We start from the raw sequence: 57,671 nt of genomic DNA on the forward strand, positions 1-57,671 counted from the left end.
ACGACGATCGCTAATCTTTTTCATGCTCAAGGAAATAAAGTTGGACTCTTCACTTCTCCTCATCTTTATCAATTCAATGAACGTATTCGCATAAATTTAAAAGAAGTAACAGATGAGCAATTGATTAATGCATTTGAGACAATTGAAAATGCCCGTGGTGATGTAACGCTTACCTATTTTGAATTTGCAACGCTTGCAGCATTTATCCTCTTTAAATCCGAAAAAGTTGATGTTGCTATATTAGAAGTTGGATTAGGCGGAAGGCTGGATGCAACAAATATTATTGATGCAGACATTGCCGTGATCACTCCCATTGGCCTCGACCATACAGCGCTTCTAGGTCATACAATCGAAGAAATTGCTGGTGAAAAAGCGGGAATTATTAAGAAACAATCACAAGTTGTCCTCGCTGAAAAAGCGCCAAGTCACGTTCTGATCGAAAAAGCACTCTCTAAAAATGCACCGGTCTATATTAATGGACATCATTTTCGCTATACATTAATAGAAAATGGTGATTTTTTATATCAATTTGGCGATCAACAAGAAATCACTCTTCCTAAACCAAACCTTTTAGGTCTTCATCAATACCAAAATGCTGCAACAGCGATTACAACACTTTATCTCGCTGGTATCAATGTAGATGAAAACAAGATCGCAGATGGTTTAAAATCTGTTCAATTAGATGGCCGCTTTCAAGGTCTTACCCGCATAGATTCACCAAATGTCTACCTTGATGTCACTCACAATGCGCAAGGTGCTAACGTGCTAAAATCACTTATCGCAGAGATTCAAAAAGAGAAGCCTAATGCTAAAATTATCGCACTCTTAGGAATGTTAAAAGATAAGGATGCTTCAGCTCTTACAGATGTTTTAAGTCAAAGTTTTGATCGATGGATTATAGCCCCTATCATTGATGATGAACGTGGACAGTCAGCAGAATCACTAGCAAAAACAATTGCTCCTCGATTAGCAAAACCATTAATAAAAGCTTCATCGATTGAAGAGGGTTGTCAACTTGCCTTAGAATCCGCCAATACTCATGATATTATTATCATATTTGGATCATTTCATATGATGGCGAATAGCCTCAACTGGTTTAAAGAGAATCAATATGTCTAAAACAACAAAATCAACATTACAGCGTGCAATCGGTGCAATTTTTATCTTAGCTCTCATTGCACTTATTGCTATTTTATTATTACAACCTTCAGATAGAAGCGGTGAAATTATATCGACTTCCCCCACATCTAATTCCCCTATAAAAACACCTACAACACCTAGTAATGGATCTCCCGTATTAGTACTTGAAAGTAGCGCAGCTAGCGGAACAGTAACCATCCCGAATGATGGTTCAATGCCCACAGGTAAAGACATTGAGATTATTAGCGAATCTTTATGGCAAAATATTGAACAAGAGCAACCAAAGAGCACTGCACCAATTGTCGCAGCGAATGATCAACCGTCAATCTCTAAAGCAGCAACAAAACCTACGGAGCCTAAAGTACCGGTTGCCGCACAAAAACCTCAAGCAACACCTAAAACAGATACAACAGCTACAACAACAAAACCAGCCGTAGCGCCACCAAAACTTGAACTTATTGCTGATAGCCAACAAAATACAGTAAAAAAACCTACTACCACATCCCCTAAGCCTATAAAAAACACGACGAAACCAACCACAGCTTCAGGAAATTGGTTTGTTCAAGTAGGGGCTTTTGGTAATGCTGAAAATGCACAAAAATTAGTAAATCAGTATAAAAAACAAGGATATAACGTTAGAATTCAACGCGAAAACAATCTTAATCGCGTACAAATTGGCCCTTTTGCAACTAAAAAAGAAGCAGAAAAGGTCCAATCTAAAACAAAAGGTGGATCCCTCAATCCTGTGGTGATCCATTTACCGTAGTCATTATTGATATTACTTAGGAACTTTATCGTGGATATTTCTACAATTATTGATGCTGTCATTATCGCAATCGTTGCTATTTCTGCCATCGTTGCATTCTTTAGAGGATTTATCTCAGAAGCGCTCTCTTTAGCAGTATGGATTCTCGCATTTATGGGAGCTGTTTTCTACTATCAAGACGTTGCTGTGTTCTTACCAAAAGTATTTGGTAATAGCGTCAGTATTCTTAATAGCGACACCTCAATTTTTGGTGATTTGATTAGTTTTGCAATCACCTTTATTGGTCTTTTAATTATTCTCGGCTTAGCAAACTTGTTAATTACTTTTATTTTACGCCGAATGAATATTTCATGGCCTGACCGTCTACTTGGTGCAATATTTGGCTTACTACGAGGAATGTTTATCGTTGCGATTATCTCGCTATTTGTCATTGAATCGCCGTTAAAAAGCACCCCATATTGGGAAAATGCTAAAATGAGTGGTATCGCAACATCGTGGGCAAAAACTCTTTCTGGTTTTATCCCTAAAGAATTCATCGAGAAAATTAACACCTCTGTAAACGACACAAAAAATAACCTCATAAGCCAATAATATTTCAATTACGTTAAATAAAAAAGAGGGAGTTATGACTCCCTCTTTTACAAAATATGTAGAAAAGGAACACAATCTATGGCACAAAATGTATCGCATGAAGAGATCGAAAAATTTAATACACAAGAGTGGTGGGACCTCAACGGCCCATTGAAAACTCTTCACGATATTAATCCTACACGTTTTGAGTTTATCGAAAATTATGTCGATTTAACAAGTAAAAAAGCACTCGATATCGGCTGTGGTGGCGGTATTATTTCTGAAGGGCTAGCACAAAGACATGCATATGTGACAGCTATTGATATGGCGCCTAATGCAATTGAAGCAGCAAAACAACATGCTCAAATCTCACAACTAGAAATTAATTACCAAGTCACTACCGTTGAAGAATTTGCCGAAAAACATCAAGGCCAATTTGATGTAATTACTTGTCTTGAAATGCTCGAACATGTTCCTTCTCCAAGTTCTATTATCCGTGCGGCAAGCTTACTATTAAAACCTAATGGGCACATCTTTTTCTCTACAATTAATCGTACATTCAAGGCAAAAAGTCTTGCTGTTTTTGCCGCGGAAAATGTGTTACGCGTTGTCCCCAAAGGTACTCATGACTTCAACAAATTCATTACACCTCTCGAACTTTATGAAATGTGTGAATCAAATGATCTAGATGTCAAAAAAATTCAAGGAATGAGCTATAATCCTTTCAATCGCGTGGCGGGACTGACCGATGATGTTAGTATGAATTATCTCGTCTATGCACAAAAAAAATCAAATAAGTAAGGATTGATCAATGCAAAAACCTTTAGATCGCAAAGTTATTTTAGTTACTGGCGCGAGTGGTGCGATTGGAAAAGAATCTGCACTTCGTTTAGCAGATTTAGGCGCAACAATTATATTAATGGGACGCAAAGAAGCAAAGCTTAATCCTATCTACGATATTATCGTAAATCGTGGCGGCGCTGAACCTGCTATTGTTGAAATGGATTTTTTAAAAGTTGAGGATTTGGATTACTACAATCTTGCCCAAAATCTCGGAGCTGAATTTGGCCGTTTAGATGGGATTATTCATGGTGCAATCAATCTTGGTTATTTAACGCCATTAGCCCATACTAGTCCTGAAAAATGGCATCATGGACTACAAATTACCTTAAATGCACCCTACTTTTTAACTCACGCAATGCTGCCGTTACTCAACCAATCGGATCGCGCTTCTGTTATCTTCTTCACTCACGATGAGGTTGCTAATGGAGATAAAGCGTATTGGGGAAGTTATGCCGTTGCTAAATCAGGCTTGTCGACATTAATGAAAATTTTTGCACTTGAAAATGAATCAGAGGGTAAAATAGCATTTAATGCGATTGATCCTGTCTGTATTAACTCTTCTCTGCGTATGAGTGTTATGCCAGAGGGAGCGGAAAATCCAAAAGATTTACGGAAAGTGATTGATCTTGTCTGGAAATTGAATAACCCAGATGAACCATTTGTGACAGGGAAAATTTTATCTCTGGACGAATAACCTTTTATTCACTCTATTTTATAAATAGTAGGAGGAGAAAATGACTCAATCTTACTCACTCAAAAAAGCGGCAACGACACTTCTTGCCGCTTTTACGTTTTCAACTTTTGTACTTGCACAAGCAGACACGCTTCCAAGAATAGAAAGCTACGGAAATACCCATGAAACAACTCTTAGTAATGGCTTAAAAGTTGTTGTGCGTGAAGATCATCGATCTCCCGTTGTCACCTCGATGGTATGGTATAAAGTTGGTTCTGTTGATGAACCACGTGGACTCGGTGGAATCTCTCATATGCTTGAACATATGATGTTTAAAGGAACAGATACACTTGGTCCAAATGAGCATTCAACAATTATCGCAAATCTTGGCGGACGCGATAATGCCTTTACTTCCACTGATTATACTGGTTACTTTGAAAATATACCGGCGTGGGAATTAGATACCGCACTAAAACTTGAAGCTGATCGCATGCAGAATCTTGAACTACGGGAAGAAGATTTTGCATCAGAGCGCTTAGTGGTTGCTGAGGAGCGCCGCCAACGCACAGACAGCAATCCACAAGCAAAACTCTATGAAGCATTTAATGCCACAATGTTCACAACTAGCGCATATCGTAACCCGATTATCGGTTGGATGCCTGAAATTAAATCATGGACGTTAACAGATCTTCAAGAATGGTATAAGCAATTTTACGCACCTAACAACGCGACTGTCGTGATTGTCGGGGATGTTGATCCTATTAAAGCTATTGAGTTAACTGATAAATATTTCGGTAAAATTCCAAGTAGTGATTTAATTTTGCGCCCTCATAATTTTGAAGTTGCTCAAGAAGGCGAAAAACGCGTTAACCTTGATGTACCTGCCAATCTTCCACTTCTTTTCATGGGATATAAAGTACCATCAATTAATGAAATAACCGATGATGAAATGGAGCCTGCGACACTTCTGCTAACCTCCCTTATTCTTGATGGCACTAATTCATCACGCCTTGAAAAAGAGCTTGTGAGAGACCAACAAATTGCACTTCAGGCCGGTAATTATTACGATTATGGCTCTCGTTATGTTACGCCATTTACCTTTATCGGCGTGCCAACAGAAGGAACATCACTTGAAAACTTGGAGACTGCTTTTAAGAAAGAGATTTCTCGACTTCAAACTGAACCTGTTTCGCAAGAAGAGATCGATCGTATTATTGGTCTTTATGAAGCAAGCAATATCTATGCAAAAGACTCAGTATATGCTCAAGCAATGTTAATCGGCCAGGCAGAAGCTTCTGGAGAAGGCTGGCAAAATGCTGAAAAACGTGTTGAAGCATTGAAAAAAGTAACACCAGAGATGATTCAAAAGGTAGCGAATAAATACTTCCAAGATAATCAGCTAACAGTGGCAACACTTCATCCGGCAAATAAGGAAGCATCTGCCCAGCCAGCCGTAATTAGTTATACGCCGGCACAAGAGAATGAAAACAACATTAAGAGTATTCCTGCCACAGCGATTGAAGATATTGCCGTAGAGATGACTAGTGAGCCTTCTAAACAAACGACTAACTCGTTAGAAACAACATCTAACTCTCTAGAATCTGCTATCGATGCGGTAACAGAACCTGTTACGGATGCAATTCAAGCCGCAAAAGATTTAACAACCGAACCGACTAATACTGAAAAAGGAGAATAGAGATGCGTAAAATAATCACAACTCTTCTCACCACCTTGGCATTCAGCATTACCGCTACTGCTAATGCGCAAATTTCAAAAGTTCAGACATGGGACACAGATGAAGGTGCGACTGTCTATCTTTTAGAAGCAAAGGAGATCCCGATTGTGGATCTTATTGTTGCTGTTGATGCTGGCAGTGCTCGTGAAGGCGATAAGCATGGTTTAGCAAGCATAACCGCGAATATGATGACAAAAGGAAGCGGCGATCTTAACGAAGAATCTTTTTTGATTGAGCTCGATAATCTCCAAAGTAGCATCAGTGTCGGTAGCTCTATGCTTTACACGGAGTTTTCGCTTAAATCACTCTCAGATAAGACACACTTAGATCCATCATTAAATCTCTTTTATAAAGTTATCGAGAATCCACAATTTGATGAGACAATTTTTAAACGTGAAATTGCACAACGAATCGATAGTGAAAAAGGTCTCCTCGACAATCCTTCCGCTTTAGCAAGTGAGCTCTATTTCTCAACACTTTACCCTAATGGACTTTTAGGGACGACTTCAGAGATGTTACAGCAATCCTTAAAAGGATTAACACTTGATGATCTGAAATCATTCCGTGACACTCACTACAATGCACAAGATGCAAAAATTGTCTTTGTTGGCGATATCTCTAAAGAAGATGCTGAAGCTATTGCGACCAAAATCAGCGCGCTCTTAGGAAAAGGAGAATCTTTACCAAAGATTACCGATCAAACAACAAGTGTGGTAAAAACCGAGAAAGAGAAATATTTTAATAGTCCACAAAGCCAAGTGATTCTTGGACAAGCGGGCATTGATCGCTTCGATGACGATTACTTGCCTTTAATCGTTGGTAATCACCTATTAGGTGGCAGTGGTCTTACATCCATGCTAATGACGACAATCCGAGAAAAAGATGGATTAACCTACGGCATATATAGTTACTTTATGCCAACGATGATTGCAGGTCCTTTCACGATCCGCTTCTCTACCAAAAATGAGAGTGTTGATGAAGCTATTGATAAAACTAAAGCACTTGTCGCTGAGTTTATTGATAAAGGTCCTGAAACGGATGCGTTGCAACGTGCAAAAAATAATTTCCTAGGATCATTAGTGCTTGATCTTGATAGTAATGCAAAACTTGCCAATGCTATTTTAGGATTATCATCCTATAATCTTCCACTCAATTACTACGAAACATTATCAGAGAAAGTTGAGGCTATTACTCCAAAACAGATTCAAGATGCCTTTAAACGCCATGTCAACCCTGATAATTTCAATACCATCATCGTTGGTGGCTACGTAGAACAAACTGAAGCAGATAATTAGCGGCAAATCATTGATATTAAATATTCATTTATGTGAATATTATTTTAGGGAGCTATCCCAAACTATCCACATATCTTGTGGATAACTGTTGGGATAGCTCTTTTACATCTCATCTAAACACCATAAAATCGACTCTTTGCCAGCATGCTTAAAAATAGATCAGCATCTTTTTTAATCGTCCTCGACCTCAAAGATAAAGCTGCTAAAGAATATTGCAAATAGAGCTTTTCAAGAGATCTTCATTTGCTTCGGGAAAGATGTCAAAAAGTGTTCTTCTCATGAGTATATTTGCCTTTTTAGCTTTGAAAATGAGATGATAACGATACTTTTTCTTACAATAGCGATGTTATGAATCACGAAGACATAAACCAGTTTTTCTCAGAGAATGGACCATTAAACGAGACTATTGATGGTTATCAACCTCGTGAAGAACAGATTAAAATGGCCGATGCTATTGCAACAGCCATTGATAAACATGAGACACTGATTGTTGAAGCTGGTACAGGAACAGGTAAAACCTTTGCTTACCTTGTTCCTGCGCTTTTATCTAAGAAAAAAACACTTGTGTCAACCGGTACTAAACATCTTCAAGATCAACTTTATGAGAAGGATCTCCCCCTTTTAAAAGGCTTACTCAAATTTCCTGTAACAACAGCGCTTCTCAAAGGACGGGCAAACTATATCTGCCTTTATCGTACCAAAACGTTACGTGCACGCGGTCGTTTTGAAAATAAACGTCAAGTAGAACAGTTTTTTAGAATTGAACGATTTGCCCAACAAGATAGCATTGGCGATGTTACACAACTCTCAGGAATTACTGAAACAGAACTATGGCCACAAGTCACCTCCACAACTGAAAACTGCCTTCACAATGAATGTCCCGATTTTGAAGAATGCTTTGTTTTTAAAGCTCGCAAAAAGGCGATGGAATCTGATGTTGTCATTATCAACCATCATCTTTTATGCGCTGATCTTGCATTAAAACAAGATGGTTTTGGCGAAATTCTCCCAGAAGCAGAAATTATTATTATTGATGAAGCACATCAGCTCGCCGAAACGGCTGGCCTCTTTTTTAGTACACAACTCTCCACCAAACAATTCCACGATTGGATTGATGATCTTAATAAAGCCATCGCCGTTGAAGCCGCTGATTTTAGTGGCCACGATACTGCGGCAGATGCGCTTTTTTCTGCACTCTCAAACTTACGAAAAGCATTACCACAAAATAATCAGCGCTATGCTCTATCTGAGTTTGAAAGCAATCCGATTATTCAGAATCTCTTTGAAGAAGTGTATGAGATTGCAAAAACACTTTTAACCATCGTAGATCCCTTAAAAGTACGAGCCCAAGTCTTTACAAAGCTTGTGGAGCGTTTAGAAGAATTAGTGATGACTTGGAAAATACTTCTTTTAGGAGACAAAACATCTAATTCAACAAATGCTATTAATTGGCTCGAAACGTACACTTTTAATATTACTTTTCACTCAACACCGCTCGATATCTCTGAACAATTTCGTAAAAATAGTGGTGCGCTCAATGCTAGCTGGATTTTTACCTCGGCAACTTTAGCGGTAAAAGATGATTTTAGTTATTTCTGCCGCCCTCTTGGACTTTCTAATAAACACACACTAAAACTCGATAGCCCCTTTGATTATCCTCGGACTTCATTGCTCTATCACCCCGATCATTTGCCGTTACCGAGTAACCCTCGATTTCTACCAGAAATGATAGATGCCGTTCTACCCATTATCAATACAGCAAAAGGACGGACATTCATCCTCTTTACAAGTTACCGTGCGCTTAATGAGGCGAAGGAGCTTCTCAAAAATAAGACCGACTATCCACTTTTTGTGCAAGGCGATCTTCCTAAAATGGCCTTAATAGAAGCTTTTAAGGAATCGGGTAATGGAATTCTACTCGGGACAATGAGCTTTTGGGAAGGTGTTGATGTTAAAGGGAAGGCGTTATCTTGTGTCATTATCGAGAAATTTCCATTTTCCTCTCCCGGTGATCCTATTGAGCAAGCCAAAATGGATCTTATTCGTGAGCAAGGATATGATCCTTTCAATACCTATCAGTTACCAAAAGCTATTATCGCCCTCAAACAAGGTGTTGGTCGCCTAATCCGTGACCATGATGATTATGGTGTTTTGGTAATTGCCGATCCCCGTCTTTCTAAAAGTCGATATGGACAACGTTTTCTCGAAAGTCTGCCACCGATGACAAAAACACTCAAACCAGAGCGAATTTCACGTTTTTTTGACTATATGGAAAATAAACGACAAACTAGCGAATAATTATTTTTTTAGAGAGTTCTCTATTATGACTATCACAATTTTAGGCATTATTTTAATCATTGCTGCATACCTTATTGGCTCGCTCTCATCGGCGATTATTCTCTGTAAAATTGCAGGGTTACCAGATCCGCGTACTGAAGGTTCAGGGAATCCTGGCGCCACAAATGTAATGCGAATCGGTGGGAAAAAACTCGCAGCCTTAACGTTACTTGGTGATCTTTTAAAAGGGTTAATCCCTGTCATCATTGCTTCAATCTGTCATCAATCTGCACTGATAATTGCCCTTGTTGCTATTGCTGCATTTTTAGGACATCTCTATCCGCTTTTCTTCGGTTTTAAAGGAGGAAAAGGCGTTGCAACAGCGTTTGGAGCCGTTTTAGGACTTAATCTTTGGGTCGCACTTTGTGCCTTTGGAGTTTGGTTAATTGTCTTTTTTACTACTAAAATCTCCTCACTCTCAGCACTTATTGCTGCTATCTCTGTGCCGATATTTCTCTTTTTCTTCCATGCACCATTACCAATTGTTTTAGCGGTTGTCTTTATGGATCTCTTCCTTATCTACCGCCACAAAGCGAATATTATCCGTCTATTAAATGGGGAGGAAGGAAAACTCAAATCGAAAAAATCATCTTAGAATGATGAGAAAAGAGGATATTTCTTTAAAATAAGCTATAATTCTCTCCTCGACATCATCATGAGCGCATCGATGAGCGCTATTTATTCACTTGCTGAATAGATGGATGGTGATTTAACCCAATAAAATCATAGAGATCTCAAGGATAACTTTGAGATCTTTTTATTCTTTTAATTGTAGAGATACAATTTTCCAATTCGCCTTTTCTTTTGTTGTCTCGCTATAATTCAACTAGGGAATCGGCTATAATATACCCTATTTACACCCCCTTATTAAGGACATCATGAAAGAACGTTTACAAAAAGTTTTAGCGAACCTAGGATTAGGTTCACGCCGAGAAATTGAAGGCTGGATTAGCGAAGGTCGCATTAGAGTCAATGGAGAAGTCGCTGAGCTAGGTTGCCAAATTGATGGGACAGAAACAGTTCAGCTTGATGGCCGTAAAATTATAATTGAACAAGATGATCAAGAACGCCGTGTTTTAATCTACTATAAACCAGAAGGCGAAATCACTACCCGTCATGACCCTGAGGGACGTACAACCATATTCGATAGTCTTCCCCGTATCAATAATGGGCGTTGGATTAGTGTCGGTCGTTTAGATATCAATACACAAGGTTTGCTACTTGTCACTAATGATGGCGAATTAGCGCACCGTTTGATGCACCCTTCTCATGAATTAGAGCGTGAATATGCAGTTCGCGTAATCGGTGATTTTACAGATGAAATGGCTGATAACATGCGTAATGGGATCGAATTTGAAGATGGTGTTTCAAAATTTGAAGAGATTCTGTGGTCTGGCGGTACCGGTGCAAACTTTTGGTATCACGTGACTGTGAAAGGTGGTAAAAACCGTGAAGTTCGCCGTTTATGGGAATCCCAAGGGTTAATGGTCTCCCGTCTTATTCGTATTCGTTATGGTAATGTTGAATTACCAAAAGGACTTCGTGAAGGTCAGTTTATCGATATCGACCCTGATGTTTTAAAAGAACTCGTGGAATCCGTCGGTTTAGAACATCAACACGTGACCTTAGATGAAAAAACGGAACGTCAAAGAACAAAACCTCGCAGAGTAAGCAACAACCAACGCGATCGCCGTCAATCTGTACGCACTAATGGACAAGATAGTCGTCGTTCTTTTGGTCGTGATGATCGAAACAACGATCGCCGCGCTTCCGATAATCGTAGCGAGGGCCGTCCATTTGAGCGTAGCCGTAGCTTTGACCGTGATCGTAACAATAATCGATCAAATGATAGCGGTCGCTCATTCAATCGTGATGATCGAAACAATGATCGCCGTGCTTCTGATAATCGTAGCGAAGGCCGTCCATTTGAGCGTAGTCGTAGCTTCGACCGTGATCGTAACAATAATCGCTCTAATGATAGCGGACGCTCATTCAATCGTGATGATCGAAACAACGATCGCAGTACTTCCGATAATCGTAGCGAAGGCCGCCCATTTGAGCGTAGTCGTAGCTTCGACCGTGACCGTAACAATAATCGCTCTAATGATAGCGGACGCTCATTCAATCGTGATGAGCGAAACAACAACCGCCGTTCTTCCAATAATCGTAGCGAAGGGCGTTCTTTCAGCAGCGATAGCCGCCGCAATGACCGCGATTCAAGAAGATAAGTTTTTATCAACACTTAATAGAGGTCTTTTGTATTTATACAAAAGATCTCTATTTTGTTTAATCTTCAGCTGTATCTAGACCCTTTGAATGAATCTACTGTTTTATTCATATTTGAATACTGAACATATCGAGAGGAAAAAATTTTATGGCAACACCTTTAGCACTAAAAATCACCAATCTAAAAAAACAGTATCGTAATGGAAAAATCGCACTCAAGGGAATTAATTTAGAGGTTCAAGAAGGAGACTTCTTTGCTCTTCTCGGTCCTAATGGTGCAGGTAAATCAACGACTATTGGAATTATTACAGATCTTGTTGAGCCATCCTCTGGTGAGGTTGAAGTTTTTGGGATCAATACAAAAGCAAACAAGAATCTTGCTAAATCGATGATCGGGCTCGTTCCTCAAGAGTTTAATTTTAATCCATTCGAGCCGGTTGAAGAGATTGTTATTAATCAGGCTGGTTACTTGGGAATCCCTCGAAAAGAAGCCAAAAAACGCACAGCTGAACTTCTTGCACTGTTAGATCTAACCGATAAAGCAAAAGTGATGGCTCGCGAATTATCGGGTGGGATGAAGCGACGCTTAATGATCGCTCGTGCGCTTGTGCATAATCCTAAATTATTAATTCTCGATGAACCAACTGCCGGTGTGGATATTGAAATTCGTCGCCAAACCTGGGAATTAATGCAACGTGTGAATAAAGCAGGAACAACAATTATTCTTACAACACACTACTTAGAAGAGGCTGAGCAGATGTGTAAAAATATCGCTATTATCAATCATGGTGAAATCGTTCAGAGAAGTTCTATGAGTGCCCTGCTTCGTGAACTTCAATCAGAATCCTTTATTCTTGATCTCAGTGATGCCATCACAGAGCTACCTGAAATTGAAGGAGTAACTTTAAAGAGTATTGATCCATTGACTATTGAAGCTGAAATTATCAAACCTTATACCATTAATGATCTATTTAATGGCCTCAATACTAAAAATATTAAAATCGATACAATGCGTAATAAAGCGAATCGTTTAGAAGAACTTTTCTTGCGCATTACAAATAACAAGAATACGGAAGAAGGAGCAAATAATGCGTAATCGTTCATACTGGATTGCCTTTTACACGATTCTCACAAAAGAGATTTACCGTTTTATTCGAATTTGGCCACAAACGTTACTTCCACCGCTTATTACAACAGTACTCTACTTTTTGATTTTTGGAAAAGTCGTAGGAGATCGCGTGGGAGCTATGGATGGCGTTTCTTATGCCCACTTTATTGCACCGGGATTAATTATGATGACGGTCATCAGCAATAGTTATTCTAATGTTGTTTCCTCTTTCTTTAGTGCAAAATACTCTCACCATATTGAAGAGATGTTAGTTGCTCCTGTCCCCAATTTGGTAATTATTGCCGGTTATGTAATGGGAGGTGTTGCTCGAGGACTTGCAGTAGGTGGAATCGTGACAATCATTGCGCTTTTCTTTATCGAAATGAGCATTGACAACATTGCACTTATGATTCTTATTTTCTTCTTAACATCGTTAGTTTTCTCACTTGCAGGATTGATTAACGCGATTTTTGCACGAAGCTTTGATGATATCTCTATAATTCCAACCTTTATTTTGACACCTCTAACCTATCTCGGTGGCGTTTTCTATTCAGTATCATTACTTCCTGGATTTTGGCAAACTCTCTCCTACTTTAATCCTGTTCTCTATATGGTCAGTGCATTTCGTTATAGTATTTTAGGCGTTTCCGATATCAATATTTGGACGGCAATTATTCTTCTATTAGCATTCTTTATCGGACTCTTTAGCTTAGCGTACTACCTCTTGAGCAAAGGGACAGGTCTTAAATCATAATTAGAAAAAATTCATGAATGAAGTTCGAAAATTTCCTTAAAAAGCAGTATGATAGGATCTCATAATCTATTTTAAAATATTTAATTGATAGAATTGGTAAAAAATGCCTAGACTATCTGTGCTTTTTCACTCATTAACTAACTGAAAAATTTGAGAAAATTTATCTTATGAAATTACATCGAATTCTAGGCTTTGTTGCATTAACTACTGTAATAGCCGCTTGTGCAGGAACTCCTCCCAACCCCTATGATCCTTATGAGGGATTCAATAGACCGGCGCATTCATTTAATACTGCGCTTGACAATGCTATCACGAAACCTGTTGCTGAAGGTTATGTCAAAATCGTACCTAAAACAGTTCGAAAAGGTGTTGGCAATGCATTAAGTAATCTAGGTGATACGCGGAATGTTGTTGTGAATTTAACGCAAGGAGAATTAACGTCCGCTGTCGAAAGTCTACACCGCTTCGTCTTTAACTCAACATTTGGATTATTTGGTTTAATTGATCTAACCGATCTTTTCAATTTACCCCCAAAACGACCTAATGATATGGGAACAACTTACGCAAAGATGGGGTGGGCAAATAGTAATTATCTTGTCGTACCATTTATGGGGCCTTCTACATCTCGTGATACGGTTGGTGTTATCTCCGATGTCTTTGCAACTCCATACACTTATGCATTTAACGAATGGGTAGATCTTGGTGTTTTAGTCATGGGCGTTGTCAATGTGAGAAGCGAACTGCTCGATGTGGGATCAGTGACAAAATCTGCGGCACTTGATCCTTATGTATTTCAACGTGAAGCATATCTACAATACCGAAATCAGCAGCTTAAAAACCGTGGTGTAAAATATATCCGTTCAGCATTTGATAAAGAAGAGGATCTCTATGACGACGATGAAGAGGGGTTATCAATTGCAGATTTAGCGCGGCAACGGAATCAATAATCACTCGAACGCTACTACCTATTAGCTCTCGGTCAATTTGTAAAGGCGTTTATCCCGCATGGGAACGCCTTTTATCATTTTTAAATAGATAATCATTAAAGGATCTCATATGCGCCGTTTTATCAATCTTCCACTCTCTATTGGTGAAGAGATTAGTTTAAAAGATGAGGATTATAACTACATTGCACGCGTATTAAGAAGTCGCGAAGGTGATTCTATTGTCCTATTTAATGGGCAAGGCGGTGAATATCACGGCATTATTACCGAAATAGCGAAACGCTTTCTGACGGTGAAAATTAAAAAATTTAACCCCGCCAATCGTACTAGTAGTATTAAAATTCACCTGCTCCAATCATTAGCTAAAGGTGAAAAAATGGAGCTTATTCTGCAAAAAGGAACTGAGCTTGGTTTAGATGAGGTTACGCCTTTGACTACTGAGAGAAGTGTTGTCCATCTTAAAACTGATCAAATGGAAAAACGCGTTGACCGTTGGAAAAGTATTGTCACATCTGCTTGTGAGCAATGTGGACTTAATATTCCTCCAAAAGTAAATACACCTATTTCATTAGAAAAATGGCTTTCAGAAGTTTTACCGAATATTGAAACAACGATTCTTACTCTATCTCCTATGGCACCTTCATCCCTTGGAAAATTTCTAAATGAAGTCATTGCCAACGATGAGGCTTTTTTTGCATCGATATCGACAGAAGCGCGCAAATCAATCACAATCGTCATTGGCCCTGAGGGTGGTTTAAGTGAAAACGAGATTACGCTACTAGAGAAAAATGGTGCATACAGCGTCACATTAGGGGATCGAATATTACGAACAGAAACTGCCGCACTTTCGGTTATCTCAACCATACAAGGTACAGTTGGTGATTGGGCGATTGATCGCATTAAATCACCGGTTCAAATAGATTAAGGTTCTCTCTTTTTGATAAAATAGCAATGGAGGCTTTTAATAGAAGTGATAGCCTCATTTTAGGAACTCCCCCTCTTTTTAAGGAACGGTATGAAAACAACTCCCCGGATCATTTTTATTACAGACCCTATCGATACATTCCCAGCTAAAAAAGATACCACTATTGGAATGATGATGGGCGCTCAAAGCCTTGGGTTACCTATTTTCTATACTCAGCCTCAAGAGATCTACCTACTTGAAGGTATTGTACAAACACGCGCCCAATCAGTGATAGTTAACACATCTAGCGACAATCAATTAGCAAGTTATGAAGATTGGTATCAGCTAGGCGATACGGAAAATCTTGTTTTCGGTAAAAATGATATTGTGCTCCAACGTAAAGATCCGCCTTTCAACATGCACTATATCCATACGACATACTTATTGGAGCTGATGGAGAAACAGGGTGCATTAGTCTGTAATAATCCTCGTTCACTACGAGATTGTAATGAGAAGATGTTTACCACTTGGTTTCCAGAACTTTGCCCACCAACTTTAGTGACAAGCCAAAGTAATCATATTAAAGAGTTTATTAAAAACCATCATGATACGATTGTCAAACCGCTCGATGGAATGGGGGGAAGCTCTATCTTCCGTGTGGGTGAAAAAGATCCTAATCTTAATGTAATTTTAGAAACACTAACTGAGCACAACCAGACTTCAGTGATGGTTCAGCGTTATATCCCTGAAATCACTAAAGGAGATAAACGAATTATTCTTATCAATGGTAAACCTGCGCCATATCTACTCGCTCGCATCCCCGCACCCAATGAAACACGTGGGAATTTAGCAGCGGGTGCAAGTGGCGTTGTCCAAGAACTCTCCGCTCATGATCGCCATATTTGTGAAGTCCTTGGCCCTGAATTAGTAAAACGAGGTCTATACTTTGTCGGCCTTGATGTCATAGGCAATTATCTCACTGAAATCAATGTGACTAGTCCTACTGGTATTCGCCAAATTGATGATACTAAAGGAACTTTCTTAGGAAAGGATCTTCTTAAAACATTAGTTGATACTTGGCAAAACCGACATTAATAACATTATAAATTGCTAAAGGGGATGAAATGTTTCATGCCCTTTTTATTTTCCTAGAATAGTAAAATTCTGCAACATGCTATGATGAAGAATATTCTCATTCTTTAGCGTTTAAAGGATTATTTATGTCGGTATTAGATCAACAAAAATTTCTCACTACTCTTGAAAATTTAGTCAATATTCCTTCACCTTCTGGCTATACCAAAGAAGCTCTTGACTATATTGAAGAACGAATTAAAACTCTCTCATTGCCTATTATTAAGACGAATAAAGGAGCAATTTTAACTAAAATCGAGGGTGAAAATAATGTGGCTGCTCGTTTACTTACTGCACACATCGATACATTAGGCGCAATGGTTAAAGATATTAAAACAGATGGACGTTTGAAACTTACAAAGATAGGGGGATTTAATTGGAACGCCGTAGAAGGGGAATATTGTCAAATCCATACACGATCTGGCAAAAAATTTACCGGGACTATCCTTTTACATGAAACATCTGTCCATGTTTATGCTAATGCGGGTGAGATTGCAAGGAATAATGAACATATAGAAATCCGACTTGATCTTCGAACCGAGAATCGAAATGATACACTACAAAGTGGCATTAATGTTGGCGATTTTGTCTCATTTAATCCACGATTTGAACATACTAAGACAGATTTCATCAAATCTCGCCATTTAGACGATAAAGCAAGTGTTGCAATTCTACTCTCACTTCTTGAAATGCTCTCAAAATCATCCTCATCAATTCCCTACTCTCTCTATTTTTATTTTTCTAACAATGAAGAGATTGGATTTGGTGGCAATTCGGCAATCCCCGCAGAAGTAAAAGAATATGTTGCAGTTGATATGGGCGCAATCGGCGATGGGCAAAGTACAGATGAATATACTGTTTCAATTTGTGCAAAAGATTCTTCAGGACCTTATCATTTTGATCTGACTAATCAATTTATTGAGTTAGCACAAAGACATGATATTCCCTATAAAGTTGATATCTATCCTTTTTATGGCTCGGATGCCTCAGCAGCAATACGTGCAGGTTATGACATTCGTCATGCGCTAATTGGGCCTGGAATTGAATCATCTCATGCAATGGAACGTACACACATCTCCTCTATCGAAGCAACTTTTGATCTACTGTGTCAATATATTGTCAGTGAAATGATTGAATAAAAAACGATTCATCTCAAAATGAAAAAGAGATGTATGTATAACATCTCTTTTCTCGGTATTCCATTTACTGTTTTATAGAAACTCTATAAACCATGCATCTAATGCCCAATCAGTACGCGTTTGCTCATCTCTAAGGCGATAAATCTCAACAAGTTTCTCATACTGTAAGATGCGTTTCTTCGGTTCAATTTTCCGAACAGCATCGAATAAACGTCGAAATTCAGCGGGAAACAGCTCACGAGTATTTTTAAATGAAGCAGAAAGTATATAAAAAAGTAACAAAAAAGTTAGTTCTCTCTGCTCTAAAAGAGATGGTATCGCTTTAGATGGCGGCAATTGCCCATTAATTAGTTGGTGAATTATATTAATAATATTTTTACCATTTTCGACATAGGAGTTGAGTAATTTTAAAGCTAAAAATGGTGCCCCAAATGCAATTGCTAATAAAAGTTGTAAGTCCTCTTCCGGAAGTTGCTGTATAGAAGTATGATTGTGCAAAAAATGAATACTCTCCTTTAACGTTGGGGTTTCAAGAGTGTATTGCTGACAACGACTTCTCACCGTTATGGGAAGATGATCGGGAGAATCCGTTTCTAAAATAAAGGAGAGATCTTTTGGGGGCTCTTCTAAAACTTTTAATAAACTATTGGCTGCATTAATATTCATATTTGCGGCATTCTTAATCACCACAATCTTTTGCCCTGTTTCGGGGGTCAATTGCGAAAATTGATGGATTTTACGAATTTCATCAACCTTAATTTCACCATCGTGACCAATGAGATAAATATCAGGATGGAAATTTGCAGCAATCCAACGGCAATTTTGACATTGCCCACAAGGATATAGTTCTTCTTGCTCTAGATGCGTACAAAAAAGCGACTGCACCACATCATCTACAAGTTGCTGTTTCCCAATTCCTTCTCGCCCAATTAATAACAGGGATCTAGGAGCTCTCGATCTATAATAGGATAATAATTCACGACGAGCTTGATCTAACCATGGAGCATGAATTCTCACAAGCGATTCATCAGATGTTGGACTCATGTTGCATCAGCTCCTCTAACTTACAAATAATTTGCAGCTGAACATTCTCAATTGTTTGACGGGCATCAATGCGGAAAAATTGCAATCGACGGTCTTGCGCCAATTGACGAAAACCACGATGTACATTCTCAAAAAAAGAGATATCTTCTGCTTCAAATCGATCACTTTGTCCCTTACGCGCCGCAACTCTCCGCATTCCTTCAAGCACGGGAATATCGAACCAAAAGGTACAATCAGGACGAAGATTTTTTTGAACAAGATTTTCTAAAGTAGCAATCTGTTCTAAAGACTGCCTACGTGCATAGCCTTGATACGCATAGCTTGATTCAGTAAAACGATCGCATAAAATCCATTTGTCCTGTTTAAGAGCAGGAATAATAACTTTATCAAGATGTTCTGCTCTTGCGGCAAACATTAAAAGCAACTCTGTCATATTAGACATCTCATCTTGCAGTAATAACTCTCTAATTTTTTCACCCAGCGGAGTTCCCCCAGGTTCACGCGTAACTACCACAGAAAAACCTTTTGACTCTAAATATTCAGCTGCTTTTGCGATTTGCGTCGTTTTCCCTGCGCCTTCAGTACCTTCAAAAGTAATAAATTTTCCAGATGAATTAAGAATATTGAGGTTACCATTCATTATTTCTTAGTCCCCTGTATACGCTTACGGTAAGCACTTACGGCTCTATTATGTTCATCAAGCGTATTGGAAAAAATATGTTCTCCTGAGCCATCTCCTTTTGCTACAAAGTAGAGAGTCTTACCTTCCTTAGGATTACTTGCTGCCATAATCGCCTCCCGACTTGGCATCGCGATCGGTGTTGGAGGTAATCCGTCACGAGTATAGGTATTATAAGGCGTGTCGCGCTTTAAATCGCTCTGGTATATCTGCCCACGATATTGATCTCCTAATCCATAAATCACTGTTGGATCAGTCTGCAACCGCATCCCTTTTTGTAAACGACGGACAAATACGCCTGCAATCTCCGGTCGTTCATGCGAGGCGGCACTCTCTTTTTCAACAATTGAAGCAAGAGTTAACAGCTCATGTTTATTTTTAATCGGCAACCCCGTTTTTCTATTTGACCAAGCTTGATCAACCGCTTTACTCATCTCTGCATAGCTTCTCTTTAAAAGATCCGCATCTGAATAATCTTTTGGGAAAAAATAGGTATCGGGTAAGAAATAGCCTTCATAAGGTTTACCTTCAAACCCTAGCTTTTCCATCACTTCTTCATTCGAAAGCCCTTTGAGGGTTTGATTTAGATATGGTGACTTCTCAAGGGCTTGTCGCAATTCTAAAAAATTCCATCCCTCAATAATAGTAAAGCTATATTGAAGTACTCGCCCACTAGTGATAATCGCTAATAATTCTTTAGGGAATAACTCCGGCTTTAGCTCATATTCACCGACCTTTAATTTATTCGCATCTCCGGTAAAACGGGCATACCATTTTAAATAGAGCGCATTACGAATAATATTTTTTGCACGTAACTCGGAGACAACATCATCAATAGTCATCCCCGGAGTAATCTCCAGTATCAGGCCTTTTTCAGGAAGGTTCACTGGAGTCTGTAAAAAACTCTCTAAATCCTTAGAGACCACAAAAAAACCACCAAGCAACGCTATCAAAAAGATGATAATACTCACTTTAGAGAGCAAATAGCGGAATAAGGTATAAATTATTTTACCAATAAATCTCAACGGTCGATCCTCTTAGTCTAATTTTTTAAAAATTAAACTACCATTTGTTCCACCGAAACCAAATGAGTTCGATAACACAACATTTAGTGTTGCTGGCGTCGCCTCTTTACCAATAATATTGAAGCCCTCAGTCGCTGGATCTGGGTTATCAAAATTAATTGTAGGCGGGATAATCTGATCTCTGAGAGCTAAAATCGAGAAAATTGCTTCTATGCCACCTGCGGCACCTAAAAGATGACCTGTCATTGATTTCGTCGAACTAATCGCAACATCTTTAGTTGCCTCTTTAAATGTTTTTTTGACCGCTTCAAGTTCCATCAAATCCCCAACAGGCGTTGAAGTCCCATGGGCATTAATATAGTCAATATCGCTTGCAGCAATCCCTGCATCTAAAATGGCTGCATCCATGCAAAGTGATGCACCTTCGCCATCAGGAGATGGGCTAGTAATATGATATGCATCTGAACTCATCCCAAAACCAATTAACTCACAATAAATTTTTGCACCGCGTGCTTTTGCGTGTTCATATTCTTCAAGCACGATTACACCCGCACCATCACCAAGCAAAAAACCATCTCGATCCACATCCCAAGGTCTTGATGCTTTTTCAGGATCATCGTTTCGTCTTGAAAGAGCTCTAGCCGCTGCAAAGCCCGCCACACCAAGAGGCGTAGTTGCCATTTCAGCACCGCCAGCTAGCATTACATCAGCATCACCATGTTCAATTAAACGAGCAGCTAAACCAATAGAATGAGTTGCTGATGCACATGCCGTAACAGCAGAAATATTGGGGCCTTTCAAGCCTTTTAGAATCGATAATTGTCCAGATACCATATTTACAATTGAACCTGGAACAAAAAATGGACTTACTTTACCAGGGCCACGTTCAATTAAGGTTGAATGATTCTCTTCAATTCCCGGTAATCCACCGATACCAGAACCAATCATTGCCCCAATTCTCGTAGCATTCTCAGCGGTAATTTCTAACCCCGAATCTTTAAGCGCATCAAGTCCAGCTGCAAGCCCATACTGGATAAATAAATTCATTCTACGCGCATCACGCGGCGAGATATATTGGGAAATATCAAAATCTTTGACAGGTGCTGAAAATGTTACAGGAGACTCACTTGCATCGAACATGGTAATAGGTGCAGCACCGCTTTTTCCCGCTAAAATATTTTTCCATGACTCTTCATAATTATTTCCAACAGGTGTTACGGCTCCTAATCCTGTGACAACTACACGACGCTTCATTCAATTCCCCTTGTGCGTTTCAAATGATTTAAGTAATAAAAAAACGACTGTATAGAGCTTAAAATAAAGTCCTAAACAGTCGCTTCTATTCACAACTTCTCTAATACCGATTACAGTAGCAGAGAATCTGTCAATCAACTATTTTAAGTTAGCATTAACGTAGTCGATAGCCTGCTGAACTGTAGTAATTTTTTCTGCTTCCTCATCTGGAATATCACAATCAAACTCTTCTTCGAGAGCCATTACTAACTCAACAGTATCAAGAGAGTCCGCACCTAAGTCATCTACAAATGATGCAGAATTCACAACTTGCTCTTCTTTAGCATCAAGTTGTTCCATGATTACTTTTTTGACTCTTGTTTCGATGTCGCTCATAACTTCTAATCCTTAAATTATTATAACAAAATGGTCTAAGCCAATTCTGTACTAAAAAAACGACTGTTGAATTAACAGTTCACCAAAATTAATACATTCGCAATTATAACGAATAAAAAAAAATTAGTCCATTAGCATTCCGCCATTCACATTAATTGTCTCACCAGTAATATAAGCGGCATTATCTGATGCAAGGAAGAGCACAGCTGCGGCGACCTCTTCAGGTTGTCCCAGGCGCGCTAATGGAATATTGGCTAATAAATTCTCTTTTACCGTTTCTGGTAAATCTTTAGTCATATCAGTATCGATAAAACCGGGAGCTACACAGTTAACAGTAATTCCACGTGATCCAACCTCTTTTGCCATCGATTTTGTAAAACCAATTACACCGGCTTTAGCTGCTGAATAATTTGTTTGCCCCGCATTCCCTGTAATACCAACCACAGAAGTGATGTTAATAATACGACCTCTACGCTCTTTCATCATTGGTCGAAGTACTGCTTTAGAGAGTGAATAGACACTTGTTAAATTCGTTAAAATAACATCATTCCATTCTTCATCTTTCATTCTCATCAACAATTGGTCTTTTGTAATACCGGCGTTATTAATCAAAATTTCAACAGAGCCCTTTGTCTCTTTAATGGTTTCTAAGACAGTATCAATACTCTCTTGATCGGTAACATTTAAAACCAATCCTTGCCCTTTTTCACCAAGATATTCAGAAATTGTCGCGGCACCGTTATCAGATGTTGCTGTACCAAATACAAAAGCACCGTTTTTCACTAAAATCTCCGCAATCGCTTTGCCAATTCCTCGCGTTGCGCCTGTTACTAAAGCAATTTTTCCATCTAAATTCATATCTAAATCCTCTTTAAAAAGTAATAAATAATATCGCCTTGCTTTTACAATTATTACCGAATATTCTCACGTTAAGACCTTAAGTACTTATCCTTAAGCATTTATCCCTAAGTATTTATTTTTTATAGTCCACAAATCTCTACATTTAAAGTAATATCCGTATCGACCTGCCGTGGCGGTTCCCACGGTGTTTTTTGCTCAACTAAGCGAATGCTCAATTGGTGACGATTACCACTAAATTCTGGGAAGAAATCATAACCTTCCATATCTAAACGCAATAAACTCGCTTTCCATTTTACCGAGCGATAGTAAAAACCGTGTTTAAAAGAACATGCTTCGTCTGTTTTTATTGAACGAATATTATGTAACACAAAATTAGTGGCAGTTAAAGCAGTATCAATCACTTTCATCCAACGATGAAAATGCTCTTTACGTCGATCAAATGGTGAGTTTAACCAATTATGAAGTACAGGAAGATCAAAAGCACAAATTCCGCCAACAATGGCAAATCGTTGACGCAATGTGTTCAAAAATATATTCTCTTTGATTTCATCATACGCTCGAAAAGATTGATGGCTTAAAAGCCCTTTTAATGCAAGCGCTTCCTCTTTACTTTCCTCATTAGTTGTATCTGCAACCATTAAAACATCTAACTGCTTAATAAGCTCCATCTTAGTATCATTTTTTGATACTAATGTCACCAACTCTAATAACGCTCTTACTGCGGCAATCGTACTATATTCAGAATCTTGCTCTATGTAGGCAAGCGATTGCTTCTCTAGCATTTCTATGCGTAAAAACCGACGCACGCTCTCTGTTAAGGGAAACTCGTAAATCATTCTTTTCCTTATTTAATCATCTTAAACAGCTGAAAGTTTATCACTATATCGCTGATGTAACTTATCTAACTGCTTTTCTATAAAACTTTGACGCTCGTTAATAAGAATATCATCCGCTAATTTTCGTCTCTCTAAACGAGAAATTTGAGATTGAATAATCTTATCGGCAAGATTTCGATCAATCTTATCACGACTCATGAGTCGCTGTAATTGTAATTCATAAGGAATCTCAACCACTAAAATTCGATCCGCTAAAGGAAGATAAGGTGATTTATCGTGCAATAAAGGAACAACAACAACATCATAAGGCTGATTATTGTCCACTTTTAACTGCTGCAAGACACATTGAAAAATACGTTTATGTAAAATACTTTCTAGATTTTTTTTTGCTTCAAGATCATTAAACACCAAGCTACGTACTTTTTTTCGATCCATCGTACCATTGGGTAAAAAAATATCTTCACCAAATTGCTGTCGTATTTCAGCCAATGGCTCAACACTTAAACTACTCATTGGATCTGTAAGTTGTCGCGATATAATATCTGTGTCAATAATATTTGCTCCCTTTGAAGCCAAATAGTTTGAAATGGATGTTTTACCGCTTGCTATGCCGCCCGTTAATAATATCGTATTTCGTTTTTTATGATTTTTAATCATTAATCTGTTCTATTTATAATAACTGATCGCTCAATCATAGATTAAGAGGCGAGCAATTGGAATTTTTGTATTAAAAAGAACATTATACCTGATCCGCCTAATGCAACACCAAAAGGGATCAAATTATTGATATTTTTTCGATAAAACTGAGAAAAAACTCCATAGCTAATACCTATTAGTGCGCTCACAAAAATAAATTCAAAAAAATATTCTAAGCCAATCCAAGCCATAATTGCAGCACAAAATTTAATATCTCCTTGTCCCAATGACTGTTTTCCAAAAATAAGATCTCCGCAAACTGCAATTAACACGAGAAAAAGATAGCCAAACACAACCCCATTGATACTCGAATTTATAGAGATCATTCCGAGACCGCTATTCGATAACAAAATTCCCGACCACATTAGACAGTAAACAAGTAAATCTGGTAAAAGGTAATATTGATAATCAAACCTCATAAGTGAGAATATCAAACCTATAAAGATTGCATCAATAAGTTCTAGCTGAACCTTAAAAAAATATACCCCTCCTACCAAAGAGACGATGACAATATTGAGCACAAAAATACTACGCTGTTCATGAATAATATTTCTTAAGACAGACTTTCCACATTCATGAATCATATTGATTGATAAGCGCGCACCCTGCTGGCAAATATTTATTTGATTCTCTATTCGTAAAAATACCAGCAGATAATACGGAAATATTGCCAAAAAAAGAAGCATCAACAGAGGTTTCAAAAATGCCATTATAAAGCCATCCCTAAATTAAAGAGCGGTAAATAGAGCGCCACTAAAATCACGCCGACAATCCCCCCTACAATGAGGATTGATACCGGCTCTAATAAAGCAATATAAAATTCAATTTTTTGATTAAACAGATCGCTATAATAGCCTCCGACAAATCTCAAACTTCCCACCAAATCGCCACTAGTGATACCAACAGCTACCATTGTTTTAAAAAGCGGGGGCGTCTTAGGCATTTTTTGTAAAATATTATAAAAATCATCACCTTTTAATAGTTGATCCTTAATTTCCACCATCTCATTTTGGAGTACGCTATTTTTCACGCTTATTTTAAATAACTCTAAAGCATTTACTATTGTTATCCCCGATTGAAGCATCATCGACAAAGCTGTCGCTAAATGTCGAGTGAAATTAAGTCGCAACATAAAACCAATATAAGGGATTCTCAATAAAAGCTGATCGATTGTGTAATTAAAGCGACCTTTTTTACGATAGTTTCGATATACCCAAAAGCAAAAAATGATTATGAGCAATAGGTATGCCACAAATGTAAACGATAAAAGATTGTTAGAAATAGATAATATTTTCTGTGTTATATATGGTAATTCAGTTCCGCTTGTTTGATACAGTGTATCAAACATTGGCACCACTGATATTAAGATAAATCCCAAAACCAAAACAGCTACGAAAATTACCATAAACGGATAGCTTATAGCTTTGCGGATACTTTTTCGGGATAATGCTGCTTCTTTTTCAAGCGCTGAGATGTATCCAAGTATCTCGGGCAATCGCCCAGCAGCCTCTCCAATCTCAATTAAAGTGATAGTCATCTGAGAAAATGATTGAGTTGTCCTATAAAGCGCTTCTGAAAAAGGATAACCAGATTCAATAAAAAATTTTACCTTATTAAAAAAGTGTTTTTGACGACTTTTCGGCGCTGATTCACTTAACAGTGATAACGCTACAATTAATGAAATACCGGCAGGAATCAGAAGCCCAAGTTGCTCCCAAAAAAAGAGTTGTTCTTCTTTTGTTATCTTCAATGACATATCGCATACCAATTTTGATGAATATTGGTAAGAATAGGTGATTAAAAAAATTATACGCACAAAAAAGCTCTAGTAGGAACTAGAGCTTTTAAATATGGTACCGACGCCCAGATTTGAACTGGGACGCAGTTACGCACTACCACCTCAAGGTAGCGTGTCTACCAATTCCACCACGCCGGCATAAATCAATAATATTTGATTTGCGTATAGTAACCAGTAAGTAACTAAACATCAATATTTTGAGAAAAAATAAGACAGCACACAACAAAAGTAAAGTCTATTTATTTGATAAATATAAACATTCTTTTTTAGTTAACACCAATATGTCAAATCGGATCATTGAAAAAAATCCCTAGTTAAAGAACTAGGGATTTTTTATATGGTACCGACGCCCAGATTTGAACTGGGACGCAGTTACGCACTACCACCTCAAGGTAGCGTGTCTACCAATTCCACCACGCCGGCATATGATCTTTATTGTGCAGATTCAGATGTATTTGAACTACCACCAATCACAGGTACTTCCTGGGTTGGTAACGAATCGATCACACTTTTACTAGCGGTAATCTTACCAGAGTTAAACATCATTACAAGGCTCGTGACAAAAAATAATACAACCATCCATTTTGTTAATCGAGCAAGGAAATTTGCTTTACCCGCCGCACCAAATACAGTACCTGAAGCACCTTGGCCGAATGAAGCACCAATACTTGCACCCTTACCTTGTTGAATTAATACCAAAGCGATAATAATTAAACATACAGCTATATGTAAAACATAAATGAGATTCTCAAACATCTTTTCAACCTTATTAGTATACTTTTATGCTAAAACGATTTTACTAAATCCTTCAGCTTCTAACGATGCGCCCCCCACAAGAGCACCATCGATACTGTCTTTTGCAAAGAGCGTTTTGGCATTACCAGCATTCACACTTCCACCATAAACCACTCTCACAAGGTCACATATCTTATCATCATGTTTTTTTAAAGTACAGTGAATAAAATCATGTACCTGGTTTGCTTCTTCTGGAGTTGCAGTTTTCCCCGTACCAATTGCCCATACAGGTTCATAAGCAATCACAGCTCCCTTAAAAGCATCAATACCAATTGCATTAATTACACTCAATAATTGAGATCCTATCACTTCTTCTGTACGGTTAGATTCTCGCTCTTTTAACGTCTCCCCAACACAAATAACGGGCGTTAAACCTGCACTAACTACCGCCGCCATTTTTTTGGCGACATCAGCATCTGTTTCACCATACAGCGTTCGGCGCTCAGAATGTCCAATTAAAATATATTCACAGTTAAAATCTTTTGCCATAGCCAGCGATATTTCACCAGTAAAAGCTCCTTTAGGTTCTGCTGATATATTCTGAATACCTACTTTAATATTACTATCTTCCAAAATTGAAGAGACTTGCTGCACATAGATTGATGGTGGAAAAACAACCACTTCAGATTCTGCATTTTTTACTAAAGGTAATAATGTATTGAGTAATTCTCGGTTACTAGATAAAGAACCATTCATCTTCCAGTTTCCTGCAACAAAACGTTTTTTTGAACCCATTATCGACTCCTATTTTCCTCTATCTATATAAGCTACAAATAAAAAACTCTAAAATTATTTAATCGTTACATGTCATTAATTGCTATAATCGTACCCTATTTTCTAAATCCTGCCTACTTATTAAAAGTATAACGTAGGAGTTGCAAGTTAACCGATTTCAAGTTGAGTATGAATATGATCCCAAAACGTTTAAAGTCTTTTTTCTCCCGTGATCTTTCCATTGACCTAGGTACAGCAAACACTCTTATCTATATGAGAGGTCAAGGAATTGTTTTAAATCAGCCGTCCGTTGTTGCAATTGAACGAGACCCAAAAACAGGTCGCCCAAGACTTTCAGCGGTAGGTCAGGAAGCAAAATTAATGTTAGGCCGTACGCCTGATACGATCGAAACCACTCGACCACTTAAAGATGGCGTTATTGCAGATCTTCCTAAAACTGAAATAATGCTTGAAAACTTCATCAATCAAGTACTGAAAAGAAACTTCTTCTTAGGGCGCCCAAATCCTCGTGTGATTGTATGTGTACCTTCTGGCGCAACTCATGTGGAAAGACGTGCAATAAAAGAAGCAGCTGAAAGTGCAGGTGCAATTGAAGCTCGCTTAATTCCCGAACCTATGGCCGCTGCTTTAGGTGCTGGAATTCCTGTTCATGAAGCAACAGGATCAATGGTTTTAGATATTGGTGGCGGAACATCGGAAGTCGCTGTGATCTCTTTAACGGGTATTGTGTATGCAAACTCTGTGAGAATTGGGGGAGATACTTTTGATGAAGCGATCATTAACTACGTTCGCCGTAACTATGGCATGTTAATTGGTGAACCAACAGCTGAGCGTATCAAACAGGATATTGGAACGGCATTCCCAACTGCTGAAGTACTTGAAACACAAGTTCGTGGGCGAAATTTAAGTGAGGGATTACCGCGTACATTCTCTCTAACTTCAAATGAAATTTTAGAAGCACTTATGGAGCCGCTACAAGGTATTGTTAGCGCCGTTCAACTTGCGCTAGAATCAACACCGCCAGAACTTGCTGCTGATATTTCAGAGCGAGGTATTGTAATTACTGGCGGCGGCGCTCTACTTCGCAATATTGACCAGCTCATTTCTGAAGAGACAGGCTTAGATGCAATTATTGCAGAAGATCCTTTAACATGCGTAGTTCGTGGGGGCGGAAAAGCTTTAGAGCTCCAAGGTGTTTATGGTAGTAACGCATTTGGTTTAGAATAGTGACCCATTGCTGTTTCATGAATTTTCAATCTAGGAAACGCTAATCATAACTATGGAAAAACCGGATAAAACCCAAGAGCAGTTTGATATTCAGAGCTTTGGGCTCAAAGTCAAAGTGCTCTTTTTCTGTATTTTTTCGATAACCCTCATGTTTGTGGATCATCGAACAGACTATCTGCGCCTTCCAAAATATTATTTAGAAGAAGCAACCCACCCACTCTCTCTCATTGCAGAATCTCCCGTGAGCTTTGTTGGCAAACTCCAAGATTGGTTTACAGAGAAAGAAGAACTTCTTCAACGCATTGAAACATTAGAAGAAAAAGAGCTCTACCTTGCTTTTGAAACTCAGCAGATGGCTGCACTTACTGCTGAAAATAGACGGCTACGCCTATTACTGCAATCCTCATCAAAACTAGAGCATTCAACAATCATTGCTGAACTCATCAATATTAGCTCTGATCCTTATCGTCACATTGTTTTATTAAATCAGGGTGCGAATAGTGGAGTTGAAGAAAATCTCCCTGTACTTAATAACTTGGGAATTGTGGGACAAACAGTATCAGTATCACCCTCTTCAAGTAAAGTAATATTGCTAACTGATCCACACCATTCATTACCTATCGAGATTAATCGTAATGGCATCCGTGGTATTGCAAATGGTAATGGAAAACTCAACGAAATAGAGGTGACAAATATCGCTTTTGATGATGATGTAAAGGTAGGAGATCTACTCGTTACGTCAGGACTTGATGAGCGCTTTCCACAGGGATATCCTGTTGCTGTGATCAAAACAATTACGGTTGACTCTACCGGCTATTTCGCAAAGATCATCGCAACACCCACAGCAAAGCTTGATCGTATTCGAGAAGTGCTAATCCTTACAAAAGGAGAAAAAGATGATCTCGATTAAACGCTTTATTATTATCTTATTAACATTTGGCATCTCTATTGTACTTGATACTATTTCAATGCCTGCATTCTTTGAAGCAATTCGCCCACATTGGACAACAATGACAATGCTATTTTGGTCCATTAAGCTTCAACGTCACTTTAGTATTACTTGGGCTTGGAGTGCCGGGCTTCTACTTGATATATCGAAATCATTTGTTTGGGGACTACATGGATTAATATTCACATTAATCTGCTATATTATTAAACGATACTATCAACGAATTACCTCTTTAAATCTTGCGGAACAAACAATTCTTATTCCTATTATTTTTGCTATACAATCATTAATCGCAATCTGGATTAATGGCGTTTTAGGAAATACAACCCCAAGCTTTACTCATTGGATCATGCCAATTATTGTTTCAAGCTTGTTTTGGCCAATTCTCAATATTCTCTTAAATGAAATTTGTGAAATCTTCAACATAACCGATAAATAAACACCTTATGAAGAATGATCGAGCACAAAAAAAATCATCAACAACAAATAGGCACTTCTTAGGTCGTGCTTTAATTAGCAGTATCTTGGTACTTATTGGCCTGTTTTTATTGATTGCTCGCTTATTCCATCTTCAAGTCATAGAACATGAGCTCTACATTACCCGCTCAAATGACAATCGAATAAAACTTATTCCTCTCCCTCCTACAAGAGGGCAGATTTTTGATCGCAATGGCAAGATTCTTGCAACCAACATCCCCACCTACAACATAGAAATCATTCGCCAAAACATCACACAACCCTTAGACGAGCTCGTTGCACAAATCAATGAACTTGTCCCAATTAGTGACAATGAGCGTCGAAAATTTGAACAAGCACTGCGCCGCAGCAATCGCCAAGAAAGCGTTGTATTAAAACGAGGACTTACCTCGGAAGAATCCGCACAAATCGCGATTAATTTACACAAATTAAATGGCGTTCATTTACAAGCAGACTTAGTACGGACTTATCCTTATAAAAATCGCGCGGTTCATGCTATTGGCTATGTTGGTCGTGTCGATACTCGCGATCTTCGTGAAATTACTGAAAATGGGCTCGAACATGAATATAGTGGCATTGCTCATATTGGTAAGCGCGGCGCTGAAAAGAGTTTTGAAAATATTTTGCGCGGTACAATGGGATTTGAGACCGTAGAAGCGAGTTCATCGGGAAGAACTGTCCGAAAAATCAGCGAAGTCGCTCCTATTCCTGGAAAAAATATCTACCTAACAATTGATCTTCGTTTACAAGTCCTTGCAGAAGAAGTTCTCGAAGATTACGATGGCGCTTTAGTAGCGCTTGATCCCCAAAGTGGTGATGTCTTAGCTTTTGTCTCTAAACCAACTTATGATCCTAATCTATTTGTCGATGGTATTACTCACAAAGATTTTAACGAGCTGAACAATGATCCTTCAACACCTTTTCTAAATCGCGTTATGCAAGGATTATATCCTCCAGGATCAGTCATCAAGCCACAGATAGGCCTTGCCGGCCTTCAAAATGATTTTATTACCGATAAAACAATTATCAATTGTAAAGGATACTTCTCTGTTCCCGGTAATAATCACAAATTCAGAGATATGGGATATTATGGCCCTTCTGACCTTAAGAAATCGCTCGAGCGTTCATGCGACGTCTATTTCTATGAGCTTGCTTATAATATGGGTATTAATACCATGACAGATTTTCTTGCTCCATTTGCACTTGGGGCAAAAACAAATATCGACTTACTTGGCGAATCTAGCGGAGTTGCGCCTACACCAGAGTATAAACGTCAACGCTTTAAACAACCTTGGTACACAGGTGACACGATTACCGCTGGTATCGGACAGAGCTACTGGCTGACAACACCTTTGCAAATCGCACAAGCAACCGCAATTGTCGGAATGCGAGGAGATGCCTTTGAACCACATGTTTTAAGCGCAACCGCAATGCCACCATCCAATCAAAAAGAATTTGTAAAACCTACCCCCATAAAACCTATTATTTTAAAAGATGATAGTTATTGGGATACTGTCATCGATGGGATGATTGCCGTTGTGCATGGTAATAAAGGAACTGCACGAAATACTAAGTCAAAAGATTATATTACTGCCGGCAAAACAGGAACAGCACAAGTAAAAACAATCGCTCAAGGTGCAAAATATGATGCTAAAAATCTCGATCGAAGATTCCATGATCATGCTTGGTATGTTGCTTTTGCCCCAGCAGAAGCACCAAAAATAGCTGTTGCCGTTATTGTCGAAAATGGCGGTTCGGGTTCACGAGTTGCAGCACCTATGGCGCAAAAGATTGTTGATGCATGGCTGAAAGATTTTGATACACCTTATGCAATCGAAACACTTCAAAAATTTGAGAACGAGGAAAAAGCTCTTCTTGAGGAAAACAAGGACTTTGAATTACCTGAACTACAACTAGAGTCAACACCATTTTTCTTAGACAATGAGAATTCGGAATCTCTCCCTTTTGATGAGAAAGATACGCAGTCCATCGACTTGAAATCTTTACTAAATATTCGTCTAGGCGTTGATGATTCAAAAGAAAAAGTACTCAAGAGTAATGGGTTAATAAGGATTGAACATGAAATATGAAGAGCTTTATCATACAGAAGAGGTGAAACCAAAAGGGCTTCTCTCTTTTTTCCACCTAGATACTGTTTTAACATTTCTGATCTTCTTGCTCACATTATTTAGCATTTTAGTGCTATATAGTGCATCAAACCATAATGTTGAATATGTGACATCCCAAGCATTAAAAATTATTGGGGGATTTGTCATTATGATTGTGATCGCATTTATCCCACCAGAGCGCATCAAGCAACTAACACCCCTTTTTTATATTGCCGCAATTTTACTATTAATAGCAGTGATATTTATCGGCGTTGAAGCTAATGGCGCGCATCGCTGGATTGACCTTAAAATTCTACGCTTCCAACCCTCAGAAATTGCAAAGTTAGCAGTTCCCATGATGGTGGCTTATTATCTTCACAAAACAAATCTTCCCCCAAGCTTTTGGAATATAGTCGGCTCACTCTTTCTAATCGGCCTTCCTTTTTCACTAATTTTTATGCAGCCCGATCTAGGTACTGCATTAATTATACTTTTTGCCGGTATATCAGTGCTTTTTTTAGCTGGTATTCAATGGCGTTACATTGTTATTGCAGCAGTTGCCGTTGCTATTACCATTCCTACCGCATGGTTCTTTGGACTAAAGGAGTACCAAAAAGATCGTGTTATTACTTTTTTAAATCCTGAGATGGACCCTCTTGGAAAAGGTTATCAAATTATCCAATCCAAAATAGCAATTGGCTCTGGTGGAATCTATGGGAAAGGATGGCAAAATAGTACACAAGTTTCACTACAATTTTTACCAGAGGCAACGACAGACTTTATTTATGCCATTATTGGAGAAGAATTTGGGCTTGTTGGGACATCTTTACTAATTATCTGTTATCTTCTAGTGATTTGGCGAGGTCTCTATATTGCATTTCATGCAAGAGATAGTTACTTTCAACTAGTTGGTGGCTCTGTCTGTTTAGTATTCTTCTTCTATGTATTTGTGAATACAGGAATGGTAAGTGGAATTCTCCCCGTTGTTGGAGTACCGCTTCCCTTTATAAGTTACGGTGGAACAGCAATTATTACTTTGTTCGTTTCATTTGGTATCTTAATGAATATCTATTCACATCCTGCCCCTATTACAAAAAGGATTCAATAAATGAGATTACGTTATTTGTCATTCGTTCTTTTAAGCACCGTTACATTAACAGCCTGTGCAAGTGAATCATCACAGCGCCCATTAAATAACACTAGTACTTCCATTACAAAAACAGTCACAAATAGTGTACCAACAACTATCCAATACCCAGAGCGTTCTAATTTGACACAGCGCCCTGAGGTTCAACAATTTATCAATAAAGTCAGTCGTGAACAGAATCTTGATCCTAAATGGATGGCAAATATTCTCGATCATACTCATCTCCAGCCCAAAATTATTGCAGCAATGAATCGCCCTGCGGAAGGTGTTATGAATTGGGGAAAATATCGTCCTATATTCATGACTGAAAAACGAATCAATGATGGAATTGCCTTCTATCAAACCTATAAAACAACATTTGAGCGTGCCGAAGAGGTTTATGGTGTTGATCGCTTTGTGATTGCTGCAATTATTGGGGTTGAAACAGGTTATGGGCAGAATCGAGGGTCTTGGAAAGTTGTGGATGCTCTTTCAACATTAGCCTTTGATTACCCGCGCCGAGCACAATTTTTCTCAGGGGAACTCGCTAATTTCTTTAAAATCCTCGATGAAAATGGCGGCGATCCATTTAGTTATAAAGGATCTTATGCCGGTGCAATGGGCTATCCGCAATTTATGCCATCTAGCTATCTTGCCTATGCAGTCGATTTTGATGGCGATGGTCATCGTGATCTATGGAATAACCCTGTCGATGCAATTGGTTCGGTAGGAAATTATCTAATGAAAAGTGGCTGGGTTCGAGGCGGAAAAATTGCTGAACAAGTCTCTGTTAGTGCGACAAATAATGCTTACCAAAACTTAAAACAAACAGGTCGATTAACATCACCTAAAGAGACTGTTCAACAACTTAAAAATGCCGGTGTAATCACGAATGCTAATCCAAATGCAAAAGTCACGTTGTATGAATTTGAGGTCAGTAGTAATCCGAAAGTAGATGAATGGTGGTTAGGCTATCAGAACTTCTATGCAATTACTCGATACAACCATTCAAAACTCTATGCACTTGCAGTGTTCCAGGTATCTGAGGCTATTAAGAAAGGGGTTCATTAATGTGTTTACGCCATCGTAAAATTCTTATGATCATTGGCATAGCATTGATTACAGCCAGTTGTTCAACCACTTCAGTAAAGTCACCGAAATGGAATGGTAAAGGCGCGGTTCCTGAGGATCTTCCTTTGAGTAAATCAGGTAATCCTGCAAGTTACGTTGTTTTTGGAAAAACATATCACCTACTTTCTACGAGTAAGGGCTATAAAGAGAGAGGAATGGCTTCATGGTATGGCGATAAATTTCATGGGAAACCCACTTCAAGCGGTACCCCATACAATATGCATGCATATACCGCTGCACACAAAACCTTACCAATCCCCACCTTTGTAAAAGTCACCAATACAGAGACAAAAAAATCAATTACTGTGTTAGTGAATGATCGTGGTCCCTTTGTAAAAGGGCGAATTATTGACTTGTCACATGCGGCGGCAAAAGAACTAGATGTTATTCAAAAAGGTACGGCGCCCGTTTTAGTTGAAGCGATTGAACCTTACCAATATCTTGACTCGAGTAAAAAGCCTCGCAAGCCTTACAAAGCGTCTAAAGCTCCAGAGATCATTGAACAAAAAACGGAGGATATTATCACTCTTCCAACAAATACTGGGGACGATATAGTCATCCTTGAACAGCAATATTTTGATCAAGCACCTACTAGCCCAAGCTTTATAGATACAAGTTACAGCGCACAAACTACTAAAAATGATTATGCCACATCGACACAAAATGGCGGTTATCATGTACAATTAGGGTCGTTTGGTAGTGAAAGGAATGCTTATCAATTTCAGCAATCGATGATTAATCGACTCCAAAGACCGGTAAATATTCAATATGATAAAGGCCTATATCGCGTTTTTATAGGTAATTATAGTAGTCGTGAAGCCGCTGAAAACAGTGCTTTTTCACTTCCTGTTAATACAACTATTGTTCAATTTTAAAGATGAAGAAAAATATGTTTAAAAAACTTTTTTCCATTTGCGCACTTGTGATCGCAACAACAACCGCCACCTTTGCCCAGATGCCTAACTCCTCCTTGCAACTTCCGCAATACGCTGTGAAGTCATGGATTATCATGGATTTTGACACAGGTGCAATTTTAGCAGAGTCCAATAGTCAAACCCAATTTGAGCCTGCAAGCATTACAAAAATCATGACTGATTATATTGTGGCAGATGCTCTTCATCGTGGTGCAATTCATAAAGATGATAGCGTTTTAATTTCGCCTAAAGCACGTAGTATGTCAGGATCAAGAATGTTCCTTGAAGAAGGGACGCTTGTTTCGGTTGAAAATTTACTACAAGGTCTAATTGTACAGTCTGGAAATGATGCAGCCGTTGCACTTGCTGAACATACCTATATGACAGAAGAAGCATTTGCAAAAAAAATGAATGAAAAAGCTGCGGAATTAGGTATGAAAAATTCCCACTTTAAAAATGCTAGTGGATTACCTGATCCAGAACATTTAACAACCGCTTATGATCTTGCAATTCTCTCACGCGCACTGATTAAAAACTTCCCAGATCACTACAAATATTACTCTCAAAAAACTTTTACTTGGAATAATATCAAACAAAACAATCGTAATACACTTCTATGGGAAGACCCAACAGTTGATGGCATCAAAACAGGTCATACTAACAGCGCAGGTTATGGCTTAGCTTCTAGTGCTGAAAGAAACGGTTTTAGAATTATTGTCGTAGTGATGGGAGCAGATAGCGAAGCGTATCGCCAACGTGTATCACGCGAACTCATTAACTTTGCATTCCAAAATTTTGCACGTAAAAAACTATACGATGCCAATCAAGTCATTGCCCATGCAAATCTTCTCCATGGCGTTGAAAAAACAGTGCCTGTCGGTGTAAGCGAAAGTATTACAGCCACGCTTCCCAAAGTGCAATATGAAAATCTTAAAGCACAGATTCAAATCACTAATGGACTAGAAGCTCCGATTACAAAAGGTCAACAAATTGGAAACTTAGAGTTTTACATCGATAATCATCTTCTTTATAGCTTTCCGGTAGTAGCACTTCAAGATGTTGAAAAAGTTGGTATTTTTCATCGTTTGTGGAGTACTTTTTTAACAAAACTCAATAATAAAATCACGAAATTTAAAGAAGCGCTATAAATTTAATCAATTTTTTGTAGTATTCTTGTAGTTTATTCGATATGATATCTTGCACATTTAATGATGGTGTTATTTTTTTGAACATAATTTTTAGGAAACGAGAGACATGTCACAAAAGATTATTGATGATCTAAAAGCTCAAGGTATTACTGCGACTGAAATTTTATACAACCCAAGCTACGATGTTCTTTTTAAAGAAGAAACGGATCCTTCTTTAACAGGCTACGATAAAGGATATCTTACAAACCTTGGTGCAGTCGGAGTTGACACTGGCATTTACACAGGTCGTTCACCTAAAGATAAGTATATTGTTCGTGATGAAACTACTAAAGATACCATTTGGTGGGCGGATTCAGGAAAAGGTAAAAATGATAACAAACCTATTTCTCAAGATATTTGGAATGAACTTAAAACATTAGTTGTTGACCAACTCTCTGGTAAACGTCTATTTGTTGTTGATGGTTTTTGTGGTGCGAATGCGGAAACTCGTTTAAGTGTTCGCTTCATTACAGAAGTTGCATGGCAAGCACACTTCGTAAAAAATATGTTTATTCGCCCAACTGAAGAAGAATTGAAGAACTTTAAGCCTGACTTTACAGTGCTTAATGGTGCAAAAACATCCAATAAAAACTACAAAGAGATGGGATTGAACTCTGAAACATTTGTAGCATTTAACTTGACTGAAAATATGCAGCTAATTGGTGGTACATGGTACGGCGGCGAGATGAAAAAAGGTCTCTTCTCTGTTATGAACTATCTTCTCCCATTAAAAGGCATTGCATCAATGCACTGTTCTGCTAATGTTGGTAAAGATGGTGAAACTGCAATTTTCTTTGGTCTTTCAGGCACTGGTAAAACAACGCTTTCAACGGATCCAAATCGCGAATTAATCGGTGATGACGAACATGGTTGGGATGATGATGGTGTATTTAACTTTGAAGGGGGTTGTTATGCAAAAACAATCAATCTTTCTAAAGAAGCCGAACCAGAGATCTATGGAGCCATTCGTCGTGACGCACTTCTTGAAAACGTTGTCATCAAAGAAGATGGCTCTGTTGACTTTGCAGATGGTTCGAAAACTGAAAATACGCGTGTTTCTTACCCTATTTATCACATTGATAATATTGTTGAACCAATCTCGAAAGCAGGTCCTGCGAAAAAAGTAATCTTCTTAACTGCAGATGCATTCGGCGTTATTCCCCCTGTATCAAAATTAACTCCTGAACAGATGCAATATTACTTCCTTTCAGGTTTTACTTCTAAATTAGCAGGTACAGAACGCGGCATAACCGAACCAACCCCAACCTTCTCAGCATGTTTTGGTGCAGCATTCTTATTATTACATCCTACTAAATATGCTGAAGTTCTTGTAAAAAGAATGCAAGAATCAGGTGCCACTGCATACCTTGTAAATACCGGTTGGAATGGAACAGGCAAACGTATATCACTTAAAGCAACGCGTAACATTATTAATGCAATTCTAAATGGTGAAATTGATAAAGCAGAAACAACAACGATTCCGCTCTTTAATCTTGATGTTCCAACAGCTGTAACAGGTGTTGATACAGATCTTTTAGATCCGCGTAACACCTATGAAGATGCTGCTCAATGGGAAGAGAAAGCAAATAATCTTGCAGATCTTTTCGAGAAGAATTTTGACCAATATACTGATACTGCTCTAGGTGCTGAACTTGCAAAAGTAGGCCCTAAAAAAGCGTAATTAGGGTTATTAAGTTAATTTTTACTTCAAACATTAAATGTAAAAAAGCTGATTTTGAATCTATTCGGAATCAGCTTTTCTATTGCTTACAATAAACTAAACAACTCAATAGCATAAAATTTCACAAGCATATACTATTCACTAATATCGTTTAAAAGTTAAAGCTTATTCACTGGTTTATAAAAATATGACATCAATAACAACCAAAACCTACTACAACAGCGAAGCTGAATCCTTTTTTGAAAATACTTTCTATGTGGATATGGAACCGCTCTATCGTGCATTCCTTCGTTATTTGCCGGCAAAGGGAATCATTCTTGATGTGGGCTGTGGCTCCGGTCGAGATGCGCTCTATTTCTCGCAAAAGGGATATCATGTTGAGGCTTTTGATTATTCAGAAGCGCTTGTGAAATTAGCGCGGGAAAAGACTAAGCTCGATATTCAAGTAGGAAGCTTTTATGAGATCACGGCAAAAAATCAATATGCCGGCATTTGGGCTTGTGCTTCGCTTCTTCATTGTGAAAGAGATCGTTTGCCAGAGGTTTTACAATCATTGATTGACTCACTTCAAAATGGAGGAATCTGTTATCTCTCTTTCAAATATGGTTCAGAAGATCGGGAGAAAGAGGGGCGACACTTTACGGATCTTAATGAAGAGCAGATGGCTCAATTCTTGAAACCACACAAAAACATTCTGCTATTACAACAATGGATCACATCAGATAATCGACCCGATAGAGATGATGAGTGGCTCAATATTATTTTTCAAAAAAGAGGAGATTAGAGCGTGATTACAACAGAGATCATTCAAGAGGATTTTGCTGAGTCATTACCGATTCCATCCGCCGAAAAACAGCTCGAATTTCTCAATAATATTCAGCAGTTAATCAGCTTTGCCGATACAACGGCAACCTACAAATATGCCCTTCTTTTAAGTATCACGCGCCTTGCTATTGAAAAGGGGAAACCAACGGGCGATCGTCTTGTCTTAAAGTTTTCTGATATTGCCGATAAGTTTATAGAACTCTACTGGAATCAGGCAAAACCTTTTCACTTCCAAGAACAAGAACCTTTTATTCTTTTTCAAAGTAATATCTCTCAAGCCGCAATCATCAGACGATTAACAGAAGCGCAAGAAAAGTATCGCACAATCTCGAAAGCACGTTCTGATAAGGATGCGTGGAATAAATTAAATAGAGCAACTATTCAGATTATTAAAAATAATCCTATTTGGCGCCTGCAATATATTCAAAAAGAGTCTTTTGAGTTTCTCTACAATTACGATCAATCGACCTCTACCGAGATTACGCTTCTTCCCAATGTGATGTATTGCCTTCGAACCTTCAACCTGATTATTGAAGAGCTTTGTCAAAAAGCATGGGTCGATACGGTACGCTTAAATAAACAAAATGCCCATCTCTTAGATTCCCTGCCCGATCTAGATACTTTCCTCTTTGAAACTGATCGCAACCAGCTCACTCGCGTCCAACCAATCTTGCAAGAGATTCAAGGCGATCGTTGCTTTTATTGTAATAAACCAATACGAAACCGATCTGCCGTTGACCACTTTATTCCTTGGTCCCTCTATCAGGTCGATACAGCGCATAATTTCGTACTGGCGGATCACAGCTGTAATAGTAAGAAGAGCAACTTCCTCGCAGATCTCGATTTCTATCAAAAATGGTTAGAGAGAAACCTCGAGTATGATGCATTCATCACTGAGGAGGTCGGAAAAATAGGATTTATTGCCGATCGCATCCGTTCAGAATCAATTGCTAATTGGGCTTATACTCAAATACAGAATAAAAATGGACTGTCGTTATGGGCGCCGGAGATTAAATAAGGTTTTCCAAAATCTTTCTTGTTTGAAATTGGTACTGCTCTACTGTTATTAAGCGATTAAACTCATTCGATCAACTATCGAAAATATTAAATCCGATATAATGGCAATCATTATCTGATATTGTCACTGAATAGATGTTGCCGGCGAGATCGATTTGGTCTTTGCCCTATTTATAAAGGATCACAGAAGATGAGTTACGAAAAGACACTCAGCCCGATTAAAACGCCGAAGACGCCGCTTGTGGAGTCGCCGATGATGGCCTTTATTTTGGCGCTGATTGCCGGCTGTTTAAATGGATATACCTACCATAAAATTAAGGCATTTAGCACATTGCAATCGGGGAACTTTATTCTCCTTGGAGAGAGTGCGGCAACGAGTGATTGGGAGCATTTTAGGCGAATTATCTGGGTCGGGATTGCCTTTGGATTGGGGTCGATGACAACGGCATTTATCGCCTATCTGGAAGAGGAGAGACGTAAGACTTGGGCATTTGTGATTCTCTCTTTTGAGGTTTTACTCTTAACGATTTTGGGAACCGGCATTTTAGATGGCTATCTCACTATTACCCATATCTGCCTTATTATCTCCTTTATTGCCGGCATGCAGGGAAATGCGTTCCATAAAGTAGATGGTATGACTTATGGAAATGTTGCCATTACGCCGGTATTGCAAGAGGCTTTTAACTTCTTGATGCTCACCCTCTTTGGCCGAATTCATGCGCTCATTAAGAGTTTGATCTTCTTCTATGTAATTGCCGGCTTTGCCCTAGGTGGTTTTATCGGCACGATTGCGACGGCTCACTTTAATGAGAAGATGCTCTTCTTCCCGGCATTGGTTCTTTTTTGGGTATTAATCTATCTTCTCTATGCGAAAGATAATGAGCATGAACCTATCGATTCTCACTACAATTAAACTATCAAAACTTAAGTTATAATGGCGTTATCGCCTCATAAAAAAACCTTAGCAGCTGTGACTTTTCAATTGTCATCATATTGCTAAGGCTCTCTTATATATCTTTGACTGATGTAGGTAGATATCGACTACATAAAGAACATCACGCCGGCTAATCCCGCAATAATTAAAGGGATATTGTAGTGTAAAAATGTCGGTACACAGGTATCCCAGATATGATTATGTTGCCCATCGGCATTCAATCCGGCAGTAGGACCTAAAGTAGAATCGGAAGCGGGTGAACCGGCATCGCCGAGTGCTGCGGCAACGACTATCAGCATCGTTGTTGCTTCAACAGAGAATCCTAATGCCATACTAAATGGAACGTAGATGGTCGCAATAATTGGAATTGTTCCGAATGAAGTACCGATTCCCATGGTGACTAATAACCCGACGATCAACATCATCGCCGCGCCCCAGAATTGGCTACCGCCGACAAGATCTTTAGAGACCTGAACGATATGATCAACTCCGCCTGTCTCTCTTAAAAGATGTGCATAACCCGATGCGATTAACATCACAAAGGCGATAAAACCCATCAATCTTACTCCATCTAAAATCGCACTATCTTGCGCTTTAAAAGGAATCGCTTTAAAGAGCACCATAATCCCTAAGCCGATCAATGCCCCTAATGGCAGCGAACCTGTCCAGAGTTGAACAACAAAGGCACTGAGCGCACCTAAAATCGCTCCGAAATGTTGCAGTGTGAAGTGATCTGTTACTGCTAATTTTGACTCTTTTGACGCAATAATGGGAAGATTTTTATAATCACGCTTTTTACGATAGCTGATAAAGATTGCAATCAAGAGACCGACCACCATACTCAATGCCGGAATCCAAACATATTTCCACACTTCAGTATTGGCAACCTCCATCCCGTTGAGCGTCATATTCTCGGCAACAACACCGTGAAAGATGAGTCCAAATCCAAGAGGAAGCGCAACATAAGGTGCTTTAAGACCAAAGGTTAAACAGCAAGCTGCCGCCCGGCGATCCATCTTGAGATCATTCATCATCTTGAGAAGTGGTGGAATCAAAATCGGGATAAAGGCGATATGTACCGGAATCACGTTTTGAGAAAGACACGCAACACCTGCTAAAATCAGCAAGAAGACCTTTCCGCGCTTTCCAACGACTCGCTCCATCTTATTGGATAAAATGGTGGTCAAGCCTGTTTGGGCGATACCTCCGGCAAGTGCGCCGAGCAAGACGTAACTTAAAGCGGTATTCGCCTGCCCTCCCATTCCCGAGACAATGAGATCCATCGTCTTACTGATATCGAATCCACCAACTAAACCACCGACGATTGCAGAGATCATAATCGCTAATAGAATATTAACGTTACTCAAACAGAGTACAATCATCAAAACTACTGAAATAAGAACTGGATTTAATAAAATTTCCATATTCTCCCCCTCCTTAAACTTTCACTGAGCGATACCGCTCTCAATTATTAGAATTATTGTAAATTATTACGGTTGTGATGATCTGCGTTACTATTGTGCATTGCCCCCTATTGGCGCATATCTCGGTTGATAAAAGGAACCTGACAGTCAAGACAGCAAACTGCCTAATTCCGGCGCTAAAAATCGATCAATCATGAGGAAAAAGGCTAAGAATTAACCTAGCTTTGACCCTAGGGCGGATTCAACAGAATTGATCAGATCCTCATTAATAAGATCGATCACTTTATGCATATCAACATAAGCAATACGATCTTCAGTTAATGCAGAGACCTGCTCACGAACCGCGTGATAAGCAACATCTGTCCCTTTTCCAAGCGCTTTACCGGCATCTTTCTTATTAAGATCGATCGCTTGACATGCGAGCATCATCTCCATGCCGACCACTGATTTTGCATTCTTATAGATATCGAGTGCTTTACGTGCGGCAATGGTTCCCATACTGACGTGATCTTCCTGATTAGCGGATGAGGGAATCGAATCGACACTCGCCGGATGTGCTAAAACTTTATTTTCAGAGACTAAGGAAGCCGCTGCATATTGCACAATCATATAGCCGGAGTGTAATCCGCCCTGCTCGGTTAAAAATGCCGGAAGATCATTATTGAGTGCCGGATTAACAAGACGCTCTATACGGCGCTCACTGACGTTAGCGATCTCCGCAAGTGCGATCCCTAAGAAATCGAATGCTAATGCCATTGGTTGACCGTGGAAGTGGCCGCCGGAGATTCCCATACCTTTATCACGCAGAATGATGGGATTGTCGGTGACGGAGTTGATCTCAATCTCAACACGTTCACGCACATAGTTAAGTGCATCATGGCTTGCACCCTGAATTTGGGGCGCACAACGAAGCGAGTATGCATCTTGAACGCGCAGATCCCCTTGATGTGTCGTTCGTTCACTGCCGGCAAGGAGCGTTAAGAGATTCGCTGCAACCTGCTTCTGCCCTGGATGAGGACGAAGTGCATGCAATTCAGGGATAAAAGGATCGGTAATGCCGTTGAGTGCTTCAATTGTTAAGCTTGTGGCAATATCACTCGCTTTAAGAAGGGTGATTGAATCGAAAACCGTTAACGCACCTACTGCCGTCATCACCTGTGTGCCATTGATAAGTGCTAATCCCTCTTTAGAGGTAAGCTCGATCGGTGTAATGCCGGCACGTTTCATCGCTTCGATTCCGGAGAGCATCTCGCCTTCATACTCAGCTTCCCCTTCACCAATCATCGGCAGCACCATATGCGCTAGCGGAACCAGATCACCACTTGCACCTAAAGAGCCCTTCTCATAAATTTTGGGATGAACACCTCTATTGAGCATCTCAATCAAGGTCTGAAGTGTACTTAAACGAATGCCGGAGAAGCCCTTCGCAAGATTGTTAATGCGCAGTAACATGATCGCCCGCACCACTTCACGGCTAAAGCAGTTGCCAATACCGCAAGAGTGGCTAATGATTAAATTCTTTTGCAGATCTTTCGCTTCCTCTTTAGAGATATGAACGGTACTAAAGTTACCAAAGCCTGTGGTAATGCCGTAAACAGCTTCGCCCGATTCTACTAATTGATCGACAAATTGACGTGATTTTTCGACCTCTTCAATCGCGCTCGCTGTCAATTCGACGGTAAATCCATTTCGTGCGACATTGACCACATTTTCGAGGGTTAAATGGTTACCATCAATTTTAATACTCTTCATAATGACTCCTTTATAGGTGATCTATTTTCTTTAATTTTGTAATTGTTTTTTAACAAGTTGTGATTTTAAATGTTAAACGCTCGTGATTTTTCACTATTTAGAGATAGCCTTCCGGATTACTTGTCAATTGAACAAGATAATGACTAATTTCAAGAAGGATATAACTGTTTGGTGTTATCTACTTTGACAATCACGCTGTATAGATTTCTTAAACGAATGTCGATTGACAGCCAAAATAAGCTTTTGTCGCTGATGACAGAAGTGCCATACCATTCGAGCCGCACTCTTTGCCGATAGCTGATCCCGATCAAGGTTTGGGTTATATTCGACAAAATCGACTGCTACAAGCTTATTCGACTCTAAAATCCAATCAGCAAATTGCAGATATTGCCGAAGTGAAACGCCATATGCACTTGGTGCCGAAACAGCAAACATTTCCGATGAAGGCAACGCATCGAGATCAATCGTAAGATAGATGAGATCGACCTTAGCGATAAACTGCGCAATTCTATTTTTTAAATCATGTGAATTTTCTTGGTAACATTCGCTATCCCAAATAATCTCTGCATTTATTGTTTTTGCAGTCTCAATCAGTGCGGCTGTATTTCCCGGCAGACTTGCACCAATACAGAGATAATGAAAGGCTTTATTTTGCTGCATCGCATCGTCATAAAGTTGTTTAAAAGGCGTTCCTGATGTCGCACTCACGGCATTTCGAATATCTAAATGCGCATCAAAATTAATAACACCGACTGTTTTATGGGGATATGCATCAAAAATCCCTTTACCATGCGCATACGCGGTTTCATGGCCGCCACCGAGAACGATGGTAGGTAAACCATTTTTTTGACACTTTGTAATATGCTCGGCAAAAAAAGCTTGTGCCGATTCCAACGAGCCTACCGAATAGGCAATATTTCCAAAATCAACTAGTGATGCTGACTCAGAATGTTCTGCCATATTTGCTAATACGCGCCGAATAGCATTAGGGGCATCTTTCGCTCCAACGCGCCCTTTATTCAAACGCACACCTTCATCACATTCAAAGCCTAAAAGAGCGACATGATTTGAGAAATTTTGCGGATTAAATTGCTCTGCAACCATTACCGTTTGAAAAAGACGTTTTGCTAGAGGACTTTCGCTCGAATCATCTCGTCCTTGCCAAATATCATCTGCTGTTTTTTGCCATAATTGCATATCTACTCCTCGTCAGACGCCAGCGCTAACCCGATTTTCCGATACTATCGATCGCTACATTATAATAATTTTGAATTAGAGGTTATTTGCCCTTGAAAAACTCGATAGACAAGCGGGTTGTAACCAATTTCATAAAAAATTTCAACAGGATCTTTCACATTCCAAATCGCAAGATTAGCCACAAAACCACTGCGAATTTGTCCATGAGTGTTTTCACGCCCTAACGCTTTTGCCGCATTTCGAGTCACGCCAGCCATCACTTCTTTCGGCGTCAAACCAAAGAGCACAACAGCGGCATTCATCGCTAAACGCAATGAAGTAAAAGGACTTGTACCGGGATTGTAATCCGTTGATATTGCCATCGGAACATCATACTGACGAAGTAATTCAATCGGCGGTTTTTGAGTTTCTCTAAGGAAATAGAATGCGAGCGGTAAAAGTGTTGCGACAGTACCGGATTTAGCAATCGCCTGGATCGCCGTTTCATCTAAAAATTCAATATGGTCAACAGAAAGCCCATTATACTGTGCGATCAACTCGCTACCACCCAGATTCGACATTTGTTCCATATGCCCTTTTACCGGAATATTGAGTGCCTTAGCTGTATCAAAAACACGCTTTGTCTGCTCAAGTGTAAATCCAACAGATTCACAAAAGACATCAACAGCTTCAAAAAGGTTCTCATTCCAAAGCGTTGGAAGAATCTCTTCACAAATTTGATCGACATATTGGTCGCTCTTACTTTGATATTCTGGTGGAACAGCATGTGCGGAAAGTAATGTTGAAACAACTTCGATAGGATATTCTTCGCCCAATTTCTGTGAAACTAGTAACTGTTTACGTTCATTAACTAAATCAAGACCATAACCTGTTTTTGACTCTATGGTGGTCACACCATCATTCGCAAGCGCCACCATTCGTGGAAATGCTTTTTGAAAAAGCTCTATTTCACTTGCCTTTCGAGTTGCGGAAACTGTCGCATTAATTCCACCGCCTTCGGCAGCAATTTGCGTATAAGGAATACCATTTTGACGCATCTCCCACTCTTTAGCACGATTACCACCAAAAACAATATGGGTATGGCAATCAATAAAGCCTGGCGTAATAAGCAACCCAGAGAGATCAAAAACGCTAGCATCTTCTGGCACCAAATAAGAACCCGTTGGTAACAAACCAATAATTTGATCATCTTGAGTGATAAGATCATGCCCCTCAACTAGACCATAATCATTCACTAGATTTGGATCCATTGTGGCGATTCTTGCACCTTTCCAAATGTTCATTTCATTCGTGACAACAAATGATTGCTTCATGATTTCCCCTATACAAATCTTGTAGTGACAAATTCTATAAGAGACTAAAAGAGCACCTAATCTCTTCCGCCCATCAACTAAAAATACCTTAGATGCTCTTATCTCTACTTCTTTAAGTAGAAATCAATCGACGATTGATTTCACTACTTCACCATTGGTAAATTCAAGCCTTGCTCTTTCGCGCAATTAATCGCAATATCATAGCCGGCATCTGCATGACGCATTACACCTGTTGCCGGATCATTACGGAGTACACGTGCAACTCGCTTGTCAGCATCTTCTGAACCATCACATAAAATGACGACACCTGAATGTTGTGAGAAGCCAATACCAACACCACCACCATGATGAAGCGATACCCACGTTGCACCGCCGGCTGTATTCAGTAGCGCATTGAGTAACGGCCAATCTGAAACAGCATCTGAGCCATCACGCATCGATTCTGTTTCACGATTTGGACTTGCAACAGACCCTGAATCTAGGTGATCACGACCAATAACGATTGGTGCTTTTAGCTCACCATTACGAACCATTTCATTAAATGCTAAGCCTAGTCGTTGACGATCTTTCAATCCAACCCAACAGATACGCGCCGGTAAACCTTGAAAATCGATACGTTCACGTGCCATATCTAACCAATTGTGAAGATGTGGATTATCCGGGATAAGCTCTTTCACTTTTTGATCTGTTTTATAAATATCTTCAGGATCACCTGAAAGTGCGACCCAACGAAATGGTCCTGTGCCTTCACAAAAGAGTGGACGAATATAAGCGGGAACAAATCCTGGGAAATCAAAAGCATTATCCACGCCCTCTTCCAGAGCCATTTGACGGATATTATTCCCATAATCAAATGTTGCAGCACCACGTTCTTGTAAAGTAAGCATTGCACGAACATGTTTCGCCATACTTTTACGCGCTTCACGCTCTACTTCTGCTGGATTCAATGTACGCTTTTCTAACCATTCAGCCATTGACCAACCCGATGGAAGGTAACCATTAATTGGGTCATGAGCTGACGTTTGATCCGTTACAATATCTGGCGTAATATTACGCTCCACTAATTCGCTAAAAATGTCTGCTGCATTACCTAACAAACCTATCGAAACCGGTTTTCCCTCTTTTTTTGCTTCTTCTAGCATTAGAAGCGCCTCATCTAAGGATGTCGCCTTTCGATCAACATAACGTGTTTTTAACCGGAAATCGATACGAGTTTCATCACACTCAACGGCAATCACATTAAAGCCTGCCATTGTCGCTGCAAGCGGCTGAGCGCCTCCCATTCCACCAAGGCCTCCCGTAAGAACCCATCGACCTGAAGTATCGCCCGCAAAATGTTGCTTTGCAGCTGCCACAAAAGTCTCATAAGTCCCCTGAACAATTCCTTGAGAACCGATATAAATCCATGAACCTGCAGTCATCTGCCCATACATCATTAACCCTTTTTTATCGAGTTCATGAAATTTTTCCCACGTTGCCCAATGAGGAACAATATTAGAGTTTGCAATTAACACGCGCGGAGCATCTTTATGTGTTTCAAATACCCCTACTGGTTTCCCTGACTGCACAAGAAGCGTTTCATGATCTTCAAGGTTTTTAAGTACTTCTAAAATCTTGTCATAGCATTCCCAGTCGCGAGCAGCACGGCCAATACCCCCGTAGACAACAAGGCTTTTGGGATGCTCGGCAACTTCAGGATCTAAATTATTTTGCAACATACGGTACACCGCTTCTGTTTGCCAACTTTTACACGTTAAATCACTTCCTCGCGGTGAACGAACAACACGACTATTATCTGTACGATGTGGCATATCTATCTCCTTTGTTTTTTATATCTGACAGCCAAAGCTGATCTCGATTTCTCTATTATTATTGTTTAAAATTTAAATGTATATACATTTAAAGCTTATGGACTTAATTAATCATGAAATTTTTAATGCTGCAAGGGAATTTTCAAATATATTCTCAATATATTAGATAACCTAATGAATTATAAGGAAATAAATATAGTTCTTTATTTTATCTTACTGCCATGTTTTTAAATTAAAGAAGAATTTTAATTGATTCAATGTAATAGCATGATAGAATGAATACTCCAAAAATATAGACATTTCGCCTTAACATAAAATCCAAATTTATGTCGGAGCAATCAAAATGGCAATTCCCAAATTTAAGAGTATTCAAAACTATCTTCTTAATGGTATCGCTTCGGGCGAATTCCCCGCGGGAGCACAAATTCCCACAGAGCTCGAACTTGCGGAAAAATTTGGTGTCAGTCGTATGACGGTCAATCGTGCAATTAGTGATCTCACATCACAAAATGTTCTTACCCGCACAGCTGGCAAAGGGACATTTGTAACAGGACAAAAATCGGCAACATCCCCAGCAAACATTGGGGATATTCAAAAAGAAGTTTTAGCTCGCAACCATCAATATAGTGCAAAGGTGCTCATTCAAAAAAGCATCCTCGCAGATGAAGCAACAGCTCTTGGTTTAGGTATTCCTACTGGATCAAATATCTACTACTGCCAAATTATTCACTATGAAAATGGTTTATCATTAATCTTAGAAAATCGTTATATTAATCCTGAGTTTGTCCCGGATTTTATTCATCAAGATTTTTCTAAAATCACACCAACGGGATATCTATTAGAAAAGCATGGATTAAGCCGTATGGAGCAAGCCATTGAAGCCATCGCCTGTTCAAAGCATCACGCACAATTATTAGAGATTGCCGAGGGTGAGCCTTGCCTCTACATCACGCGCAGGACATGGGATAAGCACAACATTATCAGTGTTTCCAATTTCGTTGCACCGGGAATTCGTTATAAATACTTCTTTAGTCGCAACTATGTCAATTAATTTATGGGGTAAGATTGCCTTACCCCACAATCCCCTTTTCAATCTTGCTATATATATTACGATTATGGTTGATTCAGTGGTTGCGTTTGTGTTTGTGGTTGTGTTTGTGTTTGTAAGGATTTTAAAGCTTCCGTATTTTGTGCTTGTGCAATACGAATATCAATTGGCGATTCATCATTATCGAGATAGACGGTTTGAGAAGGGAATGCAAAATCAGCACCATGTTGATGAACGATCTCCACCATTTTTAGGTACACCTCTTGTTGTGCTTCAAGCCATTCTGCCCATACAACCGTTTTAGTAAAACAGTAGATTAAAATATTCAACGATGAATCCGCAAACTCATCAAAGTAGACAAGCAATGTCTGCTTGGTATCGATCTTCGGGTTATTTTTAAGCATTGTGCGAATATCATTTACAACATCTGCAACTTTATCGGCATCTTGATAGCGTAAACCAATTTGCGTTTTAATACGACGATTGGTCATTCTTCCGGGGTTTTCAACACTAATCGAGGAGAATACAGAGTTTGGAATGTAAAGTGGCCGATGATCAAAGGTCATAATTTTCGTAATACGCCAACCAATCTCAACAACGGTTCCTTCAATTTGCCGATCGGGCGAACTCACCCAATCGCCAATATTAAAGGGGCGATCAAAAAAGAGCATAATTCCCGAGAAAAAGTTACTTAAAATATCTTTCCCCGCCATCCCAATCGCGATACCACCGATTCCGCCGAAAGTGAGTAAGCCTGAAAGGCTCATTCCAAAATGCTCACCAAAAAGGATAAGAATAACGAAAAAGATAATAATCTTAAAAACTCGCGTAATAATTTTGGCTGATGTTTTATCTGCCCCCTTCTCTACCTGAATCATCTCCAATCGATTAGTCAAAAAGAAGAGTGTTCTCAGGACAATTAAGGCAATTAAAATAATCATGCCGAAATTAACCATTTGTGTGGTAATAAACTTAACATGAAAATCGGTAATTGCCATCTGAAGATATTGCGAAGTTAAAACTACTGCGCAACACATAATTCCCGCTTGAATGATATGAGCAATCATCCCTTTCTGCCCCCATTTATGGCGTTTTGCAAAAAAACCAAAAATCGCCAATAAAATAACGCAGAGAAGAATTAACCCAACACCAACCTCATATTTAAGTAATAAACCCTGTTTCATCATAAACTCCTTACAAATAGATCGCATTATTGTACACGGCACCGATATAGTTGTAACTTTTAATAAATATTTACAAGTTAATATCAACAAAAAGTAATCACCGTAAAGTAATCGATATTCTTTTCAAAAGAGCCATTCCTTCGCCGACCTACTATCAAATTCTGTATAATTGTTATTATTATTGATTTATATTAAAAGGATATCGGATGCCATCCATTTTAAATTACAAAATTGTCGAGCCAGAATCACCAAAATCGGCAATTCCTATTTTATTGATTCATGGTCTGTTTGGCGATATGAATAACCTTGGCATGATTGCTCGTGGACTTGATCAATATCGAGTGATTCAAGTAGATGTACGAAATCATGGTCATTCATTTCATAGCAACATAATGAATTACGAGGTGATGGCAGAGGATATTGTGCAATTACTTACGGAGCTCAATATCGACAAAGTCGTTTTAATTGGTCATTCAATGGGCGGAAAAATCGCGATGACGGTAACAAAGCTCATCCCTCAAAAAATCGACAAATTGATTATTATTGATGTTGCACCTGTTGCCTACTCCGATCGCCGTCATGATGAAATTTTGGCGGCTCTCAAAGCAGTTACTGTTTCTGGAGTATCTGATCGAAAAGAAGCCGCTGAAGTAATGCGCCAATACATTGATGGCGAGTTTGTGATTCAATTTCTCCTTAAATCCTTCCGCAATGGTGAATGGCTCTTTAATGTACCGGTACTCGATAAGGAATATATGGAAATCGCCGGCTGGGAAGAAATTCCTGTGTGGCATGGAAAAATCCTCTTTATCGTCGGGGGCGATTCTCCTTATATTCTCCGAGAATATCAATCTCAAATCCAAACTCAATTTCCTGAAGCGAGCGCCGTTATTATTACCGATGCTGGTCATTGGGTACATGCACAAAAGACCAACTTGGTCCTTAAAGCGATTCATAAATTCCTAGATGAAAATCCAAGTCACTAGTCGTACACATAATCGCGATATAGGGAAATTTTAATTGACAAACCAATGGGAAAAGCTCTAGAATACTTGCCTATGCCGGAGTGGTGGAATGGTAGACACGGAGGATTCAAAATCCTCTGCTTAATAGGCGTGAGAGTTCGAGTCTCTCCTTCGGTACCAAACTTTTTTATAGAGCCTGTAATTTCAACAAGTTACAGGCTTTACTTTTTTATAAGGGACATTAACAGGGTACTCTGCGAAAGTACCTAAAATAATACAAAGTGATCGAACAATCTTTTCCTTTTTCATTCATTACGGACTACTTCACAATTGGTAAGTCATCCCATGAAGTGGTGTAGGAAGGCGATAATTTTTCACGGCGCATTTTCCATTGATGGCTTGTGCCCTGAGATGCTAAGTTTATAACCGCCCCAAAGCGTCGATTAAGCTGATCGATCGTCTGCATTAAATTCAAACTTTCCTCAGTTTGACTTTCTCGAAAGAGATCTTTCTGATAATCCCCAATACTGAGATTTCGAAGAATGATTCCTGCTTTGACGTATTCTTTATTCTCTTCCCAAATAGTATTTAAGGACTCCAAAGCACCTCGAACAATTATACGTGAGTCATTGGTTGGCGCTTGAAGATAATAGTTTGATTCATTGTAATAGATACCGGGATTCTTAAAACGATTAGTATGAATAAAAAGCGCAATATTCTTTACAAAAAGTTGCTTTTCACGTAACTTCTCTGCCGCCTTTTCAGCATAAGTAGCAATAACCTCTTTCATCTCTTCATAGCAAGACACCTTCTGCCCAAATCCGCGTGAAAAAATAATCTGCTGTCGAGCTGGTTCTTCCGATACTATCTCCTGACACGAAATTCCAGATAATTCCTTAATCGTTCGTTCTACAACAACTGAATACCTACGCCCTATTTGCACAGGATCCGCTTGCTGAAGATCCCAAGCTGTTTTAAAACCATCGGATGTCAAATCTTGCAACAATCGTCGGCCAATTCCCCATACTTCTGACAATGGTGTTATCTGCAAAAGGCGAACTTGACGGATTTCAGAAGTTAAATCCACAATACCCTTCGTTTTGGAATATTTTTTAGCAGCGTAATTCGCAAGTTTGGCAAGTGTTTTTGTTGATGAGTAACCAATGCAAACATCTATTCCAACCTCTCGCTTTATACGTGCTTTTATTAAAGATGCAAGTTCATAAGACTGTTGTGGATCTAGTCCAGAAAAATCGACAAAGGCTTCGTCAATAGAATAAACTTCAATTTTCGGGACTATTGATTCCATTATCTTCATCACTCGATTCGAGATATCCCCATAAAGCGAATAATTAGATGAAAAAACAGTCACACCTTTCTCATCCAAAAAACGCCGTATTTTAAAAAAGGGTTCCCCCATTTTAACGCCAAGCTGCTTCGCTTCACTACTACGAGCAATCACACAACCATCATTATTTGAAAGAATTACAATAGGTTTATTTTTGAGATCAGGCCGGAAAATTCGCTCACAGCTTGCAAAAAAATTATTACAATCAACTAATGCAAAGATCGATTTCATCTATTTAAAGTTTCGAATTGACTTCGTCACTACCCCAAATATTTCAAAATCATCCAATGAATGAATCAAAATTGGGGCGTATTTAGGATTCATTGCCACCAATTGTGGCGTTGGCTTTAGAATCAATTTTTTAACGGTAAACTCCCCATTGTAAGCGGCAATGACAATATCCCCCTCTTTCGCTTCTAGAGCACGATCAACAATCAAAATATCATCTGGAAATATTCCGATGTCAATCATCGAATCACCGCTCACTCGTAAAAAATAAGTTGCTGCCGGGTGCTCGATACAAAGCTCATTTAGGTCTAACGATTTCTCAATATAGTCATTCGCCGGCGATGGAAAACCCGCCGCAACTTTACTACTAAATAGAGGTAATGGAATACTTTTTTTTAAATCCGTCATAAAAAACTGTTTCTCAGCAATCACAAGAGCGATACATATTATACTATTTTAAAACAACTAAGTATTTGATCCCTACTCAGAATTAAAAAACTATCCACAACTTGAACTACACCTCAAAACTTGGGATGGCTTCGATTATTCGCTAAATATACTTACTAATTTTCAAAAGCCAACGCTCGTCGCTCCATTAACTTCGCAATCAAAATTAAAATAGCATTTACAACAAGATAAATTAGCCCTGCCATTGCATAGTAGGTGATTGAATCATAAGTTTGCCCTGAAAGCTCTCGTGCTCTTCCCATAATATCAAGCAAGGTAATGCCTTGAACTAGCGAAGTGCTTTTAAATATCAATACAATCTCATTAGAGTAACTAGGTAAAGCACGACGGAGTGCAAGAGGAATTAAGATCTTCATAGCTTCAAATCGGCTCATTCCCAATGCAAGACATGCTTCCCACTGGCTTTTAGAAATATTTTTAACTGCACCATAAAATAACTGTGCTGTATATGCCGCTGAGTTAAGTGATAAAGCTAGTATTGCACAGAACCAAGCTTGAGAAAAAATCGACCATAAAAATGAATCACGGATAAAATGAATTTGCCCAGGACCTGTATAAAATAAGAGAATCTGCACAAGAAGAGGTGTGCCTGTAAAGAAGATAATAAAACCACGAGCAATCTTTGCGGGCCATCGATTTTCCCAAAGTGTCATCACGCCTGTCAAAAACAGCGCTAAGAGGAATCCACAGAAAAGGGATGCAACCGTTAAACCTAAGCTTAAAGGAACGCCATCGAGAATAAATAGAAAATGATCTAACATCGTTTCGTCTCCTTACTTTGCCGGTGTTTGGTCGTAAATAGTGATTCGGTTATAGAGCAGATCTTGTATTTTTTGACTAATTAACGAGATCACTAGATAAATGAGTGCTGCAATGGCATACCAAATAAAATGATTAGTCGCACTATAAATATAATCCGTCTCTTTCATCAGCTCATGAACACCTATCAATGAAACTAATGCAGTATCTTTAAGAAGTACTAACCATTGATTACTAAGTCCTGGAAAAGCGTGACGCCACATTTGCGGCATAACAATATAGAAAAAGGTTGCGGGCTTTGATAACCCCAGCACTGCTCCAGAACTCCACTGCTCTTTCGGCACGGCTAATAAAGCACCCCGGATAGTCTGTGATGCATACGATGCATAAATTAATGAAAGTGCAAAAGCACCCAGTCCGAAAAAGAGATATTCGCCGTAATTATCCAATAATGCATAATAAGGATCTAAAATAAAATCAGGCAAGCTTGCTTCATACTCCATAAAAAGATACGGAATACCAAGCCCAATTAAAAAGATAACAATTAGCTCAGGTAATGATCGAATAATTGAGACAATAAAAGTAATTGGCCAACGAATAATTTTCCATCGGCTAAGCTCTAATAATGCAAAAATATTCGCCCATAAAAATCCTAATACTAATGCAACAATTGCTAATAAAATTGTCGTTTTTGCCGCAACTAACATCGCTTCGAAATAGCTACTTGCAAAAATATCCCAAATATTGGTTATACCACTCACGCTTCTGCCTCTCTTTACAAGCAAAAAGCGATGAGGTCGCCATCGCTTTCTGCCTTACTACCTATTTAAAATTATTGGTTAAACCATTTTTTATAAATTTCATCATATTGACCATTATCTTTCACAGTCTTTAATGCCGCATTGATCTCTTCTAAAAGTTCTTTATTCCGTAAACCAACACCTATTCCAAGACCATTACCGAAATATTTTGGATCGGTCACTTTTTCACCAACTACCACAAAATTATCATTATCTTTGATGTAATCATTCACAACTTCGCCATCCCCAAAGACAACATCAACACGCCCCAAAGCGAGATCACTCATTGCAGAAGGATATTGTGGATAAACTGAAACTTGAGAACCTTTAAAAGCATCACGGATATATTGTTGATGAGTTGAACCTGATAAAACACCAATTTTCATATCGGCAATATTGTCAGCTTTTTCGGCTTTATCTTTTGTTGTGATGTAGATTGAGTAGTTTTGATAATAAGGATCACTAAATGCTAATTGCTTTGCACGCTCTTCAGTAATATCCATACCTGAAATCACAGCATCATAACGGCGTAAACGTAAATTAGGGATCAATGCATCAAACTCTTGTTCTGAATAAACACACTCTTTATTCATCTCTTTACACACCGCATTCATTAAGTCGATATCAAATCCAATCAACTCATTACCTTCACCTTTATATTCAAAAGGAGGATAGGCAGGGTTTGTACCAATTGTTAATTTGTCTTGTGCAACAGCTGTTGAAGATGCAAATACTCCCACGGCAAGTAAGAGAATCCCTAATTTCTTTTTCATAACTCTACTCCATTATAATATTTGTTTAATTTGTTGGTTTATACCTAAAAATAGATCAACCGTTTTCAGTATACCGTGAATTAATGAGAAAGATATTGTTTAAATTCTTCCGTTTTTGGTGACTCAAATATTGTGGCCTTTCCTTCTTCAACAACGCGACCTCGCTCCATATAGATCACATATGTTGCGATACGCTTTGCGAAATCGACATCATGCGTTACCACAATTTGTGTAATCCCAGTCTTAGCAAGTTCTTCGATAATTGTCGCAACTTGAGAGGTAATTTCCGGATCAAGTGCTGCGGTTGGTTCATCAAAAAGCAATACTTCAGGATCCATCATTAATGCACGAGCAATTGCCACACGCTGCTGTTGACCACCTGATAACTTTAATGGATAGCGATCTTCTAATCCTTCCAACTTTAACGACTGTAATGCTTCTAATCCCCGTTTATGAGCATCGGTCTGTTTCATTTGCCCAAGCTTTACAGGCGCATAAGTAAGGTTTTGTAGCACTGTACGATGTGGCCATAAATGATATTGTTGGAAAATCATACCTACTTTTTGACGTAGATCTCGAATCGTTTTGTCGGAAATTTTTTGAGAGAAATCAAAATGAAAGTCTGCGATATCAAGCGTTCCCTCTTCAGGACGCTCTAAAAGGTTTAATGTGCGTAGAAGAGAGCTTTTTCCTGCACCACTAGGGCCTAACAATACAACAACTTCCCCTTTTTCAGCTTTTACTGAAACATCAAAAAGAACCTGTGTATCGCCATAAAAGTAGTTTAAGTGTTTAAGCTCAATCATGTCATCCTTTCTCTTTTACTCTAGATATGTACTCACGATTATTACAATACAAATTCAAGTTTCAATAATCGAAAAATTTTTAACCTGCCTATTCTACGGTATTTTTTGACTTTATGCTGAACCTTTTCATCAAAGATGTATCATTTTTAACAATCAACAATAGAGACAAGAAGTTACGACAATATCAATAAGTATTGCCATAAATAAATGACGGATAAAGATAGAACTATAAATCTTGCTATTTTTTGGTAAGCTTAGTAATGAGTTGTATCGTGCTAACAATACCTAAACTAGAGAATTACAAAAATTATGAAAAAAGCATTGATCGAAAAGTTTTTTGATAGTTCTTCGAAAAAAATCGCATTAATGGGAATGAGTGGTGTAGGAAAAACGCATCTTTCTAAAAAACTCCCAAAATCCACATGGTTTCACTATTCAATTGATTATCGAATTGGAAGTCATCATCTAAAAGAAGAGATACATGATTTCTTAACTCAAGAAGCGATGAAACAATCTCTTTTAGCGAAACTGATCCGTGAGGGTGCCATTTCGGTAA

The 57,671-nt window shown here is 38.9% G+C and carries 55 protein-coding genes and 3 tRNA genes (2 of these 58 running past the window's edge); 32 read left to right on the plus strand and 26 right to left on the minus strand.

What is annotated here, in order from left to right; genetic code table 11:
* From folC to ACPF7B_RS04765, 16 genes are all read left to right on the plus strand, one after another.
* A protein-coding gene (folC, locus tag ACPF7B_RS04690; protein WP_490506464.1) for a bifunctional tetrahydrofolate synthase/dihydrofolate synthase crosses the window boundary here: on the plus strand, window positions 1-1,119 show its 3' portion. Its footprint begins 174 nt before the window's first position; 1,119 of the gene's 1,293 nt are visible here — the last part of the coding sequence; its start codon lies beyond the left edge, outside the window; it ends in the stop codon at window positions 1,117-1,119.
* Complete coding sequence (locus ACPF7B_RS04695; RefSeq protein WP_490506465.1) at window positions 1,112-1,906, plus strand: SPOR domain-containing protein; 795 nt, start codon at window positions 1,112-1,114, stop codon at window positions 1,904-1,906. Before folC ends, ACPF7B_RS04695 begins: the two co-directional genes overlap by 8 nt.
* 30 nt (window positions 1,907-1,936) lie before the next feature.
* Window positions 1,937-2,497, plus strand: a complete 561-nt coding sequence (locus ACPF7B_RS04700; RefSeq protein ID WP_490506466.1) for a CvpA family protein — start codon at window positions 1,937-1,939, stop codon at window positions 2,495-2,497.
* 78 nt (window positions 2,498-2,575) lie between these two features.
* On the plus strand, window positions 2,576-3,277 hold the full coding sequence (gene ubiG / locus ACPF7B_RS04705) for a bifunctional 2-polyprenyl-6-hydroxyphenol methylase/3-demethylubiquinol 3-O-methyltransferase UbiG (RefSeq protein ID WP_490506467.1): 702 nt from the start codon (window positions 2,576-2,578) through the stop codon (window positions 3,275-3,277).
* A gap of 10 nt (window positions 3,278-3,287) precedes the next feature.
* A complete protein-coding gene (locus ACPF7B_RS04710) occupies window positions 3,288-4,013 on the plus strand; it encodes an SDR family NAD(P)-dependent oxidoreductase (RefSeq protein ID WP_490506468.1) in 726 nt (241 codons plus the stop codon).
* A 40-nt stretch (window positions 4,014-4,053) separates the two neighbouring features.
* Window positions 4,054-5,688, plus strand: coding sequence for a M16 family metallopeptidase (locus ACPF7B_RS04715; RefSeq protein ID WP_490506469.1), 1,635 nt, complete (start codon window positions 4,054-4,056; stop codon window positions 5,686-5,688).
* A 2-nt stretch (window positions 5,689-5,690) separates the two neighbouring features.
* Window positions 5,691-7,022, plus strand: a complete 1,332-nt coding sequence (locus ACPF7B_RS04720) for a M16 family metallopeptidase (RefSeq protein ID WP_490506470.1) — start codon at window positions 5,691-5,693, stop codon at window positions 7,020-7,022.
* Between the two features lie 348 nt (window positions 7,023-7,370).
* Entirely contained in the window at window positions 7,371-9,320 is a 1,950-nt protein-coding gene (gene yoaA, locus ACPF7B_RS04725; protein ID WP_490506471.1) for a DNA repair helicase YoaA, read from the plus strand.
* A gap of 25 nt (window positions 9,321-9,345) precedes the next feature.
* Window positions 9,346-9,954 (plus strand): glycerol-3-phosphate 1-O-acyltransferase PlsY, encoded by a 609-nt coding sequence (plsY, locus tag ACPF7B_RS04730; protein ID WP_490504680.1) that lies wholly within the window; start codon window positions 9,346-9,348, stop codon window positions 9,952-9,954.
* 283 nt (window positions 9,955-10,237) lie between these two features.
* The gene (gene rluB, locus ACPF7B_RS04735; RefSeq protein WP_490504682.1) at window positions 10,238-11,587 is read left to right on the plus strand and encodes a 23S rRNA pseudouridine(2605) synthase RluB; all 1,350 of its coding nucleotides are present in this window, start codon (window positions 10,238-10,240) and stop codon (window positions 11,585-11,587) included.
* Between the two features lie 146 nt (window positions 11,588-11,733).
* The gene (locus tag ACPF7B_RS04740) at window positions 11,734-12,681 is read left to right on the plus strand and encodes an ABC transporter ATP-binding protein (RefSeq protein ID WP_490504683.1); all 948 of its coding nucleotides are present in this window, start codon (window positions 11,734-11,736) and stop codon (window positions 12,679-12,681) included.
* Window positions 12,674-13,447, plus strand: a complete 774-nt coding sequence (locus ACPF7B_RS04745) for an ABC transporter permease (protein WP_490504684.1) — start codon at window positions 12,674-12,676, stop codon at window positions 13,445-13,447. Before ACPF7B_RS04740 ends, ACPF7B_RS04745 begins: the two co-directional genes overlap by 8 nt.
* Before the next feature lie 167 nt (window positions 13,448-13,614).
* Window positions 13,615-14,394, plus strand: a complete 780-nt coding sequence (locus ACPF7B_RS04750; protein WP_490504685.1) for an MlaA family lipoprotein — start codon at window positions 13,615-13,617, stop codon at window positions 14,392-14,394.
* 109 nt (window positions 14,395-14,503) lie between these two features.
* Complete coding sequence (locus ACPF7B_RS04755) at window positions 14,504-15,316, plus strand: 16S rRNA (uracil(1498)-N(3))-methyltransferase (RefSeq protein WP_490504686.1); 813 nt, start codon at window positions 14,504-14,506, stop codon at window positions 15,314-15,316.
* A 90-nt stretch (window positions 15,317-15,406) separates the two neighbouring features.
* A complete protein-coding gene (gshB, locus tag ACPF7B_RS04760) occupies window positions 15,407-16,390 on the plus strand; it encodes a glutathione synthase (RefSeq protein ID WP_490504687.1) in 984 nt (327 codons plus the stop codon).
* 125 nt (window positions 16,391-16,515) lie between these two features.
* Window positions 16,516-17,565 carry a M42 family metallopeptidase gene (locus ACPF7B_RS04765; RefSeq protein WP_490504688.1) on the plus strand — a complete coding sequence of 350 codons (1,050 nt, stop codon included), beginning with the start codon at window positions 16,516-16,518 and terminating at the stop codon, window positions 17,563-17,565.
* Between the two features lie 72 nt (window positions 17,566-17,637).
* Here ACPF7B_RS04765 and ACPF7B_RS04770 read toward each other — a convergent pair whose 3' ends face one another.
* The 14 genes from ACPF7B_RS04770 to tpiA all read right to left on the minus strand — a co-directional run bounded on the left by ACPF7B_RS04770 (window position 17,638) and on the right by tpiA (window position 27,663).
* The gene (locus ACPF7B_RS04770; RefSeq protein ID WP_490504690.1) at window positions 17,638-18,609 is read right to left on the minus strand and encodes a DNA polymerase III delta subunit-related protein; all 972 of its coding nucleotides are present in this window, start codon (window positions 18,607-18,609) and stop codon (window positions 17,638-17,640) included.
* Window positions 18,593-19,249 (minus strand): dTMP kinase, encoded by a 657-nt coding sequence (tmk, locus tag ACPF7B_RS04775; protein ID WP_490504691.1) that lies wholly within the window; start codon window positions 19,247-19,249, stop codon window positions 18,593-18,595. The genes ACPF7B_RS04770 and tmk overlap by 17 nt, the downstream gene beginning before the upstream one ends.
* A complete protein-coding gene (gene mltG / locus ACPF7B_RS04780) occupies window positions 19,249-20,313 on the minus strand; it encodes an endolytic transglycosylase MltG (RefSeq protein ID WP_490504692.1) in 1,065 nt (354 codons plus the stop codon). The genes tmk and mltG overlap by 1 nt, the downstream gene beginning before the upstream one ends.
* Window positions 20,314-20,325: 12 nt before the next feature.
* Complete coding sequence (gene fabF / locus ACPF7B_RS04785) at window positions 20,326-21,567, minus strand: beta-ketoacyl-ACP synthase II (protein ID WP_490504693.1); 1,242 nt, start codon at window positions 21,565-21,567, stop codon at window positions 20,326-20,328.
* A gap of 138 nt (window positions 21,568-21,705) precedes the next feature.
* Complete coding sequence (acpP, locus tag ACPF7B_RS04790; protein ID WP_490504694.1) at window positions 21,706-21,942, minus strand: acyl carrier protein; 237 nt, start codon at window positions 21,940-21,942, stop codon at window positions 21,706-21,708.
* Between the two features lie 123 nt (window positions 21,943-22,065).
* Window positions 22,066-22,800, minus strand: coding sequence for a 3-oxoacyl-ACP reductase FabG (gene fabG, locus ACPF7B_RS04795; protein WP_490504695.1), 735 nt, complete (start codon window positions 22,798-22,800; stop codon window positions 22,066-22,068).
* A gap of 122 nt (window positions 22,801-22,922) precedes the next feature.
* A complete protein-coding gene (zapD, locus tag ACPF7B_RS04800; protein ID WP_490504696.1) occupies window positions 22,923-23,639 on the minus strand; it encodes a cell division protein ZapD in 717 nt (238 codons plus the stop codon).
* Window positions 23,640-23,660: 21 nt separating this feature from the next.
* Window positions 23,661-24,296: a dephospho-CoA kinase gene (gene coaE, locus ACPF7B_RS04805; protein ID WP_490504697.1), complete on the minus strand. Its 636-nt coding sequence runs from the start codon at window positions 24,294-24,296 to the stop codon at window positions 23,661-23,663.
* A gap of 41 nt (window positions 24,297-24,337) precedes the next feature.
* Window positions 24,338-25,045 (minus strand): prepilin peptidase, encoded by a 708-nt coding sequence (locus ACPF7B_RS04810; protein WP_490504698.1) that lies wholly within the window; start codon window positions 25,043-25,045, stop codon window positions 24,338-24,340.
* On the minus strand, window positions 25,045-26,091 hold the full coding sequence (locus ACPF7B_RS04815; protein WP_490504699.1) for a type II secretion system F family protein: 1,047 nt from the start codon (window positions 26,089-26,091) through the stop codon (window positions 25,045-25,047). The genes ACPF7B_RS04810 and ACPF7B_RS04815 overlap by 1 nt, the downstream gene beginning before the upstream one ends.
* 95 nt (window positions 26,092-26,186) lie before the next feature.
* A tRNA-Leu gene (locus ACPF7B_RS04820) sits at window positions 26,187-26,271 on the minus strand.
* A gap of 200 nt (window positions 26,272-26,471) precedes the next feature.
* Window positions 26,472-26,556: transfer RNA gene (locus ACPF7B_RS04825), tRNA-Leu, on the minus strand.
* 9 nt (window positions 26,557-26,565) lie between these two features.
* A complete protein-coding gene (gene secG, locus ACPF7B_RS04830) occupies window positions 26,566-26,889 on the minus strand; it encodes a preprotein translocase subunit SecG (protein ID WP_490504700.1) in 324 nt (107 codons plus the stop codon).
* Between the two features lie 24 nt (window positions 26,890-26,913).
* Window positions 26,914-27,663 carry a triose-phosphate isomerase gene (gene tpiA / locus ACPF7B_RS04835; RefSeq protein WP_490504701.1) on the minus strand — a complete coding sequence of 250 codons (750 nt, stop codon included), beginning with the start codon at window positions 27,661-27,663 and terminating at the stop codon, window positions 26,914-26,916.
* 177 nt (window positions 27,664-27,840) lie between these two features.
* Between tpiA and ACPF7B_RS04840 the strand changes: the two genes are divergently transcribed.
* From ACPF7B_RS04840 to ACPF7B_RS04895, 12 genes are all read left to right on the plus strand, one after another.
* A complete protein-coding gene (locus tag ACPF7B_RS04840; protein ID WP_490506499.1) occupies window positions 27,841-28,890 on the plus strand; it encodes a rod shape-determining protein in 1,050 nt (349 codons plus the stop codon).
* 52 nt (window positions 28,891-28,942) lie between these two features.
* Window positions 28,943-29,800 carry a rod shape-determining protein MreC gene (gene mreC, locus ACPF7B_RS04845; protein ID WP_490504702.1) on the plus strand — a complete coding sequence of 286 codons (858 nt, stop codon included), beginning with the start codon at window positions 28,943-28,945 and terminating at the stop codon, window positions 29,798-29,800.
* Window positions 29,787-30,278, plus strand: coding sequence for a rod shape-determining protein MreD (gene mreD, locus ACPF7B_RS04850; protein WP_490504703.1), 492 nt, complete (start codon window positions 29,787-29,789; stop codon window positions 30,276-30,278). Before mreC ends, mreD begins: the two co-directional genes overlap by 14 nt.
* Before the next feature lie 7 nt (window positions 30,279-30,285).
* Complete coding sequence (mrdA, locus tag ACPF7B_RS04855; protein ID WP_490504704.1) at window positions 30,286-32,406, plus strand: penicillin-binding protein 2; 2,121 nt, start codon at window positions 30,286-30,288, stop codon at window positions 32,404-32,406.
* Window positions 32,396-33,532, plus strand: coding sequence for a rod shape-determining protein RodA (gene rodA, locus ACPF7B_RS04860; RefSeq protein ID WP_490504705.1), 1,137 nt, complete (start codon window positions 32,396-32,398; stop codon window positions 33,530-33,532). The genes mrdA and rodA overlap by 11 nt, the downstream gene beginning before the upstream one ends.
* Window positions 33,533-34,621, plus strand: coding sequence for a lytic murein transglycosylase B (gene mltB, locus ACPF7B_RS04865; RefSeq protein ID WP_490504707.1), 1,089 nt, complete (start codon window positions 33,533-33,535; stop codon window positions 34,619-34,621).
* Window positions 34,621-35,556, plus strand: a complete 936-nt coding sequence (locus tag ACPF7B_RS04870) for a septal ring lytic transglycosylase RlpA family protein (protein ID WP_490504708.1) — start codon at window positions 34,621-34,623, stop codon at window positions 35,554-35,556. Before mltB ends, ACPF7B_RS04870 begins: the two co-directional genes overlap by 1 nt.
* Before the next feature lie 14 nt (window positions 35,557-35,570).
* Complete coding sequence (locus ACPF7B_RS04875; protein ID WP_490504709.1) at window positions 35,571-36,743, plus strand: D-alanyl-D-alanine carboxypeptidase family protein; 1,173 nt, start codon at window positions 35,571-35,573, stop codon at window positions 36,741-36,743.
* A gap of 106 nt (window positions 36,744-36,849) precedes the next feature.
* Window positions 36,850-38,463 carry a phosphoenolpyruvate carboxykinase (ATP) gene (gene pckA / locus ACPF7B_RS04880; RefSeq protein ID WP_490504710.1) on the plus strand — a complete coding sequence of 538 codons (1,614 nt, stop codon included), beginning with the start codon at window positions 36,850-36,852 and terminating at the stop codon, window positions 38,461-38,463.
* A gap of 187 nt (window positions 38,464-38,650) precedes the next feature.
* A complete protein-coding gene (locus tag ACPF7B_RS04885) occupies window positions 38,651-39,247 on the plus strand; it encodes a class I SAM-dependent methyltransferase (RefSeq protein WP_490504711.1) in 597 nt (198 codons plus the stop codon).
* Window positions 39,248-39,250: 3 nt separating this feature from the next.
* Entirely contained in the window at window positions 39,251-40,306 is a 1,056-nt protein-coding gene (locus ACPF7B_RS04890) for an HNH endonuclease (RefSeq protein WP_490504712.1), read from the plus strand.
* 189 nt (window positions 40,307-40,495) lie between these two features.
* Window positions 40,496-41,218 (plus strand): YoaK family protein, encoded by a 723-nt coding sequence (locus tag ACPF7B_RS04895; protein ID WP_490504713.1) that lies wholly within the window; start codon window positions 40,496-40,498, stop codon window positions 41,216-41,218.
* A gap of 128 nt (window positions 41,219-41,346) precedes the next feature.
* Here the strand turns inward: ACPF7B_RS04895 and ACPF7B_RS04900 are convergent, their stop codons facing one another.
* From ACPF7B_RS04900 to hutU, 5 genes are all read right to left on the minus strand, one after another.
* Window positions 41,347-42,663 (minus strand): Na+/H+ antiporter family protein, encoded by a 1,317-nt coding sequence (locus ACPF7B_RS04900; protein WP_490504714.1) that lies wholly within the window; start codon window positions 42,661-42,663, stop codon window positions 41,347-41,349.
* A gap of 213 nt (window positions 42,664-42,876) precedes the next feature.
* A complete protein-coding gene (hutH, locus tag ACPF7B_RS04905) occupies window positions 42,877-44,415 on the minus strand; it encodes a histidine ammonia-lyase (RefSeq protein ID WP_490504715.1) in 1,539 nt (512 codons plus the stop codon).
* Window positions 44,416-44,589: 174 nt separating this feature from the next.
* Window positions 44,590-45,612 carry a formimidoylglutamase gene (gene hutG, locus ACPF7B_RS04910; protein ID WP_490504716.1) on the minus strand — a complete coding sequence of 341 codons (1,023 nt, stop codon included), beginning with the start codon at window positions 45,610-45,612 and terminating at the stop codon, window positions 44,590-44,592.
* A 59-nt stretch (window positions 45,613-45,671) separates the two neighbouring features.
* Window positions 45,672-46,925, minus strand: coding sequence for an imidazolonepropionase (hutI, locus tag ACPF7B_RS04915; RefSeq protein ID WP_490504717.1), 1,254 nt, complete (start codon window positions 46,923-46,925; stop codon window positions 45,672-45,674).
* A gap of 143 nt (window positions 46,926-47,068) precedes the next feature.
* On the minus strand, window positions 47,069-48,736 hold the full coding sequence (gene hutU / locus ACPF7B_RS04920; RefSeq protein ID WP_490504718.1) for a urocanate hydratase: 1,668 nt from the start codon (window positions 48,734-48,736) through the stop codon (window positions 47,069-47,071).
* 343 nt (window positions 48,737-49,079) lie between these two features.
* On the opposite strand from hutU, the gene hutC reads away from it, so the two are divergent.
* Entirely contained in the window at window positions 49,080-49,787 is a 708-nt protein-coding gene (gene hutC / locus ACPF7B_RS04925; RefSeq protein ID WP_490504720.1) for a histidine utilization transcriptional repressor HutC, read from the plus strand.
* Window positions 49,788-49,849: 62 nt separating this feature from the next.
* Here the strand turns inward: hutC and ACPF7B_RS04930 are convergent, their stop codons facing one another.
* Window positions 49,850-50,968, minus strand: coding sequence for a mechanosensitive ion channel family protein (locus ACPF7B_RS04930; RefSeq protein ID WP_490506500.1), 1,119 nt, complete (start codon window positions 50,966-50,968; stop codon window positions 49,850-49,852).
* Between the two features lie 206 nt (window positions 50,969-51,174).
* Between ACPF7B_RS04930 and ACPF7B_RS04935 the strand changes: the two genes are divergently transcribed.
* Both ACPF7B_RS04935 and ACPF7B_RS04940 read left to right on the plus strand, forming a co-directional pair.
* Entirely contained in the window at window positions 51,175-51,954 is a 780-nt protein-coding gene (locus ACPF7B_RS04935; RefSeq protein WP_490504721.1) for an alpha/beta fold hydrolase, read from the plus strand.
* A 74-nt stretch (window positions 51,955-52,028) separates the two neighbouring features.
* Window positions 52,029-52,113: transfer RNA gene (locus tag ACPF7B_RS04940), tRNA-Leu, on the plus strand.
* A 139-nt stretch (window positions 52,114-52,252) separates the two neighbouring features.
* Here the strand turns inward: ACPF7B_RS04940 and ACPF7B_RS04945 are convergent.
* From ACPF7B_RS04945 to artP, 6 genes are all read right to left on the minus strand, one after another.
* Window positions 52,253-53,512 carry a Y-family DNA polymerase gene (locus ACPF7B_RS04945; RefSeq protein ID WP_490504723.1) on the minus strand — a complete coding sequence of 420 codons (1,260 nt, stop codon included), beginning with the start codon at window positions 53,510-53,512 and terminating at the stop codon, window positions 52,253-52,255.
* Entirely contained in the window at window positions 53,513-53,917 is a 405-nt protein-coding gene (umuD, locus tag ACPF7B_RS04950) for a translesion error-prone DNA polymerase V autoproteolytic subunit (protein WP_490504725.1), read from the minus strand. It abuts the gene before it with no gap.
* Window positions 53,918-54,072: 155 nt separating this feature from the next.
* A complete protein-coding gene (artM, locus tag ACPF7B_RS04955; protein ID WP_490504726.1) occupies window positions 54,073-54,738 on the minus strand; it encodes an arginine ABC transporter permease ArtM in 666 nt (221 codons plus the stop codon).
* Between the two features lie 12 nt (window positions 54,739-54,750).
* Entirely contained in the window at window positions 54,751-55,443 is a 693-nt protein-coding gene (locus tag ACPF7B_RS04960) for an ABC transporter permease subunit (protein ID WP_490506501.1), read from the minus strand.
* 125 nt (window positions 55,444-55,568) lie between these two features.
* Window positions 55,569-56,309, minus strand: coding sequence for a lysine/arginine/ornithine ABC transporter substrate-binding protein (locus tag ACPF7B_RS04965; RefSeq protein ID WP_490504728.1), 741 nt, complete (start codon window positions 56,307-56,309; stop codon window positions 55,569-55,571).
* Window positions 56,310-56,389: 80 nt separating this feature from the next.
* On the minus strand, window positions 56,390-57,115 hold the full coding sequence (gene artP / locus ACPF7B_RS04970; protein ID WP_490504729.1) for an arginine ABC transporter ATP-binding protein ArtP: 726 nt from the start codon (window positions 57,113-57,115) through the stop codon (window positions 56,390-56,392).
* Window positions 57,116-57,424: 309 nt separating this feature from the next.
* Between artP and ACPF7B_RS04975 the strand changes: the two genes are divergently transcribed.
* On the plus strand, window positions 57,425-57,671 hold the beginning of the coding sequence (locus tag ACPF7B_RS04975; RefSeq protein WP_490504731.1) for an ATPase. It continues 596 nt past the right edge of the window; 247 of the gene's 843 nt are visible here — the first part of the coding sequence; it begins with the start codon at window positions 57,425-57,427; the stop codon falls past the right edge of the window.

It is taken from the genome of Ignatzschineria sp. 22MB058224, assembly GCF_058188435.1.

Excerpts from the sequence above, each read along its gene's own strand:
- ACPF7B_RS04695 (WP_490506465.1), top strand. The coding sequence starts at position 1,112 with ATGTCTAAAACAACAAAATCAACATTACAGCGTGCAATCGGTGCAATT.
- ubiG (WP_490506467.1), top strand. The coding sequence starts at position 2,576 with ATGGCACAAAATGTATCGCATGAAGAGATCGAAAAATTTAATACACAA.
- ACPF7B_RS04710 (WP_490506468.1), top strand. The coding sequence starts at position 3,288 with ATGCAAAAACCTTTAGATCGCAAAGTTATTTTAGTTACTGGCGCGAGT.
- ACPF7B_RS04715 (WP_490506469.1), top strand. The coding sequence starts at position 4,054 with ATGACTCAATCTTACTCACTCAAAAAAGCGGCAACGACACTTCTTGCC.
- ACPF7B_RS04720 (WP_490506470.1), top strand. The coding sequence starts at position 5,691 with ATGCGTAAAATAATCACAACTCTTCTCACCACCTTGGCATTCAGCATT.
- yoaA (WP_490506471.1), top strand. The coding sequence starts at position 7,371 with ATGAATCACGAAGACATAAACCAGTTTTTCTCAGAGAATGGACCATTA.
- plsY (WP_490504680.1), top strand. The coding sequence starts at position 9,346 with ATGACTATCACAATTTTAGGCATTATTTTAATCATTGCTGCATACCTT.
- rluB (WP_490504682.1), top strand. The coding sequence starts at position 10,238 with ATGAAAGAACGTTTACAAAAAGTTTTAGCGAACCTAGGATTAGGTTCA.
- ACPF7B_RS04740 (WP_490504683.1), top strand. The coding sequence starts at position 11,734 with ATGGCAACACCTTTAGCACTAAAAATCACCAATCTAAAAAAACAGTAT.
- ACPF7B_RS04745 (WP_490504684.1), top strand. The coding sequence starts at position 12,674 with ATGCGTAATCGTTCATACTGGATTGCCTTTTACACGATTCTCACAAAA.
- ACPF7B_RS04750 (WP_490504685.1), top strand. The coding sequence starts at position 13,615 with ATGAAATTACATCGAATTCTAGGCTTTGTTGCATTAACTACTGTAATA.
- ACPF7B_RS04755 (WP_490504686.1), top strand. The coding sequence starts at position 14,504 with ATGCGCCGTTTTATCAATCTTCCACTCTCTATTGGTGAAGAGATTAGT.
- gshB (WP_490504687.1), top strand. The coding sequence starts at position 15,407 with ATGAAAACAACTCCCCGGATCATTTTTATTACAGACCCTATCGATACA.
- ACPF7B_RS04765 (WP_490504688.1), top strand. The coding sequence starts at position 16,516 with ATGTCGGTATTAGATCAACAAAAATTTCTCACTACTCTTGAAAATTTA.
- ACPF7B_RS04770 (WP_490504690.1), bottom strand. The coding sequence starts at position 18,609 with ATGAGTCCAACATCTGATGAATCGCTTGTGAGAATTCATGCTCCATGG.
- tmk (WP_490504691.1), bottom strand. The coding sequence starts at position 19,249 with ATGAATGGTAACCTCAATATTCTTAATTCATCTGGAAAATTTATTACT.
- fabF (WP_490504693.1), bottom strand. The coding sequence starts at position 21,567 with ATGAAGCGTCGTGTAGTTGTCACAGGATTAGGAGCCGTAACACCTGTT.
- acpP (WP_490504694.1), bottom strand. The coding sequence starts at position 21,942 with ATGAGCGACATCGAAACAAGAGTCAAAAAAGTAATCATGGAACAACTT.
- fabG (WP_490504695.1), bottom strand. The coding sequence starts at position 22,800 with ATGAATTTAGATGGAAAAATTGCTTTAGTAACAGGCGCAACGCGAGGA.
- zapD (WP_490504696.1), bottom strand. The coding sequence starts at position 23,639 with ATGATTTACGAGTTTCCCTTAACAGAGAGCGTGCGTCGGTTTTTACGC.
- coaE (WP_490504697.1), bottom strand. The coding sequence starts at position 24,296 with ATGATTAAAAATCATAAAAAACGAAATACGATATTATTAACGGGCGGC.
- ACPF7B_RS04810 (WP_490504698.1), bottom strand. The coding sequence starts at position 25,045 with ATGGCATTTTTGAAACCTCTGTTGATGCTTCTTTTTTTGGCAATATTT.
- ACPF7B_RS04815 (WP_490504699.1), bottom strand. The coding sequence starts at position 26,091 with ATGTCATTGAAGATAACAAAAGAAGAACAACTCTTTTTTTGGGAGCAA.
- secG (WP_490504700.1), bottom strand. The coding sequence starts at position 26,889 with ATGTTTGAGAATCTCATTTATGTTTTACATATAGCTGTATGTTTAATT.
- tpiA (WP_490504701.1), bottom strand. The coding sequence starts at position 27,663 with ATGGGTTCAAAAAAACGTTTTGTTGCAGGAAACTGGAAGATGAATGGT.
- mreC (WP_490504702.1), top strand. The coding sequence starts at position 28,943 with ATGGAAAAACCGGATAAAACCCAAGAGCAGTTTGATATTCAGAGCTTT.
- mreD (WP_490504703.1), top strand. The coding sequence starts at position 29,787 with ATGATCTCGATTAAACGCTTTATTATTATCTTATTAACATTTGGCATC.
- mrdA (WP_490504704.1), top strand. The coding sequence starts at position 30,286 with ATGAAGAATGATCGAGCACAAAAAAAATCATCAACAACAAATAGGCAC.
- rodA (WP_490504705.1), top strand. The coding sequence starts at position 32,396 with ATGAAATATGAAGAGCTTTATCATACAGAAGAGGTGAAACCAAAAGGG.
- mltB (WP_490504707.1), top strand. The coding sequence starts at position 33,533 with ATGAGATTACGTTATTTGTCATTCGTTCTTTTAAGCACCGTTACATTA.
- ACPF7B_RS04870 (WP_490504708.1), top strand. The coding sequence starts at position 34,621 with ATGTGTTTACGCCATCGTAAAATTCTTATGATCATTGGCATAGCATTG.
- ACPF7B_RS04875 (WP_490504709.1), top strand. The coding sequence starts at position 35,571 with ATGTTTAAAAAACTTTTTTCCATTTGCGCACTTGTGATCGCAACAACA.
- pckA (WP_490504710.1), top strand. The coding sequence starts at position 36,850 with ATGTCACAAAAGATTATTGATGATCTAAAAGCTCAAGGTATTACTGCG.
- ACPF7B_RS04885 (WP_490504711.1), top strand. The coding sequence starts at position 38,651 with ATGACATCAATAACAACCAAAACCTACTACAACAGCGAAGCTGAATCC.
- ACPF7B_RS04895 (WP_490504713.1), top strand. The coding sequence starts at position 40,496 with ATGAGTTACGAAAAGACACTCAGCCCGATTAAAACGCCGAAGACGCCG.
- ACPF7B_RS04900 (WP_490504714.1), bottom strand. The coding sequence starts at position 42,663 with ATGGAAATTTTATTAAATCCAGTTCTTATTTCAGTAGTTTTGATGATT.
- hutH (WP_490504715.1), bottom strand. The coding sequence starts at position 44,415 with ATGAAGAGTATTAAAATTGATGGTAACCATTTAACCCTCGAAAATGTG.
- hutG (WP_490504716.1), bottom strand. The coding sequence starts at position 45,612 with ATGCAATTATGGCAAAAAACAGCAGATGATATTTGGCAAGGACGAGAT.
- hutI (WP_490504717.1), bottom strand. The coding sequence starts at position 46,925 with ATGAAGCAATCATTTGTTGTCACGAATGAAATGAACATTTGGAAAGGT.
- hutU (WP_490504718.1), bottom strand. The coding sequence starts at position 48,736 with ATGCCACATCGTACAGATAATAGTCGTGTTGTTCGTTCACCGCGAGGA.
- hutC (WP_490504720.1), top strand. The coding sequence starts at position 49,080 with ATGGCAATTCCCAAATTTAAGAGTATTCAAAACTATCTTCTTAATGGT.
- ACPF7B_RS04930 (WP_490506500.1), bottom strand. The coding sequence starts at position 50,968 with ATGAAACAGGGTTTATTACTTAAATATGAGGTTGGTGTTGGGTTAATT.
- ACPF7B_RS04935 (WP_490504721.1), top strand. The coding sequence starts at position 51,175 with ATGCCATCCATTTTAAATTACAAAATTGTCGAGCCAGAATCACCAAAA.
- ACPF7B_RS04945 (WP_490504723.1), bottom strand. The coding sequence starts at position 53,512 with ATGAAATCGATCTTTGCATTAGTTGATTGTAATAATTTTTTTGCAAGC.
- umuD (WP_490504725.1), bottom strand. The coding sequence starts at position 53,917 with ATGACGGATTTAAAAAAAAGTATTCCATTACCTCTATTTAGTAGTAAA.
- artM (WP_490504726.1), bottom strand. The coding sequence starts at position 54,738 with ATGTTAGATCATTTTCTATTTATTCTCGATGGCGTTCCTTTAAGCTTA.
- ACPF7B_RS04960 (WP_490506501.1), bottom strand. The coding sequence starts at position 55,443 with ATGTTAGTTGCGGCAAAAACGACAATTTTATTAGCAATTGTTGCATTA.
- ACPF7B_RS04965 (WP_490504728.1), bottom strand. The coding sequence starts at position 56,309 with ATGAAAAAGAAATTAGGGATTCTCTTACTTGCCGTGGGAGTATTTGCA.
- artP (WP_490504729.1), bottom strand. The coding sequence starts at position 57,115 with ATGATTGAGCTTAAACACTTAAACTACTTTTATGGCGATACACAGGTT.